Below are 57,671 nucleotides of genomic sequence, written 5' to 3' on the forward strand. Positions count from 1 at the left end.
CCAATCTTTCAGCGCTTCTGACAATGTGCGAATATCACTACAACTCAAATGCGGTGTATCTGAGCAATCGAGCATGGCTGCATACAAATATATTTGACGCAGATTGAGTGGTTTGCGTGGAAACACTAAAGGGTCTGGCGTAGTTTGAATCAGTAACTTATTTTCGGCTGCGATTAAATACAGCTTATTAAATTGCCGCCACAGCTGTTGAGGCACAGGCAAATACAGTTGGAGATAGCAGTACAGCAAAAAAGTTTTATCCGCCATGGCGCGCTGAATAGCTGCGCCTAAGATAAAAATTTGCTTGTCACCTTGCGCACGCGTTTCCTCCACCACATTGTCATAGGAGGATGTCATGTGATTTAACAGTGCAACAGCCTGATCCAACAACTCCTGAATGCGCGGGGAAAATACAGCTGAATGTCCTAAGAAGCGGGAAGTCAGCATCGTGAATTTATCGTAGATAATGGGGCGAACCGTTTCCAACAGTGAAAAAACTTGCACCGGCTGAACATCTAGCTCACTCAATACTTTAAGAACAGCATTGAGGTATGTAATTTGCTCCGACACACCTGCAGGCATAGTTGCCAGATGTGCCTTTAACGATTGCGGTGTCGCCGTACGGAAAAACTTCTCCAGCTGTTTTTCCTGCTGAAGCTGACTTTCGATCAAGTCACTGATCGCCATCTTCTCCATGCACAAGATTCCTCGTTTATTAATAGGGCAAAGGATACCGTCTGAAGCAGATGCACACCACTCCGAACACACATCCGCAGTAAAATCATTGACAAGACTGGCGTTTATGTAAAACCATGAAGCCGCATAAAAATCACCCGAGGATGTTCTATGAAAATGCTGATTGTTGACGACTCCACGGTGATGCAGCGCAAGATTCAACGCTCCATCACCCTAGAGCAAGTCACCGATTTCCTAACTGCCAGCAACGGCGTAGAAGCGGTAGAGGTGTTCAAACGCGAGATGCCGGAGTTGGTCACTATGGACCTCACCATGCCGGAAATGGATGGCGTGGAGTGCGTGCAGCACCTTGTCGCCCTCAAGCCCGATGTCATGATTCTCGTGATTTCCTCGCTTTCTGATAAAGCCACGACGATCCAAGCGATGAAAAATGGTGCCAAAGGTTTTCTAACCAAACCCTTTGATGATGACCAAATTAACACGGCACTGGAAGAGCTCATTGAGGAAGCCCAGGGTTGATACCGTCCGACAGGGGAGCCAGGCCCATGAAAGAAGCTGAACTACAAATTTTTGTCGACAGCCTGCGCCATTATTTTGCTACCAATATCGGTGGCAACTTGGACATCAAGCCGTCCTATCACACAGAAACCACCGCCACACCTGCCAGCGAGTACACCGGTATCATCGGTGTCAGTGGCGACAAGCAGGGCTCTATTTATCTCACGGCCACCAAGGAGATGTTGGGGCAAGTGCTACTGGCCATGGGTGAGCCAGAGATCGACGAAAGCCTATTTCACGATGTGATCGGCGAGATCACCAACACTGTCTCAGGTAACGCACGAAAAGTGCTTGGCTCAGGATTCATGATTTCTGTCCCCGTGGTTGTTACCGGTCGGCCAGAGCACATCTACTTCCCGCGCAACTACGATATCGGTGTTGTCCCCTTCGTTTGGAATGGGCACAAAGCTTCGCTGGTGGTCTGCCTGCAATAGCTTCATAGGCTTTGTAGGGAGTCGAGTATGAGTAGCCACAGCAGCGGTCCACCACTCACGGAACACCGATCGACTGCTACCACACGGATGGTCGAGCAACTGATGCAGCGCCTCAAGCTGTTTGCAGGCTTTCGCGCCTCACCCCAAATTCAGCGCAAGCTGGAGCGTATTTTTCAGAATCCAACCGATCTCTCGGCATTCCTTCACGCACTAGAAGTAGATACAGGCAGAAATCAGTTGACCGCATTAGTGGAGGATTTAACCAACCACGAAACTTATTTTTTTCGTGAACGCGCACACTTAAATGCACTCGAAGATTATGTCATCCCCAACTTAGTGCAGAGAAAAAAACAGCATAAAGGTAGCAAAAAGATCTCGCTCTGGTCCGCTGCTTGCGCCACTGGCGAAGAAGCTTACACACTCGCCATGCTGACACTCAACACACTCGTACGCTTAGGTGTTGCACAGGAAACCGCGAGTGGCCACATCACACTACTACCTGACTGGAAATTAGAAGTTTTAGGTACCGACATTTCTCGCCAAGCCATTCGCATCGCACGCGATGGCACTTATACGCAGCGCAAAGAAGGGTTAACCTCGTTTCGACAATTCCCGCCAGCCTACATGCGTTTTTTTGACTTAATGAGCGATGACAAAAAAGACAGAACAACATGGCGCATAAAAGACAGCGTGCGACGCTTTGTACAATTTGATTTGTACAACTTGATGAACCCCACACTCCCACAGCGGGAATTCGATGTAATCTTTTGTCGCAACGCTCTTATCTATATGGATACAGAGCCACAAAAAACAATTATCAGAACGCTACACCACGCTCTGCAACATCAAGGCAGCCTGATGCTTAGTTTAGTAGATACGATGGCCGTTCCTAATTTATTTCACGAAAACCGTCAGAATAAATGTGTTATTTATGAAAAACACTGAAATAGCTAAAGCATCTTTCCTCATCGTACACAGTGGCGCTCATCAATTTGCGTTGCCGCTTCACTGTGTACAAAAAATTTTAGCGGAACTCCCTGTCACACCGATTCCTTTTGTACCCAACTATATTGATGGGCTAGTCAATATCGACGGCACCATCGCACTACAGGTTAACCTCACCACACTATGCAATGAATCTAGAACAGCATCGCGCCACGAATTAATTTTAATTGAAACAGGACGTGCATTATGCGCCTTGCAGGTTGATTACACGCAGGAAAGAAGCACGCTGGATGTACGAGCCTTACAAGCTGACAGCCCTCCCATCGCAAAGCACTTATTGCTGGGCGAGTCCGACTTCAAGGGACACACCGTCTACATTCTTGATCCGCAACAACTAGGTTCTCTGATACAAACAAACAATATATACGATACAAACACCGGCACACTGGGAAAAATTTCCGAGCAAAACCTTACCGAAGAAGACACCACCATTGCCTGCCTCGTTATTGGTAGCGACAACGATCAATTTGCTTTTGAATTGCAAAGTGTCGTTGAAATTCTGGAGGTATGCCCTTACACACCGATACCTGATGCACCGATGAGTTTATTGGGATTCAGTTTATTGCGACAACAAACGATTCCTATGATTGATTTGGTTAGCCTTATCAATCCAAATACTGCAGTATCCAACAAACATTCATGGCTAGTTGTGGTTGAACGAGAAGGCATTTATTACGGACTCTTGATTGAACATCTGCTAGGCGTCGAAAAATTTCCCTTTGAAACCTTCCAGCCTGTAGTAGATAACAACCAACAGATTTCTGGTGTTTTTGTTCACCAAAATACTACAACGCTACTATTGAGCCCTCGCCAAATTATTAACGACGCAATGGCTGAATTTCTTGTGCCATATGTAAAGCAGGGCACTGTGTCCCGCGTCAAGCAAACGGAAGAAACCAGCAGCTTCTTAAAAGTATTGCTCAACTGCAAACCTTTTTTTATTCCTCTGCATACGGTCAAACGCATCGTTCCATTCTTCCCTATGACACCAATAGAAGACGACAATAAAAATATTTGTGGAGCCATTAATATTGAAGGGAAAGTCATCCCTGTTTTGTCTATTGAAAATATCCTTAAAACAGACAAGCAACAAAAACAGAACGAATATGTCATCGTGGGAAATGCATCACAAGACTGGGCCATCTGTGTAGAAGCAGCGGAAAACATTATCAAAATACCCTTATCCAGCATCCACAGTGAAACAGGCATCGACACTCGACTTCTTAGCGGTATTGCTTGCGTAGAAGAAGAGCTCATTCCGCTCTTGAATCCTAGCTTGTTCAGCCAACAGCACGCTCAATCATAAAACTTTCACCTGCACATCTTTCTGGAGACCCTGTCATGAACCAAGCTTCCAGTGAAACGCCCACAACTCAGTTGAAGGTGCTGATCGTTGATGATTCCTTTTTGATGCGCCGTATTATTCGCAACATATTAGAAAAAGACTCATTGCTGACCGTTGTTGGCGAAGCTGAAGATGGCGCCATCGCATTAGAAAAAGTCACAGAATTATCTCCCGATGTCATTTTGTTAGATATCGAAATGCCCAACATGGATGGCATTGAATTCTTGAGGCGATCAAGACTTATTACCAGCGCTAAAGTCATCATCATTTCCTCTGTTGCGCGACTAGATTCACGCGAAGCACATGACGCTTTGGAGCTAGGCGCAGCCGATATCATCCCAAAACCTTCTGGCGTACTCAGTTTAGATTTTGAAGAAAAGAAAAGCCGAGAACTGCTCGACGCTATTCATCAGCGCCTTTAATCGGCTGCATTGAGCGTAAACCATGAGCAGTATGTTGGAGCAATTGTGGCCTATTTTTCTTGCTGAAGTTGGCGAGAAGCTGGATGTCACAGAAACATTAATCGCCAAAGCGATAGTTCATGACTCAAAAAATACTGGCGCTACTGATATTGATGCGCTATTCCGAGAGTTTCATACCATCAAAAGCAATTTGTCTATGGTGGGCTTCAAAGAGCCTATGGAAATTGCCAATGCCTGCGAAGATGTATTGCACGGCTTACGAAAATCCAAAACACCACCCAACCGCGACATGCTGCATGCTTTATTAGAGTCCGTAGATTGGATTAAACAACAAGTAGCCGACGCAACACCAAGCCAACTTCCCAACACCAGCCATGATGCACTACACAAGAAATTAGCGCCTTTTCGCCAACAAGAAGAACTTTCTCCGTCTGAACTGACTGAGCCGGCACACCAAGAACTGGTTGAGAAAAAAACACACGACCTTACCGAAGAAAAAGAAGCACTCGAAATTGACACACTGCGTATTAGTAGTAGCAGTTTGGATGAATTAGTCACTCAAATCACACAACTTATTTTGGTTGAGCATCAAATTAGCCAGCTATCTAATTCGAAAAATATTACTCATCGCATTAACGATATACAAAGCGATCTACAAAAAGTTCTTACCGAAAGCGACCACACTGCAGATATCCATAAAACATTTGAAAGCATCCTCAGAGAATTCGTAGACAACCGACAATTTTTACTCCACCTTGACGCGCGTATGCGCACCATCAATGAGAACATCCAAAGTGGAATACTGTCTCTACGCACCATTCCACTGTCTACCATTTTCACAAGACTACCTCGTATCGTGCGCCAAAAAGCCGCCACACATGGTAAACAAGTGCAGTTAGCCACTGACGGCGGAGATATAACCATCGATAAAAGTATGTTGGACGTTATTTCTGAACCGCTCATACACCTGCTGCACAACGCCGTTACTCATGGCATTGAATCACCAGAAGAGCGCAGAAGTAGTAATAAGCCAGAAACAGGGAAAATCAATATTGTGGCCAAAAAAATAGGCGAGTTAGTGCAAATTGATATCCAAGATGATGGTTGCGGCGCTAACGGCAAAGTCATGCGGGAAAAAATACATAATCAGGCGCTGAGTGATACTCCCAACCTCACAACGGGGTTAGATGTTGTACGAGATCACTTATTGCGTATCGGCGGCTCTATCCAAATTAAAAGCACACCTACCGAAGGCACACAATTTACTCTGCATATACCCAAAACTGTAGCAATACAAAATACATTGCTCATCGAAGCAGGAAAACAGCAGTTTGCTATTCCATCCAGGCATGTCATGGAAGTGCTTGAAGTGTCGCCTAACGAATTAACAGACGATCAAGGGCTGAGAATGCTCGATCTTCGAGGGCAATCTATACCTGTTTACTCGCTAAGCCGCCTGCTGCAACTAAGCTCTTCTTCACCACAGGACATTGAGAGAGTTTTATTGGTCATCTTGCAACAGGAAAATAACTACATTGCACTGCATATTGACGATGCAATCGGCAGGCAAGATCTTTTTTTGCGCAATACGCATCAAGATTTACGCAGCATTCCTAGCATTGGTGGCATATCACTGCTTGGCAATGGGCGTGCCGTTGTTATTTTAGACTGCGAAAGTTTATTTCGTTTAACTTGTCATTATATTGAGCCACGCCATGCTGCATTCTGAGGAGGAACATCTACATTTTTATTGCGACACTTTTTCGCTGATGTTGCCACTACGCTGTATTGCAAAAGTGATACTTTTTGATGAAACACTTTGTTCGCCAACAATGAACTCTGTATCGCATCACGGACAATCTAGTAATTGGCAGAATATTGCATTGCCATATATCGATTTACGAATTGTATTAGGCGCAGAGCCAAGCTCATTACCCACGCCTGCGCACATTATTGTGCTGTGTAACAGCAAAAACTCTCAGCCTGTAGCATTGGTCGCCATTGATGACATCAAAGGTTTTATCACTCCACTTCCTAACCAATGGCATCAAGCGCACGGGATCAATAAATACATTGATACATTCTTTGATCGTCTTTATGTAAACAATGATAGCAGCGTACTTACGCTGCGCCTCGGCGATCCAACACAATGGATCAATGATGCATTAAGCAACAAGTCCAACTTGGAAAATCATCATGCCCATTAATGTTTTCGTGGTAGATGATTCAGCCACAGTGCGCGCAGTGCTTAAAATGATTTTAGAAAAGGATCCAGATATTCATGTCATTGGCGTTGCAGCCACCGCAGACATCGCATTAAAAAAGATGGAGAAGCAATGGCCAGATGTCATTGTTTCAGATTTAGAGATGCCGGGGATGCACGGTTTGGATTTCTTAAAATATATAAGAGAACACCGACCAACACCCTTTGTTATTTGTTCATCACATGTTGGGCCTGGCGCAAAATCATCCGTTGATGCACTCACATTAGGCGCGGTAGATATTATTGCCAAACCCAATATAGGCGTTGAATCATTTTTAGAAGAGATTACGGCCACTATTACACAATCAATTAAGGCTGCCGCCTGCGCCACACCGCATCACACTGCACCAGAAATATCTAAAAAAACGCCGCCTACTGCGTCTTTTGTCGCACCATCAACGCGCCGCACAGCATCAGTTATCGCGATCGGCAGCTCTACAGGCGGCACAACGGTTGTTGAGCATTTGTTAAAAAAAATGGACGCCAACACACCTGGCACACTCATCGTGCAACACATGCCAAAACATTTCACCGAGCTATTTGCTAAACGCTTAAATAGTATTTGTACCATTGAAGTGCGTGAAGCTGTTGATGGTGATGTGGTACGCAAAGGCTGCGCTTTAATCGCTCCTGGCGGAAAACACATGGCGTTAATCAAACACAATAATGCGCTGCATGTACGCATTTCAGAAGATCCGCCAGTTAATCGCCACCGCCCTTCTGTGGATGTGTTGTTTCGCTCTGTCGCCACTCAATTAGGCACACGAGCCATAGGTATTATCCTGACGGGTATGGGTGAAGACGGCGCAGCGGGGCTACTGGAAATGCGTCGTGCCGGTGCTCTAACGATCGGGCAAGATCAGGCCAGCTGTGCGGTCTATGGTATGCCTCGTGTGGCGATGGAGAATGGGGCAGTGGAATTCCAAGCACATTACACCGCTATCCCTAACTTAATTCAGCAATGCTTGCTCAATAGCAAGGATTAAGCCCATGAAAGACAGCGATCTCTGGCAAGCTTTTCTCACTGAAGTTTCAGAACAACTTGATAGTCTGGAGTTAATACTGGCTGCCAGCGATGCTGAAACCAGTGCAGACATCCACCAGTTATTTCGTGATTTTCACACGATAAAAAGTAGCTGCGCGATGATGGATTTTCACAGCATGGAAAAAGTGGCTCACGCCAGTGAAGATTATTTAGACCTGGTGCGCAAAGGAAAAACCACTCTAGAATCCAGCACTATCAATACATTACTTTCCGGTATTGACTGGCTAAAACAGCAACTGCAACAAATGCGTAACAGCGGCAATGCACCGCAAGAAAATATTGCGCTGGTAACTCAACTACAGAAAATGTCAGAGGGCTATTCTCTCGCTGCCACACCAGAGGAGACAGAATTCACTGACAGCAACACTGCGACTCATTTAAGTTTATTTTCATCCATGCAGCTCAGCGGTGATGAATTGCATGAATTCGCTAGTGCATGCCAAGAAGAACTTGTCACTGGACTAACTCCCGATCAAGAATTCACAAAAGTTAAGCGATCACTGAACAAGCTGGTTAGCATATGTAATCTACTGGGCTTCACCGCCATTTCCACTTTACTTCGTCAATACATCAAAGCAACAAACCCGCTAGACCAAGGGCTAGCAGCCAGTTTGGCAGCTGAAATACTGCACAGAATTACTTTGTTTGAAAAATATTTTCAGGTCGATTGCGGCACGAGCACTCTCCACGCTGCTTACTTCGATGCCATGTTTGTCAACTTCACTCAACTTTCAGGGCGACTGGATTATTTATTTGATTTAATCGAAGAAAACCCAGACTCACCAACCCCTATCAATGATTGCGAAATACTGCTCAAGCTACTAACGATCAATGCAGACTTATTTGGCTACTCTCAATTAGCTACTTTATTCCGCTACCTTTTACAGATTCTCCGCCATATAAAACGCAATGAAATTCCGGATAGGCACGCTGCGTTTTATGCAATGCGGCGCGCCGCTGATATCTCTTTCGCCAACCAATCACAAGCAGGTGAAACTGAAGCCAGCGCCCAAACCCTAAAGAACCGTATCGCCGAACTTGACGATAGTATTGCGCAAGCCATGTTAGGAGAAATAAGCGAACTATCAAGGCAGCAGTTATCTACGAATATTTCCATACCTCAAAATATATTTAGACAACTCTCTAATAGCGCTATAGCGCAACTTAATGAAGCTGCCAACAATGGAAAAACAATCATAGAGATCAGCATTGATGCAGGTTGCGATAACGACTCTTTAGAGCAAGCTATCGCACTCATTGAAAAGTCAGGCACTCCTGTACACAGCTATTCTGGTTCTACCAATGCCCTTATTTTCATCGTAATCCTCACAAAGGATACAGACACCCTTAACCAAGATATTAATAAAGCGCTCCCCGTTAAAAATTATCTATCCTTAAAAAACCTTACGGTAAAGAAAGAATACGACACCAACAGCCCCCATCAAAAAACCACCGCAGATATCGACAAAAAAACACCTAGCACATCAAGCGCCACATTGCGCATCGAAAGCATCACGCTAGAAAGTCTTATGACACAATCAGGTGAGTTATTGATGGCGCACAATGCGCTATCGCATGAACTAAAAAGCACCGCTATAGAAGACGCCATCACCCAAGGCTGGAAATGGCTAGCTGACCATCAAAGCAAATCTATTACTGCGCAGGATGCTGAAACGATCCAAACTATACTTAACACACTACAACGCGCACAGAAAAAAATAGAACACAACCAAGAGAAGCTGCGTCTATCACTAGACGCCATGCAGAATCGCATTTTAGATTTGCGTGTAGTGCCTGTATCCGCTGTATTCAATCGCATCCCTCAGCTCGTACAAAAAATGGCAGACACGCAGGGGAAAAAAATTGATCTATCCATTGAGGGCGCCAGCGTCTGTATCGACAAAGGCATGGTTGATGTTTTGATGGAGCCGCTTATTCACCTCGTAAGAAACTGTATTGATCACGGCATTGAACACCCAGAAGATCGCTGCGCCACAGGGAAAAATGAAGCGGCATCCCTTGTGCTTTCCGCCTCACAAGAAGGCAGCACGCTGCTATTAGAAATAGCCGACGATGGGCGCGGCATCAATCTACCCAAAATTCGTGAGAGTGCTATCCGCAAAGGCTTTATTCAAGAACACGACATTTTGACAGACCAAGAAACGTGTAAACTCATTTTCCTACCCGGCTTTTCTACCGCAGAAGCGGTCACAGAAACATCTGGACGCGGCGTAGGCATGGATGTGGTTATCACACGCATTCAACACATTGGCGGCAACATTGATGTCCATACCGTACCCGGCTTCGGTACGAGATTTATCATGACACTCCCACTTTCTGCCGCGCTGCAAGATGTCCTCATGGTGCAAACAGGTAGTCATACCTACGCGTTAGCACAATCACGCGTCACTGAAATACTTTCTACTAACGATGGACTGATTCAAACCATCATGGGGCAATCGGCTTTGTTACTGCGCGATACCATAATTCCTTTATTTAATTTGGATGACCTAGTCGCGCAACGGGGAAAACTTCTTAGCAAAGATTCACCGTTACTCAATTTTCATCACATTAATGAAAATATCGATGCAACTATTCTTATTATTGGACAACAGAAAAATAAAATTGCTATCTGCGTGAGCGCCATTTTAGGCAAAGAAAAAGTTTTTGTACGAGATCTGCACAAAGACTTACGGCAATCACCCTCTATCAGCGGAGTCACTGTGCGCAGCAATGGAGAGTTGGTATTTATTTTAAATAGTTACTTTCTCCAACAATATGCACAAAATAATGCGCTATCTAGGATAAGCAACTTAGAAGCAATTTAGAAATACAGGCGAGCTAAGTACCCGCCTGCATTTATTTACAGACAGTCCCTCAATAACCACGATACGATCCATCGTTATAACGGCTGCCGTTATCGTAACCATTATTGTTATACCTACCGTCGTTGTAGCCCCCGTTGTTGTAGCTGTTATTGTTGTAATTCTGTTGCTGACGATTCATGGGGATCACATCCAACTCAACGCGGCGATTCGCTTGACGACCATACTCAGTAGAGTTGCTATCGATAGGGTAACGCGCACCCAAACCGCTGACTTGGAATCGCGCAGATGAAACACCCTGCGATGCCAAATATCGGGCAACACTGCTGGCGCGTTGCTCACTAAGCACTTGATTGCGCATCGCATCTCCAGTGGAATCCGTATGACCAGTAATACGCACATTACTGTCTGGAAATTCTCTTAAGGATCCGCTGACGGCATTCAATGTTTGATAAAAATCTGGCTGAATATCTGCGCTGCCTGTACGAAAGGTAACATTACCAGGCATGATTAATTTGATGTTGTCGCCGTTGCGCTGCACATCAACACCCGAACCCGCTAATTGCTGACGCAGTTTTTCTTCTTGTTTATCTTGGTAATAACCGTAACCACCGCCAGCTGCACCACCAACTGCCGCGCCAATCATTGCGCCTTTACCGCGATTATTATGGTTCACGGCAGCACCGATGACAGCGCCTGCCAGAGCGCCAATGCCCGCACCTTTCGCAGTATTGCTGGTTCTAGTTTCACCAGTATACGGATCTGTCGTTTGGCAACCCACCAAGCTACTGACAATAAAAACAAGCACTGTTTTACGAAGCATTTTTCCTCCCGCTCAATGGCGAGTTGTTGTGTAGAGAAAAAATTATGCGCGGCTACACGCGTCGCTGCAATCGGTATAAACGCTTTTCTTCTAATAGCGTTTGCAAATAAGCACAGTTTCTTTCTAAACCCATCATATACAAGTTATCACCACCAAAAAATTGCTCGGCGTAACGATAAACAGCTCCAAAGAGCTGGTTTAATCGGCCGTCGACTGTTTTTCGCATAAATTCAGGTGTTTGATTCAGAAGATCCGCTGGCGATTCGAAAGGTCGCCCATCAATACTTTGCGGCGCCGGCACATTGCCGATGCGAAACTCGTTATACAGGCTGTCACGGCAACGCTCAAGGTAAGCGCGATCCGACATTTGTGCAATCAAGTCTCCGGTCCCCAACAAGCATCCCAGCATATGATCACGAACATTTTTCATGCGCACAGTTTTTTCATAACCGGTGTAATGCAACAACTGACGCATACGCGGCACCCAGCTCGCCTTACCAACCGTCGGTAAATAGCGCGACAAAAATCGCACACCGCGCGCAACATGCGTTTTGGTGTACTCCGCGCCGTGCTTGTGGCGCGTATCTTTTACATGACGCAAATAACCGATATCGTGAAATAGTGCAGCGATAATGCCCATCTGCACACGCTCGACACCCAACACATCAGGCGTGTTGGCGTGTACACGCTCGTAGCCAACTAATAACCGCGCAACTGCCAGCGTTACATCAAGAATATGGCGTAAATCGTGATAATCCGTATCACAAGCGTGGTATTCATTGGATTCACCACGATACAAGCGCGCAACATCGTCGAATGCAGTGCTGACAACAACAAACTCGCTCTCAGGAAAGTGTGAAACAAAAGCAGCTTTTACCGCAGCGCAAACATCTTGGGGGCTATCAATACAAACCGTCTGGCTAATGTCGTAACTAGCAGGAGCACTTTTTATTTCTTGTTCTTTTTGCATAGCCTCTTATCCATTTGAGTACGCTGCACAACTATCGTCTCACTCGCCGGACGCCCGATTATAGTCAGGGCATCAACGCATCCGGCGAGCTTTTTACCAATTTTGCCAAGTGGTTAACAATTTCCCCTTCTGTTAACCCTACTTGTTACAAGAGTTTTTACAGAGGAACACCAATGCGTCGAGCAACTTGCTCATATGCCTCAATCACATTACCCAAATCTTGACGGAAGCGATCTTTGTCCATCTTTTCGCCAGTAGTTTTGTCCCACAAACGACAACCATCGGGGCTGAATTCGTCACCCAATACCAGCTCGCCATTAAATAAACCAAATTCCAGCTTGGAATCCACGAGCACCAAATCACCTGCGAGAAAAATTTCTTGCAGTATTTGGTTGACGCGAAAAGTCATTGCTTTCATCGCCTCCACTTGCTCGCGTGTCGCCCATTGAAAAGTTTCAATATGCGATTCATTGATCATGGGGTCACCCAACGCATCACTCTTCAAGAAAAATTCAAAAGTGGGCGGTGACAATTCCGCGCCTTCTTGAATACCTAGACGGCGACACATACTACCTGCTGCGCGATTACGCACTACGCACTCTACAGGTAGCATCGTTAATTTTTTGACAACACACTCTTGATCATTCAATAAATTTTCAAAGTGCGTTGGAATACCTGCTGCTTGTAATTTTTGCATGATGAAGGCATTGAACTTGTTGTTCACCATGCCCTTACGATCCAACTGCGCCAACTTCTTACCGTCAAAAGCAGAAGTATCATTACGAAAAAACATAATTAAACGATCGGGATCATTGGTGGCATATACAGTTTTCGCTTTACCTTTATACAGCTCATCTTTCTTCTCTATGTTCATGCGACATCTCTCGACATATGACTGACAACATAACCCACTGATTGATTGACACTCAACCAATCAAACCCTTGCTCCTGACAAGCAAACAGAACATTGCTTACATTCTGTATTACTTTTTCCATGCTCTTTTGCACACGCTCCAGCGTGTTATTTTTTTCACTTAAATGTGCGATGACTAAATGCTGCAACCGCGCAAGATCAATATCTTCTAGTAGATCAGCTGCTTGCGCATTACTTAAATGCCCAAAGCGTCCGCTCACACGCAATTTTAACGACGAGGGATAATCACTGCGCGCCAACATATCAAGGCAGTGATTACTTTCTAATAACAATGCATCACAAGCTTGGTAGTGTTGTTTTACAAACGGTGTAATTGTGCCGATATCGGTCAGTATACCGAGACAGCGCGCCTGCCAATGAAAAACAAATTGCACAGGCTCTGCCGCATCATGTGGCACAGCAACTGGCTGCACTATTACTTCATTCACAGAAAAAGACGAATAACTGTCAATGATGTTCATTTGCGCCACATCGACCAAAGCTTTGGAGCGCGCTGTACCCGCTGTCATATACACCGGCAACTGATAGCGATTCGCCAACACACGAACACCACTGCAATGATCTCCATGCTCGTGTGTCACCAAGATCGCACTCAACTGCTGCGGCTCCACCCCCAATCTTGCTAGACGAGCAATAGTCTCTTTCAGTGCAAAACCACAATCCACTAGCAGCAATGTGTCATCAGCTTGCACCAAAGTGCCATTACCGCGACTACCGCTGCCAATGGATGCAAAGCGCATCAGAGTAAGTTATCCCAAATGTGTTGCAGCAATTTTTCTGCTTCCGCTTCTGGCAATGTTTCACCGTCACTGCTGCGCACAGTCACTTGCACTTTGTCATCTGTTAAACGCTGAAGGTGCGCACGGTATTGCGTCGTTTCGTCTTTATCTTCGCTCGATACAACCGATACCAGCCAGTCCCCTTGTTCACGGTTGGCGCTATCGACGCGATAACCATCGCTATTCAGTGCGCCACTTACCGATGCCCACGCTCTCGCGTAATCCACTGTCATTTGTAAAATTGGCTCGGGGGATTGCAGCAAAAGCACACGCTGCGCTTGATGATTAGCACCCTGCGCCAACATGGATGCTTGTGTATCGGTATGGCTTGCTAAATAAGTTGCTAGCTCTTTGATCAACCAAGCTTCACGATCAGCATCCATGGAACGCTCTGGCCACGCCGCACTGTCATCCGCACGGGCTGCATTCATTTGCACCACGCGAATCTCCGTAGACTGTGGGCTCAAACCGGATTCCAACTGAATGCGGTAGCGATCCACACCGGTGGTCTGTGCGGGTATCCATGCCGTTTCCAGCGTGCCGCCAACGGAACTTTGCTCAACAATGGGCATGCTTTGATTTGATAAGAAATCACGCACCTGTGGCCATACAGCTGCAGGTGTGCGACGAATATCAATCCAACGACGCTCACCCAATTTCTGAATTTTAATTTGATCCGTTTGTTCAACAATTTTCTCAGGTGCTGAAGGTTTTGGTACAACAAACTCTGCCGGTGCTGTGCTACCAGTACCCGCTAAAGGTGGAATAACAAACAACTGGCCTAGCCGCTCGCCCTTACTGTCTGAAGGAATTTTGATAGGTTCAACACTCTGCGCTTTCAGGTAATCATCACGGCGATCGCGAAATACTCCATCGTCGCCAAAAAACAAACCACAACCACTAACTGACATCACCAATAATGCGGCTAGAGAGCTGCAGAAAGTTTTTTTGATCCGCATTTTTTTTTCCTTTCCCAAACAAAACATCACAACAAACCCGCCGTTACCAATGCCGCTCTCACACTTTCATGGTGTTTGGCTGATAGCGCAGTTAACGGTAAGCGAATACCCGATTTAATTTTTCCCATTTGCTCCAACACCCATTTCACAGGAATAGGATTGGACTCAACAAACATCGCTTGATGTAAAGGCATCAATGCCTCATTGATTGCGCGCGCTTCATCGGCTTTTCCCGCCAAAGCCAAGGCATTCATTTTGGCAAGCTGTTTTGGCGCCACATTGGCGGTGACAGAAATATCGCCTTTGCCGCCAAGCAAAATTAAATCAACCGCTGTTTCGTCATCGCCGGAGTAAACACAAAAATCACTTGGCGCTCTCTCGATCATTTCGCGCGCGCGATCTAAATTGCCCGTTGCATCTTTGATGCCGCGAATATTGGTAATTTGCGCCAAGCGCAGAGCCGTTTCCGGCAACATATCGCAAGCGGTTCTGCCTGGCACGTTGTACAAAATTTGGGGGATGGCAACCGCTTCTGCTACCGCTTTGTGGTGCAGGTACAAACCTTCTTGTGTCGGCTTGTTGTAGTAGGGCGTGACCAATAAACAGGCATCCACTTTGGCTTCTTTTGCCGCGCGCGTTAGTTCAATCGCTTCGGATGTGGAGTTGGCACCTGTGCCAGCAATCACAGGGATGCGACCTCGTACTTGATTGACGACACTGCGCACCACGGCAATGTGTTCTTCAAAACTCAGTGTAGCGGATTCGCCCGTTGTGCCCATCGCCACAATCGCGTGCGTACCCTGCTCAATATGCCATTCAATCAGCTCGGCCAAAGCATCCCAATCTAAAGTGCCGCTCTCACTCATCGGTGTTACCAGAGCCACCATGCTGCCCGTGATCATCTATTTATCCCCTGTAAAACCGGCTGCGAAAGATGGCATATGTTAGTGACGCACTGCGGTTTGCTCAAGGCAAAAAGTATTAGCGCGTTGTGCCGTCTGTATAATGCGCCATCCGCGCTTTCACACTTTCTTTTTGGATCCTGAGACCTTATGCAACTTCCTATCGACATCCATTCCATCAAAGGTTTTCTCGACCCTGCAGAGGGCGCAGCTCTGTATCAACACGCGGTAGAAATAGCCGCGCTAGGCCCCTGTTTGGAAGTTGGCAGCTACTGCGGCAAATCGACGGTCTACCTCGGCGCCGCTGCCAAGCAAGCCAACAACATTGTCTACGCCGTCGATCACCATCGCGGTTCGGAAGAACACCAACTTGGCGAGGAATATCACGACCCTGATTTGTATGATCAAGGTGTTGGTTTGATGGATAGCTTCCGCGAATTTCGCAAAGCCATGCGCGCTGCACAATTGGAAAACCATGTCGTGCCGATTGTTGCGCCTTCACTGGTTGTGGCACGACAGTGGGCAACACCACTGGGCATGGTTTTTATCGACGGCGGCCACTCTTGGGAAGCTGCACTGAGCGATTACCGCAGCTGGGTGGCGCATATTCGCGTCGGCGGCATCCTCGCTATTCACGACATTTTTCCCGATCCAACACAAGGCGGCCAAGCGCCTTACGACATTTGGAAACTCGCCAAAGCATCAGGTTTGTTTGAAGAATTGCCGATGGTGAAAACGCTGGGCTTATTTCGCCGCGTGTAATTTTTATTGGAGAAAAGACACCACAGCGCGAATTTTTTTCTCACCACACAGCGCCATCAATAAACGATCCACGCCTAGAGCCACGCCAGCGCAGGGCGGCAAACCCGCCACCATTGCCGCCAAAAACCGCTCATCCAAAGCAGGTACATGTTGCGAACGCTGCGCGCGTTTTTGTTGGTCGGATAAAAAACGCTCGCGCAAAACTTCTGTATTTAATTCTTCTTGATAGCCGTTCGCCATTTCCACGCCGTCGATATACAACTCAAAGCGCGAAGCCACGGCGTTGCCGTATTCATCCAGCTCTGTCTGCGCCAACGCCGCTTGTGCTGCGGGAAATTGCGTCAAAAACACCAAGCCGCGCAATTGAGGTTCAACGAGATGCGAAAACAACAGATCCAACCAAAGGTCGCGATCATCCGAATCAAACGCAGGCGATAACTTTTCCTGCGCATATTTTTTTAATACATCCACACTAACAAAAAAAGGATCTAAACCTGTGTGAGTCATAAACGCATCGCGATAAGTGAGGTATTGCACCGCGCCGTCCAATACACCACGCACCAAAACTTCCACTTCTTGCATCAACATATCGATTGACCAGCCGCAGCGATACCACTCCAACAGCATAAATTCACGGTGATGACGCGAGCCCGATTCATCGGCACGGAATGCATGATTCAAGCTGTAAATATCGCCGCTGCCCGCTGCCAGCAGGCGCTTCATATAAAACTCTGGCGATGTGATCAGGCTACCATCAAAGTCAGCGCGCTGCGCAAAATTGACGGCAAGGCTTTCGATATTGGGATCAGTGACGGCTGTTGCCGTAATTGCCGGTGCATCCACTTCCATGGCACCGCGCTCGGCAAAAAAAGCACGCAAGTATGCCAACAACGCAGCGCGTTTTTGTAGCATTGCTATCGATGCTGACGGTCGCCAATCAATCACATCACACCTTCATGCTTAGCGAGACAATGTTTAACAAGACAATAAAAAACCGGCCGCAGCCGGTTTTCATCATGCACAGTTCGCGCATCACTTACTCTTTCGCGCGGCTGAGATATTCGCCCGTGCGCGTATCAATTTTGATCAAGTCGCCGACATTCATAAACAACGGCACTTTAACCACAGCGCCGGTTGCCAACTTAGCCGGCTTGGTGCCGCCAGTGGCGGTATCACCGCGCAAACCCGGATCTGTTTCTACCACTTCCATCACCACATGATTCGGTGGTGTCACTGCCAACGGCGCGCCGTTATACAGCGTGACGATGCAAGTGTCTTGTTCTTTCAACCACAACGCCGCATCACCCACGGTTGCCTTGTTTGCTTGATGCTGTTCGAAGGATTCTGGCTCCATGAAGTGCCAATATTCACCATCGTTGTACAAATACTGCATATCAGAATCTGCTACATCAGCGCCTTCCAATGTATCGCCCGATTTGAAAGTTTTTTCCAACACGCGACCTGTTTTCAAGTTCTTCAATTTCACGCGATTGAATGCTTGCCCCTTACCAGGTTTGACATGCTCGTTCTCCAGAATATTGCACGGATCGCCGTCCAACATCACTTTGAGTCCGCCTTTGAATTCACTGGTAGAATAGTTCGCCATAAACCCTCGCTGTTAACAAACAGGCCTGAAAAAAAGAGGCGCAATGATACCCGTTTCCGATGCAGCCTGTCAGGTTCAAACCACGCACGAACACGATGACGATTGGCAATCCATTCTGCGCACTGCCATCAGTGACCCCGCCGTGTTATGCCAGCGATTATCACTATCTGTCGATCAATCTGAAGCCATTCTTCAAGCGTGCCGCGATTTCCCGCTGCGTGTGCCTGAGCCGTATTTGCAGCGCATCGAATCGCGCAATCCGCAGGATCCGCTCTTGCTGCAAGTGCTACCGCAGTCAGCAGAATTGCTGGAACAGCCAGGCTACTCTGGTGACCCTCTCGACGAGCAAGCGCACAATCCAGTTCCGGGCTTAATTCACAAGTACGCCTCGCGCGTGTTGCTGATCAGCACCAGCCTGTGTGCGGTGCACTGCCGCTACTGTTTTCGCCGCGAGTTTCCGTATCAAGACAATCGCAATAGCCGTTTGGATTGGCAGCAGGCGCTCAATTACATCCGCCAACACACCGAGCTGAATGAGGTCATTCTATCCGGCGGCGATCCGCTCACGCTGCCCAACAAACAACTGGCATGGCTCACCGAACAGATCGCCAGTATTCCTCACATCACCCGTCTACGCCTGCACACACGCCTGCCCATTGTGATACCGCAGCGCATTACGCCCGCACTGCTGCACACACTGACCAGCAGCCGTTTGCAGTCAATTGTGGTGCTGCACAGCAATCACCCTAATGAAATTGATGCGGCTGTTGCACACGCTATCCAAGCCCTCCAGAGCAGCGGCATAACGACGCTCAATCAATCTGTATTGCTGGCTGGTATCAACGACAACGCCGCCACTCTCGCCGCGCTCAGCGAGCGCCTGTTCGCCGCCGGCTGCCTGCCCTACTACCTGCACGCGCTGGATAAAGTGAAAGGCAGCCAGCACTTTGCTGTGCACGATACAACCGCCAGCGAGATTCACCGCCAGCTCCAAGCCCTACTGCCCGGCTTTCTTGTGCCGCGCCTAGTGCGTGAGAACGCAGGACAGCCTTCAAAATCTTGGTTGATCTAGCGCAACAGCTGCCTTTTCCTTTGTCTCGCAAGTCCGCTATCATCATCCGCCTAGCTGCAAGACGCAGCATCACTTTGCCTATAAAAACAAGTTCCCCATGAGCAAAACAGAAACTACTCGTCTCCTCATCATCAATGACAACGCCAGCGAAGTTGAACGCTTGCTGAGTATGCTGCGCAATTCGGGTCACACCATGCGCTCGCAGCATGTGCCGAGCATCGAGGGCTTAGAAAAATTACTGGGCGACCAAGCGTGGGATTTATTGTTGGCTGTTGATTCAGCTAAATCTTGTGATCCTAAAGCTGCGCTGCGTGCTATCAAAAAATTAGACAAAGATATTCCTGCTATTTTTCTTACCGAAACCGATCCCGATGAATTGGCCATTGCACTAATTGACGGCTTAAAAGCGGGCGCGCGCGATGTGGTGATTTTGGACGACGACCAACACTTATTGATGGTGATGGCGCGCGAATTGGGGAACTTACAAGAACGCCGTGAACGCCGCGCCGCCGACAGAAAATTATTAGCCTCCGAAAAACGCTGCCAGCAATTGCTTGATAGTTCGCGTGATGCGATTGCCTATGTCGAAGACGGCATGTTCCTCTATGCCAACCAAAGTTTTGCAGAACGATTTGGCTACAAAGAAACGGACGACATCATTGTGATGCCTGTTGTCGATATCATTGCCGATTCAGATCAAGAGAAATACAAAAGCTTCATGAAAGCTTTTAAGTTTAGCGAAAACGACAATCAAGATTTGTCTTTAACTGGTACGCGCCATGATGGCAGCAGCTTCAATATTGATATTGCTGTTTCACACGCTATTTTTGAAAACGATCCCTGCACACAACTACTGGTTTCCGCACAGATTGGCTTAGACAGCGCCGCTGTTGCTGCAGAAATCAAAAAAGCCAGCAACCTTGATGCGCTCACCGGCCTTTACAACCGCCTCTACATAAATAACTTACTGAGCCAAGCGGTGCACGATGCATCCGAAAAAGATAAGTTCAGTTCACTGCACATTATCAGTATCGATCTATACGACGAAATGCGCTCTACCCTCGGAGCATCTGCACGCGACGCAGCAACAAAAGATCTGGCCAACTTTATTAAAAATACATTAGGTAGCAACGGCACCCTCGGTAGGGTTGCCGACGGTGAATTTGCTTGGGTTGTTAGTGGTATTGATGAAGAGCAGCAGACACAACAAGCACGAGACCTCTGTCAAAAAATAGCCAGTCATATCTGCCAGGCAGGTGGAAAAACAACGCAAGTCACTGTCAGCATAGGAATCTGTCCTATTACCGAAAAAACCACCAGCTCAGATCAAGTGCTGGACCGCGCGCACAATGCCTGTGAAGAAGTTATAAAAGCAGGAAAAAATGGTACAGGTAATGGAGCGCATTACTTTATTGCCTCGTTGAATGACACCTACGAGCAAGATGATTCACTCATCACAGAAGTGATTGAAAACACTTTACGCAAAGATGGGTTCACCTTGAGGTATCAACCCTTTATCAGTTTACAGGGCGACTCCACAGAGCACTATGAAGCGCTGCTGCATATGGCTCCTGATGACAAAGGACAAACCGTTGACAACAAGGAAATATTCAGAGTCCTTGCGCATAACAACGAGCTAGGTAAAAAGATAGATCGCTGGACCATAATCAACGCAGCGAAAGCTCTCGCCGCACACCACAATGCTGGCCATGACACGAGTCTATTGCTCAACATTAGTGCAGCAACTTTACGCGATGAAGGCTTTCCAGGGTGGCTAAAAGTCGCCTTAGAAACGGCCAACATTCCAGCCAAAGCAATCATATTGCAGTTCTCTGAAACGGATGCTGCAAACTACCTCACCCATGCAAAAACTTTCTGCAATGCGATGAGCGATCTTAATATTCGATGCAGCATCAAACATTTCGGTTGCTCTCTCGATCCATTTAAAACACTAAGTCATTTAGATGTGGAATTAGTCAAGATTGACGGCTCTTTTGCCACTGACATTCAACATAAAAATGAAAAAGTGGATCCACTGAAAGAATTGATAGCACATCTAAATGAAGCAAGAAAAACATCCATTGTTCCCTATGTAGAACAAGCGTCCCTAATGGCGACACTGTGGCAATCAGGCGCACATTTCATACAGGGAAATTATATACAAGCGCCTAAAGAGAAAATGGAGTTTGCATTTGAGGAATAATAAACATATTCCTCAAATGTATTTTACTCATTACAACTAACGCCCAGTAATATTTCCTAATACCGTGCGCCAGTTCCAAGTTTCTTTCAGATAGCTGTCACGCACTTCGGCGATATCCACATCATAAACGCCAGGCTCGAGATCCTTGATGATCTCAATCGCCTTAATGGAGCTAGTCGGCTGACCGCGTTTTTCTGCCTTGCGCAATTTGTCAGAAAAATCTTCAAACAAATCTAGAATCACTGGCTCCTTGAGTTTGTTCTTATCCTTATCAATCACAATAGCGACTTTGGGTTTTAAGCGCCGTGCAAAAGTTTGTTCAACCACTACAGCCACTTCACCGGTATTTAATTCGATCAGTGTACCCGTTGGATAAATACCCAAAGCCTGTATGAACTGCACCACCAATTCCTCTTGGAATTCGATATTGCGCATGTCATACAGTTTTGCCATCGCTTTTGATGGAGCCAGCGGGTATTTACTATTACGCGGGTTAGTCACAGCGTCATACACCGTAACAATACCTGCTACTTTTGCTAGAAACGGAATTTTGTCACCCAATAAACCTTGCGGATAGCCAGAGCCATCAAAGCGTTCACAGTGATTGCGCACCACATGAATAATTTCAGCGGGCACGCCGGGAGTAGCTCGCAGTGTTTCTACGCTGTAATCAATAAATTTTTTATATTCCGCTTGTTGCTCGGCTGTGTGTTCAGATTCCTGAATCGTCAACAGCTCCTTAGGCAGTTTTACTTTACCGATGTCTTTCAGTAAGCAAGCAGACACCAAGACATTCATTTCTTTTTTATCAAGGCCAATGTGTCGCCCAAAAACACCGGCCCACACCGCTGATCGCACAACATGGCCATAAGTAAATTCATCTTTATCACGAATACGCGATAGCCATGAAAAAGCATCGGGGTTGCGCACCACAGAATCCACAACTTGGCTTGCCAGTTGCGTGGTTTTTTTTACTTCAATGGTTCCGCCTTGCGTAAGGCCACTCATCACCTCATTGATGTTTGCCTTAATGTCACCGTGCAGTTTTTCTGCCGCCACATTTTCTTTTTTTAATGCGACAGGATCACTGTAAAAGTTGTGTCGTAATTTAAGCGGCGCAGCGGTAATTTGTTGGCGCTGTCTCTCAGCTCCTGCTTTACCGTCTGCTGAGTCTCCTTTTTTCTCTATCGATGCATGCTTCACTGCAACCGGCTGTTTGCCTCGCTGGACATCGATATGCACATATTTGCAGTACAGCCGAAGTTGATCTATTTCATCCGGCTGACGAATAAAAAAACCTTGCAGCGGAAATGGCGTCTGCGACCAAGGTCTGTCCAACCCCGACACATACATACCAATGATCAGCTCATTGACATCGACTTTGACCTGTTTAATACCTGACACGCTGCACTCCCTCAGGTAGGTTGCCCGTTCTTTTATTTGTTGGCTTCAATTTACCGTTTTTCAAGGGCAGTGCAAAGACTCTAATACCAGTAAATATTTATTTTTATTGGGAAAATTCGTGCACCGCGTCAATAAAACAACCAGCGTGCTCGGGAGGCACATCCGGTGTTATTCCGTGACCAAGATTAAACACATGCCCTGAGTGTGCACCAAAACTCTCCAAGATACGCTTTACCTCAGTGCGAATAGCCTGCGGGGATGCACGCAGGATGGCGGGATCCATATTGCCTTGCAACGCGACTTTATCACCCACGCGTTGCCGCGCTTTACCAATATCCACCGTCCAGTCCAACCCCAAGGCATCGCAACCGGATGCAGCCATAGCCTCCAACCACTGCCCACCACCTTTGGTAAACAGAATCACTGGCACAGCTCTCCCTTCTCGCTGGCGCTGCAACTGACTCACCACGCGCGTCATATACGCCAATGAAAACTCTTCGTAAGCCGCATGGCTCAACGCGCCGCCCCAAGTGTCAAAAATCTGCACCGCCTGCGCACCCGCCTCTATTTGCGCATTGAGATAGACAGCCACCGAATCTGCCAGCACGGTCAATAATTGATGCAGCATAGCCGGTGTGTCATACAACATTCTTTTGGCGTGCTGAAATTCACGACTGGAGCCACCTTCAATCATGTAAGTCGCCAAAGTCCACGGGCTGCCAGAAAAGCCGATTAAAGGCACTGCACCGTTCAATTCGCGGCGAATCAATTTCACGGCATCCGTCACATAAGGTAAATCTTTTTCGGGATTGATAACCGCGAGCTGATTGATATCAGCTTCTGTGCGAATAGTTTTACGGAAACGCGGGCCTTCACCTTCTTCAAAATATAAACCCAAGCCCATTGCATCGGGAATGGTGAGAATGTCTGAAAATAAAATTGCCGCGTCGAGCGCGTAGCGGCGCAATGGCTGCAAAGTGACTTCACACGCCAATTCTGTATTCATGCACAGTTTGAGAAAATCACCCGCTTGGGTGCGCGTTGCACGATACTCAGGAAGATAGCGCCCAGCCTGCCGCATCATCCATACGGGCGTCATATCAACCGATTGACGCATCAAGGCACGAAGAAAGCGGTCATTTTTCAACTCAGTCATAAAAAATCTCAACACCGTGTTTCACAAAAAATAAAGGCCGCAACAGCGGCCTTTGGTTATGGCAAATTTTGCTGGATCAACGGGGCAGTATAGAGGAACCCATCAGGAATGCATCTACTTCGCGTGCGCATTGACGACCTTCACGAATCGCCCACACCACCAACGATTGACCACGGCGCATATCGCCCGCAGCAAATACTTTATCGATGGAAGTACGATAGCAGCCTTCTCCATCCGTGCTGGCTTTCACATTACCGCGCGCATCTTTTTCTACACCAAAAGCATCCAGCACATTCGCAACGGGCGAGACAAAACCCATCGCCAATAAAATCAAATCCGCTTTGATTTCAAATTCAGAGTTGGGCACTTCTTCCAATTTTCCTTCTTTGAACTCAACGCGGCAGGCGATAATTTTTTCCACTTTGCCGTTGCTGCCTTCAAAACGCTTGGTAGACACAGACCAATCGCGCTCACAACCTTCATCGTGCGAAGAAGAAGTGCGCAATTTCAGCGGCCAGTAAGGCCATACCAACGGTTTGTTTTCTTGCTCAGGCGGGCGAGGCATTACTTCCAACTGCGTCACACTCAATGCACCGTGACGATTCGATGTACCGACACAGTCAGAACCGGTATCACCGCCACCAATAACTACTACATGCTTGCCAGTTGCCAAAATTTGTTGCGGTAATTTATCACCAGCATCCACTTTATTTTGTTGCGGCAGAAATTCCATCGCAAAATGAATGCCCTGCAACTCACGGCCTGGCGCAAGTAAATCGCGGGGCATTTCTGCACCACCCGCCATCACCACCGCATCAAAATCTTTCTGCAATTGCGCGGGAGAAATAATTTCCTTGGCGTCATTGCCCACAACACTGGGAAAATCTTTGCCAATCAACACGCCCGTACGGAATGTCACTCCTTCCGCTTTCATTTGTTCAAGGCGACGATCAAGCACGGTTTTTTCCAATTTAAAGCCAGGAATGCCGTAACGCATCAAACCGCCGATGCGATCATTTTTTTCAAAAACAGTCACCGTGTGACCTGCTCGCGCTAACTGTTGTGCAGCAGCTAAACCAGCAGGGCCAGAACCAACAACAGCCACTTTTTTACCCGTTTTATTGGCGGCAGGCTGTGGTGTAACCCAAGAATTTTCCCAACCTTTTTCTGCAATAAAACGCTCAATCGATTTAATGCCGACAGGGTCGCGATTAACATTCAGTGTGCACGCTGCTTCACAGGGCGCAGGGCAAATACGACCGGTAAACTCAGGAAAGTTATTGGTGGAGTGCAGCGTATTGAGTGCTTGCTGATAGTTGCCCTTGTAAACCAAATCATTCCAATCAGGAATAATGTTATTCACAGGGCAACCCGTTGTGCAAAATGGTGTACCACAATCCATGCAACGCGCTGCCTGAATCGTGGCTTTCTCATTCGCCATAGGAATAACAAATTCTTTGTAATGTTTGACCCGCTCCGACACTTCAGCGTATTCATCTTTTTGGCGATCAAACTCTATAAAACCCGTAATCTTTCCCATTACACAACCCCTATTTCTATATCAGGTTTGCCGTACAACCATTAAGCAGAAACGCCTGCCTGTTTTTTGTCTGCCATAGCCGCTGCGTTGATTTCACGCAGTGCACGACGATATTCATCAGGAAATACCTTAACGAACAGCGCGCGATTTCTATCCCAATCATTCAGAATTTCTTTTGCACGCTCGCTGCCAGTAAAATTGGCGTGACGCTCAATCAAGCTTTTTAATAACACTTCGTCTTCAATACCTTCGCCACCACGCAGCTCGCTATGCCACAGTGTGCGATCCACTTGTTTATCTTGCTCAGCAACCGTTAATACGGACTCCAGCTTCACCATATCCATGTTGCACTTGCTAGCAAAATTGCCTGCAGGGTCATACACATACGCGATACCACCCGACATACCCGCTGCAAAGTTGCGTCCGGTATCGCCCAACACAACTACAGTGCCGCCTGTCATGTACTCACAGCCGTGATCGCCCACGCCTTCAACAACCGTTGCCGCGCCAGAATTGCGCACTGCAAAACGCTCACCCGCCACACCACAGAAGTACGCTTCACCGGCAATCGCACCGTAAAGCACAGTGTTGCCAATGATCATATTTTCTGCGGTCACACCACGGAAATCTTTGCTTGGACGAACAATAATGCGGCCACCAGACAAACCTTTGCCTACATAATCATTGCCTTCACCGACCAAATCCAGCGTGATGCCATGCGCTAAAAATGCTGCTGCCGATTGCCCCGCCGTACCATTTAATTCGATATGAATAGTGTCACTCGGCAAGCCATCATGGCCATAACGCTTGACCACTTCGTTCGACAACATTGTGCCGACAGTGCGGTTCAAATTTTTCACGGGAGAAACAAAAGAAACTTTTGTACCTTTTTCCAACGCAGCAGCAGATTTTGCAATCAAGTCATTATCCAGTGCTTTATCAAGACCGTGATCTTGATCTTCCACATGATAAAGAGCTGCGCCGTTAGACTCAGGCTGGTGCAGCAATTTACTGAAATCCAAACCTTTTGCTTTCCAGTGTGTAATCGCTTTGGATTTATCCAAGAGATCGACACGACCGATCAATTCATCAAAAGTGCGTACGCCGAGCTGCGCCATAATTTGACGCGCCTCTTCTGCAACGAAGAAGAAATAATTCACCACATGCTCTGGTTTGCCTGCAAATTTTGCACGCAACACTGGATCTTGCGTAGCAACTCCCACCGAGCAAGTATTCAAGTGGCACTTACGCAACATGATGCAACCTTCAACCACCAACGGCGCAGTGGCAAAACCAACTTCATCAGCGCCTAACAATGCAGCAATTACCACATCGCGACCTGTTTTCATCTGACCATCAGCCTGCACACGAATACGGCTGCGCAAACCGTTGAGCACTAAAGTTTGTTGCGTTTCCGACAAACCCAATTCCCACGGTGCACCGGCATACTTCACAGACGATAGCGGTGAAGCACCCGTACCGCCGTCGTGACCCGCAATCACCAAGTGGTCAGATTTTGCTTTTGCAACGCCTGCCGCAACTGTTCCCACACCTACTTCCGCTACTAATTTTACAGAAATAGATGCACGAGGATTTGCATTTTTTAAATCGTGGATCAATTGCGCGAGATCTTCGATGGAATAAATATCATGATGCGGCGGTGGCGAAATCAACCCCACACCCGGTACAGAAAAGCGCAACTGCGCGATATAGTCTGTTACTTTTCCACCGGGCAATTGACCACCTTCACCCGGCTTCGCACCTTGCGCCATTTTGATTTGAATTTGATCCGCAGAATTCAAATATTCTGCCGTCACACCAAAACGACCCGCAGCAACCTGCTTGATACGCGAGCGCAACGAATCACCCGCTTGCAACGGAATATCCACAACAATGCGATCGCTGCCGATGACAGATGCAATGGTGTCGCCATCTTGGATCGCAACGCCCGCTTGTTCTTGACGATAACGCTTAGGATCTTCGCCGCCTTCACCCGTATTCGATTTGCCACCGATACGATTCATGGCAACAGCCAGCGTGGTATGCGCTTCACTGCTGATCGAACCCAGTGACATCGCACCTGAAGCAAATCGTTTGACGATTTCTTTCGCTGGCTCTACTTCTTCCAAAGAAATTGGCTGCGCTTTATCAAAGCGGAATTCGAACAATCCGCGCAGCGTCATGTGGCGCTGGCTCTGATCGTTAATGATTTGCGCGTACTCTTTATAAGTGTTGTAGCTATTGGTTTTGGTGGAATGCTGCAATTTTGCAATCGCATCCGGCGTCCACATGTGCTCTTCACCGCGCACACGGAAAGCGTACTCACCACCGGCATCCAACATATTGACCAATATTTGATCGCGCCCAAAAGCCTGTTGATGCAGACGCACCGCTTCCTCGGCAATTTCAAACAAACCGATACCTTCTACATTGGAAGGTGTTCCTGTGAAATATTTATCGACCAGCGCGCGATTCAAACCAATCGCTTCAAAAATTTGCGCGCCGCAATAAGACATATAAGTGGAGATGCCCATTTTCGACATCACTTTCATCAAGCCTTTACTGATCGCTTTTTTGAAGTTGTAAACCACTTTATCTGCTGAAAATTCTTTCGGCTGTTTGCTCGCCATGTCGAGCAAAGTCTCAATAGCGAGATACGGATGAACCGCTTCTGCGCCGTATCCGCCCAACAAAGCAAAGTGATGCACTTCTTTTGCTGAACCAGTTTCTACCACTAAGCCTGTTGCCGTACGCAAACCGCTTTTCACTAAATGCTGGTGAATAGCCGAAGTCGCCAACAATGCAGGAATAGCCACATGATCCGCATCTATTTTGCGATCGGAAACAATCAGAATGTTGTAACCATCTCGAATTGCATCAACCGCTTTTGCACACAAAGAGGCCAAACGCGCTTCAACCCCTTCTTTTCCCCATGCAACGGGATAACAAATGTTGAGTTCGAACGATTTAAAGTTTCCACCTGTCAACGAATCAATATTGCGAATGCGCTGCATATCAGCCACATCCAACACCGGCTGTGACACTTCCAAGCGCAATGGCGGATTAATGTTATTGGTATCCAGCAAATTCGGTTTAGGACCGATAAAGGACACCAGCGACATCACCATGGCTTCGCGGATTGGATCAATCGGCGGATTAGTAACTTGCGCAAACAATTGTCTGAAATAGTTATAGAGCGGTTTCAACTTGTTGGACATAACTGCCAAAGGTGAATCATTACCCATGGAGCCAGTGGCTTCTTCACCATTCGCCGCCATCGCCGACAAAATAGTTTTGATATCTTCTTGCGTGTAACCAAAAGCCTGTTGTTTATCCAATAAGCTGACAGCAGACACCTCTACTGGTGCAGCTTCAACTTCTTTCAGTTTTTCTAATTTCACACGAACCGAGTTCACCCATGCTTTATAAGGCTTGGCGTTCGCGTAAGTGTCTTTTAGTTCTTTGTCACCAATGATGCGGCCTTCTTCTAAATCAATCAGGAACATTTTCCCTGGCTGCAAGCGCCATTTCTTATTGATCTTGGCATCAGGAATAGGCAACACACCCGATTCAGATGCCATAACCACCAAATCATCATCCGTCACTAAGAAACGCGCTGGACGCAAACCGTTTCTATCCAAAGTGCCGCCGATGTAACGACCATCGGTGAACGCCAATGCAGCAGGGCCGTCCCACGGTTCCATCATTGCCGCGTGATATTCATAAAACGCGCGACGGTTTTCATCCATCAGGGCGTGGTTTTCCCACGCTTCCGGCACCATCATCATCATGGCTTGCGCGATGGGATAGCCAGACATCACCAACAATTCCAGTGCATTGTCAAAGCACGCGGTATCCGACTGACCTTCATAAATCAGTGGGAATAATTTTTTCAAATCATCGCCCAGCACTGAGGATTTCATCACGCCTTCGCGCGCGCGCATCCAGTTAAAATTACCTTTTACGGTATTGATTTCACCATTGTGGGCGATCATGCGATACGGATGCGCCAACGGCCATTCGGGGAAGGTATTGGTGGAGAAGCGCTGATGCACCAAAGCCAACGCCGAAACACAGCGTGGATCTTGCAAGTCTTTGTAGTAAACGCCAACTTGATTCGCTAACAGAAGGCCTTTGTACACCACGGTGCGCGCTGACATCGACGGCACGAAAAACTCTTTGCCGTGAATCAATTTCAGCGATTGAATGGCATGACCAGATGATTTACGAATGACATACAGTTTGCGCTCCAGCGCATCCGTCACCAATATATCTTGACTGTGGCCGATAAAAATTTGACGAATCACGGGCTCCTTTGCGCGCACCGTTGGCGACATAGGCATCGCCAGATCAACCGGCACATCGCGCCATCCCAAAATGATTTGCCCTTCATTGCGCACTGCCCGCTCGATTTCTTGCTCACAAGCAATGCGCGAAGCCGGCTCTTTAGGCAGAAACACCATACCCACGCCGTATTCGCCAGCAGGTGGCAAATCCACGCCTTGTTTCGCCATTTCCTCACGATAAAACTGATCAGGAATCTGAATCAGAATACCTGCACCATCACCCATCAACGGGTCTGAACCAACCGCGCCGCGATGCTCAAGGTTTTCTAAAATCTGTAACCCCTGCTCAACAATGGCATGGCTTTTCTGGCCTTTTATGTGAGCGACAAACCCGATACCGCAGGCATCGTGTTCATTGGACGGGTCGTATAAGCCGCGCACAGGCATAGGTTGTCTCCACTATTAAATAGGGTGATTAGAAATCCAATCAGGGATAAAAAAACGGGGGAGCGATTCTACCGAAAAAGCTGTTCGCTTGTGAAGAAAAAAATGGAGGGATTTCGCTCTATTGAGAAAACACTTCACCTTGCCGGCGAACCCACGGCTTAAGCTCTTTGGTTACCACCGCTGGCAAGTGAGCTTGGGCATTGAGCGCTTCCTGTTTTGTCGCATAGGAACCGTAGATCAAAATAAACCACGGCTTACCTTCCTTCTTTGTTTTATGGATTGCATTGGGGGTCGAGGATGGTAGGTTGGCTTGAACGCGCTTAACTCCAGCCTCACTGTATGCTGCCACTAGCTGCACGGTGAAGCGCTCAGGCGAAGCTGTCCATTTCGTAGTACGAGGCTTTGCTGCAATCTTTTCAACAGGAGTGGTTTTTTTGTTTATTGCATCAGGCTTTTGCACTACCGGCTTCGTAGTGGCTAGCGTCATCTTTTGATGTTTTGGCGGCGATGCCAATTTTGTCGCTTGCTCGGCTGTAGCGCTGGCTTTCTCCCTCTGATCAGTAGCAACCTCCTGCGTCTGCGTGGATACAGGTGTCATTGGCGCGGGAGTAGTCACCACAGTTGTTGCCGGCACTACTGCTTGCGGCGACGCAGCAGGCAAAGCCTCCGGCGCACTTGAACTTGTTGTGACTGACTGGGCAGCATTACCTGAAGAAGCTGCAACAACTTCTGCTGGCTTGGATTCACTGACCACAGTTGCCGATGGTGTATCTGGAGCGCTTCGAGTAGCCAACCACAACACAACACTCAAACAAGCAATAGCAATAGTGAGAAGAGGCCAAGTAAATTTTCTTTTCTGCTGTATCCGTGAGGAGCCCGAGTAACCACGACGATTTTCTATTATCAATGTTTCGTCGCCAGAAACAGACTCATCAAAGAAATCATCGGATTCATCCATATAAATTCGATCGAGATCAGGAATAGTTTGATCTAAAAAAGACGGCTCTTTTCTGGATGAAAAATCGCTCAAAATAGCCCCTTACTTAGTAACGCGACAAGCATCAATCGCATGCTTAATCAGATCAACCGACACAGAATCTTTAATCACTGCCTTGCCAATTGACTCCAACAAAATGAGTCGCAACTTTCCATCCAGTATTTTTTTATCATGCTGCATAAACTCGATAAAAGTATCGGATATCATCTCGCTCGGCGTGTGTATAGGTAGCCCCAAGCGTAATAACAACGCACAAATAGCGTTTTTCTCTTCACAGCTGAGCATACCCAACATCACAGACAGCTCTGCTGCAATAACAGAGCCAATAGCCACTGCTTCTCCATGCAAAAAACCGGTGTAGTTTTGCCATGCTTCAATGGCATGCCCAAAGGTATGGCCAAAATTGAGCAACGCGCGCACACCTGATTCTTTTTCATCTATCGCAACAATATTTGCTTTGTTTGCACATGAACATTCAATCGCATGAATCAAAGTAGCTGGGTCTCTTTGTATCAATAAATCAGCATTTTGCTCCAACCACTGATAAAAACTTTTATCGTTAATTAAGCCGTACTTAACCACTTCAGCCAGTCCAGATCGATATTCACGCTCTGGCAATGTGTTTAAGGTCTCCACATCAATCAATACACAAGCAGGCTGATGAAATGCACCAATCATGTTTTTACCCAACGGGTGATTAACGCCTGTCTTCCCGCCAACAGAAGAATCCACCTGCGCCAAGAGCGTCGTAGGGATTTGGACAAAAGAAACGCCCCTTTGATAGCACGCAGCAGCAAAGCCCGTCATATCTCCAATGACACCACCACCCAGCGCAATCAATGTTGTGGTTCTGCTGTGCTTATCTCGGATCAGCGCATCAAAAATAGTATTGATGGTCTCAATATTTTTATATTTTTCCCCATCCGGTAAAACAACAATACTGTAGCTCAATCCAGAAAATAGTTGCTGAACACGCTCCAAATACAGCGGGGCAACACGATCATTCGTCACAATAAGAATTTGCTTGGCCGTAAGATGCGGAAGCAAATAAGACGCATCCCGAAGTAAGTTGCATCCAATATAAATAGGATAGGATCTCTCGCCTAAATCAACAGAAAGCGTTTTCACGAAATGCACCACAATGGGCAAATGGGCTACAAATTATAATGCAAGCGGTAAAGGCGGATAACTTCGCGTACCACATACTTCATAGGTTTGGATGTGGTTTGTACAACGCAGTTGGCCACTTCCATATACAGCGGCTCTCGTTCTTCTAATATTTTGCCAAGAACTTCTCGAGGATTTCCTGTTTGCAACAAGGGGCGCTTTTTGTCGCGACCAATTCTATGCACAAGCTGTTGTAGGTCTGCCTTGAGATAGATGCAATAACCCGTATCTTTAATCATTTGGCGATTGGCTGCAGATAAGACGATACCACCGCCCGTGGCAACCAACTGACCTGATTGCAAGGCAATATCTTCTAGCGCGCGTGATTCTCGCAGTCGAAATCCTGCCTCCCCTTCAACATCGAAAATCCAAGGAATATCAGCACCGGCACGCAGTTCTATTTCTCTGTCGACATCGATAAAACGAAGATGCAAAGCTTCTGCTAACGCCTTGCCTACTGTAGTCTTGCCGACCCCCATAGGGCCGACAAGATACAGATTGGATGGGGAAGAGCTACTACTTACTGGTTCTGCTGCATTACTGGAGCTTTCACCGTACTGACTATCATCTTCTACCATTAACGCTTATCAGCGAGTGGATCCTGTAGCAGACGAGGTGTTACAAAGATCAACAGCTCAGTCTTACTATCGCTCTTCGAAGTGTTGCGGAAGAATCGGCCAACCATTGGTAAGTCACCTAAGAATGGAATTTTCTTCACTTCATCCACTGTTTCGTTCTCAAAGATTCCACCCAAAACAACTGTTTCGCCATTATTCACCAGCACTCGTGTTGTCAATTCTGTTGTAGCAATAACTGGTATGCCCGCAACAAAACTTTCAATGCTGTCTTTATTGATAATCAAATCCATGATGATGCGATCGTCCGGTGTGATTTGAGGTGTCACTTCCAGCTTCAATACTGCTTCTTTAAACGAAGTGGTTGAAGCGCCGCTTGAAGATGCCTCCTGATAACCAATTTCCTGACCACTCTTAATCACCGCTTTTTGTTTGTCGCCAGTGATAACTTTAGGCTGAGAAACCACTTCGCCTTTGCCTGTCTTTTCCAAAGCAGATAATTCAACCGCCAGCCAGCCATCATTACCTAAGAAGCCGATAGAGAATGAGCCTGGGTCGCCTTCTTCTGGCTTAGCACGCATATCCACCACCATAGAATCCGCACCCGTAGGCGTACTGATGATATCCAAATCAGTAGGTTTAATGTACGAGCCGCTCTTATCGCCTCTGTTTCTAAAAATAGCGTTATTTCCACTCAGTACATTATTAATGGATCCATTAATAAATGTGTCCTTTGCACTCAGATCCATACCCCACATCACACCCAAGTCTTCACGGAACCCAGAGGTTGCTTTTACGATTCTGGCTTCAATGGATACTTGACGCACAGGAATATCAATGCGCTTGATGTACTCTCGAATCTGCTGGATTTTATCTTCGGTATCATGGACTGTAATGGAGTTGGTTCTCTCATCTAAAGTGGCGGAGCCACGGGATGACAGCAAGCTCTCGGAATCAGAACTATTACTACCACCAGCTTTTGAAAAATGCTTGTACAGGTCTTTGGCATCAGCATACAAAATTTGTAGGAATTCCGTGCGAATAGGTGCAAGTTCCTTCATTTGTTTTCTTGCTTCTATCTCTTCGCGTTCGCGTGTGGCAATTTCAGCCGCGGGCGCAACCATCAAAACATTGCCCACTTGACGCTTATCCAAGCCTTTGGTTTTCAGCACCAAATCCAACGCTTGATCCCAAGGCACATTATCCAATCGCAGTGTGATTTTTCCATCAACGGTATCGCTGGCCACCAAATTCAACTCGGTAAAGTCAGCAATTAACTGTAAAACGGCTCGCACAGGAATATCTTGGAAGTTCAATGAAAGTTTTTGACCAACATAGCTGAACTTTTGCGATCTATCTTCTTGCTCTTTAGCAGATAGCTGTTTTCACGCTAATGACATACTGATTATCAGTCTGTGGTATGCCATGTAATCGTAGTTCACCGCTTGACTTAATAGTAAAACACAGCATTGCCCGCATTTACATCCGAAGAAATAGACTGTACCGGTGTTGCGAAATCAGTCACATCCAGCTTGCGTCTCAATTCCACTGGCAGCTGCGTATCACCAAAATTTACTGTGATTTGATTAGATGCATCCCTCTACGCCAACATTTACATTAGGGTCGCTCATAGTAATAACGACCCCTACCCTCGCCGTTTTCGCCTCGACGGAAATCAACATCTTTAATCGCTGACCCATAGGTCGATGTGTCTGATGAAATTTTTCTCAGCAGAATTCCTTTACTCATCCTTCTTGTATTTCATTTTTGCCAGTCATGATGAAGCTATTTCCCTTCAAAACGCGTTTTATAGGCTTCTAGCTGCGTCATATTGAGGATGAGCCGAGTTCTTCCTCCATCCGAAAGTACATTCGCGCTCTTTTGCACTACCCTAAAGAAAGCGGGTATTTTTCTTTAAGGCACTTTCTACGCCTTCAAAATCCATTACCACTCGAGCGGGCTTATCGATGTTGTAGCCTTTTTGGTTCAGAGGCTTAGAATCAAAATCCATCTTCACTTCAAAGCGATCACCAGGCAGTGAGGAGAACGAAATATTTTCAAGCGTAGTAGCCAAGGAGGCTACAGAGCAGAAGAAAACAATAAGGGCGCCGAGGCCACCAGTATTTTTTTCATTTTTTTCTAGACCACCCCTTTCCTTTCCAGTTATGCTCGACTGATGTTTCATCTTATTTTCCCCAATATTATTGTTCTGCGGATTCGCGTAACGGCATCGTTTTCGGACGCTCAGCCCATTGATCTGGCCCACTCGTACAATTTCTTTCAAGTCGATCCGACCCTTATCAATATAGTAGATCTTCCGTGATTGCGTCCCATGTAATTCCCTACCTGTACTCTATGGATATTGGCAGTACCATCATCAACCAGCCCCCATATTTCACCGTCTTTGGTGACAGTCCCCACCATTGTAATGGATGTGATATTGAAGCCTTCTAGATACTCTTTAGGTCGCAATTCATCCGGCTTAATAACAGCAGCGCCTGCGATCTTGCCACCATCAATTTCGATTTCCTGCAAAGCCTGTGGCGCTTTCAAAAGGGCTGCGCTTTCCTGCCACTTTTATATTCAAAGGTCTCAAACTGAGAAAGTAGGAATAGGATCAATGGGCTTAACAGGTCTTGCTCGAACTTCTTGCATATAGTTATCGAGAATCAGACATTCCGCTGTCGCCACACCCAGCCACTAACATTGTGCTAAGGCCAACGGCAACACCCAAAAAAGAAGATTTACCGGCAAACATCCTGATCATTTGTCACCGCCTTTACCAGCTTTGCTGCTAGCTTTTTTATCTTTTCCAGCCGCCTTTTTCTTGCTAGCTGCATCAGCAGGAGCGGCGCTAACCCCCTCATCACTTGATACATAGCGATATGTTTTCGCAGTGATTGTCATCGTTAGCTCTTCCCCTCCTTGTGAATCACTACTATTAGCCGCGCCTGCATTAGAGGCTTGTTGGTAGCAGCTCCTGCAGGGGTTATTACAAAATTGTGCAATGTAACAATTCTAGGAAGTCCAGCAATACCACTAACAAACGCACCGAAATCGTGAAAACCACCACTCACTTGAATATCTATCGGCAGCTGCATATAAAAGTCAGCTTTTTTCTCAGATAGCAGTTTGATAAAACCAATATTGAGCCCACTTTTTTGCCCCGCATTGGAAATATCATCTAACAACCCTGGCACTTCTGTATCTTTTGGCAATTGTTTTACCAATGCATCAAAAGACTCTTTCATTTCCTTTATCTGAGTTCTGTAGGCTTCTAAGTTGGCAGCCTCTCCAACTTTAGTCTCAAAACTTGTGCGCAGAGTTGCCTCTTTCTGAATCTCACGATTCAACTCATCCGCTTTATCACTCAGCACAAATTGATACGAAAGAATAACCACAATGACTGCAGTTAAAACCCAACACACAATTTTTACCGGCATGGGCCATGAACCCATATTCTCCGGATCTAAATTACTAAAATCATTCTTTAGTTTTTCAAAATTATCTTGGAGTGACATTATTTTTCACCCTCTTTTTTATTGTTTTCTGGCAATACAACATCAACGCTAACATCGAAATCCGTTCCCTGTTCACCAAACGTTGGGTTAGCTTGTACTTTTGTTAGAACAGAATTTTTCAGCCAATCCGAATTATTCATATCTCGCATCAATGTTGACACCCTGTTATTTGATTCAGCTGTCCCACTAATTAAAATTTTGTCATCTTTTCTTTCTACGCGAGAAAAGAAAACGCCATCCGGCAGCTTATTCACCAACTCATCGAAAATATGCACAATCAAGGGACGCGTCCCCTGCAAGCTCTGGATTACTTTAATTCTATCCAGCATATCCGTGCGTTGCTTCTTCAACTCAGCGATTTCACTCACCTTTTTTTCCAGCAGCGAAATTTCATTTTCAATTTTTGTATTGCGTTGTTTTTGGTGATCAACTAAACCAGCCAATGCCAGATACCAAACTGCAAAAATAAACACACCAACAAGGGCGCTTGCTCCGAGTATTGCCAAGAATTCTTTCTTCTTTTGCTCTCGCAGTTCTGCCCGCCAAGGCAGTAAGTTAATATTGGTAGCCATCAGTCAAAACTCCTCAGCGCCAAGCCCGTTGCAATCATCAAGGCTGGGGCATCATTACTCAGATCAATGGAGTTAATGCGAGAGGCGACGGACATATTGGCAAATGGATTTGCAACTGTTGTCGGCGTGCCCAGCTTTTCCTGTACTAAGTCGCTCAGACCATCCATAGAGGCCACTCCACCTGCAAGTACGATGTAGTCCACTTCGTTAAAGTCGCCGGAGGAGAAGAAAAATTGTAAAGAGCGAGTAATTTGTTGCACTACCGCGTCTTTAAACGGCTGCAATACTTCGCTTTCATAATCATCGGGCAAGCCGCCCTGCTTTTTAGCCAAGCCAGCTTCCTCATTTGACAAGCCGTAGCGGCGCTGAATTTCCTCTGTCAGCTGCTTGCCGCCAAATAATTGCTCGCGCGTGTAGATAATTTTGCCACCGTGAAGCACATTCAATGTCGTCATAGTTGCGCCGACATCCAAAATAGCTACTACGGAGTCTTCACCGCCGCCCAGTTGGGGCAAAATTAGTGAAAAAGCTCGCTCCATAGCATACGCTTCGACATCCACAATAGCGGCAACCAGCTCCGCATCTTCAATAGCCTCTTTGCGGCTATCCACATTTTCACTACGGCAAGCCGCCAGCAGCACTTCGACGCGATCAGCTTGACCGGGAGAAGCACCGATTACTTCAAAATCCAGAGCCACTTCATCGATGGGATAAGGGATGTATTGATCGGCTTCCATGCGAATCTGAAGGTCCATTGCATCGTCATCTAGCCCAGCAGGCATCTCTATCACCTTCGTGATGACTGCAGAGCCCGCCACCGCTACGGCAGCATGATTCAGCTTAGTTTTTGACTGCTGAACCACTCGTCGGATAGCATCAGCGACCGCCTCATGCTCCGCGATATTTTTTTCGACTACCGCCGTAGGGGGCAGAGGCTTAACACCGTAGCTCTCTACGCGATAGCCCGCAGCGGTGCGGCTCAACTCCAATAGTTTTACTGAAGTTGAACTGACGTCCAGCCCCAGCACCGGTGGTTGTTTTCTTTGGAAGAGTCCTGAAATAGCCATTTTCCTATCTGCATCCGATACTTACGACAAGGTGATGCTACATTACTTTAAGTAAAGTCTGCAAGCACCCAAATCGATACCTAATTCACAAAATCATACTTATAATGCCTGCCACGCTGTGGCTCGGCCTATTTTTGGCATAACTAACTGATACAACAGACTTTTAATGCGTTTTATTCTTTGGTTTATTCGCTTCATTACCCTTAGCTTGCTACTTATCTGCTCCGCAGGAGCAGCTCTATTAAGTGGCTTTACGCTGTATTTAGGGCCTCAGCTACCCAAAATAGACAGCATTCTCGACCTCAAACTACAAACTCCCCTAAAAATTCTCAGCAAAGACGGGTTACTCATTGCTGAATTTGGGGAAATGCGCCGAGAACCTCTGCCTTATTCCGCTCTCCCTCCTTTATATGTGCGCGCTGTATTAGCTGCTGAGGATGATCGTTTTTTCTCTCACGGTGGCGTCGACCCCACTGGATTGGCGCGAGCAGCATCTGAATTGGTAAAAACAGGGCGTATTCGCTCCGGTGGCAGCACAATCACTATGCAATTAGCACGAAATTTTTTTCTCAGCGCTGAAAAAACATTTATACGGAAATTTAACGAAATTCTTCTTTCAATCCAACTTGAGCGCACGCTGGAAAAAGAGCAGTTATTCGCACTTTATGTCAATAAAATTTATTTGGGGCACAAGGCCTACGGCGCGCAATCTGCAGCCTATGTGTATTACGGAAAAACTTTAGATCAACTGACACTGGCGCAATGGGCCATGTTGGCAGGGCTGCCTAAAGCGCCATCAAAATACAATCCGATCGTTAATCCTGAGCGGGCACTGATTCGACGCAACTGGATTTTGGGTCGCATGCTATCGCTCGGATACATAGACAAGCCAGCTTACGATAGAAGCATTATCGAAATAGAAACAGCCACTTATCATGGGTTAAAAACAGATCTCAACGCTCCTTATGTTGCAGAAGCCGCTCGACAATTTGCTGTGGATAAACTGAGCCGTGAAGCATACAACGGCGGTTATATTGTTCGAACGACAGTGAACTCAAACTTACAATTAGTTGCACAGCAATCGGTGTGGGATGGCGCGGTCAATTACGACGAGCGTCACGGCTATCGTGGACCCGAAAAACATTTTCCTATCCCCCCACTTCCTCCACGCCAGATATCCGCTTACTGGTCCATTACGCTCAGAGACTTTTCAACAGTACATAATTTAGAACCAGCGATTATTACTAAAATAAATAAATCATCGATTGATATCACGCTATCTAATAACCGTACCGCCAGTATTGCGTGGAGCGCAGCACAGGCAAAATTACTACAGCCTTATAAATCTGAAAATGCCGTTGCAGCGCCACCCAAAAATTTTGCTCAAACATTTCAAGTCGGAGACCTCATCCGCGTTCGCTCCAAAGGCGAAAATTCTTGGGAGATTAGCCAAATCCCACGCATTCAATCGGCGTTGGTATCCATTGATAGCAAAACTGGTGAAGTTATTGCTCTCGTGGGTGGTACTGATTTTGCCTACAGCAAATTTAATCGAGCCACACAAGCTTTGCGTCAACCAGGCTCCAGCTTCAAGCCATTTATTTATCTCAAAGCATTAGAAAATGGTTACACGCCTGCGTCCTTAGTGAATGACTCACCTATCGTGTTTCAAGAAGCGGGAATGTCAAAACCTTGGCGTCCAGAAAATCACGGTGGCACTTATCTTGGCCCCATTCCATTACGCCAAGCCTTATACCAATCAAGAAACATGGTTGCTATTCGATTGCTACAAAGTATTGGGGTCAAATCCTTGATTAGCAGTTTGTCCAGATTTGGTTTTGATACAAGCAAGATGGATCCCAACCTCTCTTTAGCCTTGGGTTCACATGCGTTTACGCCATTTACGATGGCCGCTGCCTACACCGTACTATCCAATGGCGGATTCAAAGTTGAGCCACACTTGGTACAGCAAATTGAAGATCCAAAAGGAAAGATTATCTTCAAACAAGAATCAGTTATTGCCTGCACCGATTGCGAACAAACACTACCGTTAAATAGTGACACCAAATTGGCGCCACGCGTTGTAGATGCACAAACTGCCTACATCATTGATGACATGCTGAAAGATGTTATTCGTCGTGGTACAGGCCACGCTGCGACAGTGCTTCAACGCAGTGATATCGCCGGTAAAACCGGCACGACCAACGGCCCCACTGATGTGTGGTTCGTCGGCTATAACCCATCCATTGCCACAGCGGCATGGGTAGGCTTTGATGACAACACTATGCTTGGGCGGCGTGAATTCGGTGGCACGGCTGCGCTGCCGATTTGGATTTCTTTTATGCGCGAAGCACTCAAGGACCATCCCGTTATGGAGCGCACCATACCTCCAGGCCTAGTTACAGTAAAAACGCACACAAGCGATGCAACAGGGCAAGAAGCCACCAGCGGTGAAACAGATGCAGGTTTTGAAATTTTTCACGGCGATGATGTGATCGATAATGAAAGTGGCGTGGAATCGCCTGCGGCCACAGAAGGCGACGACTACTTATTTTGAAACTAACTGCCAATCACTCAACAGCTCGTACTCGTGTGCGTTTTTGCCAGCCAACAGTAGATTGCACATAGTTTGGTAAGCAGCTAGCAGCAGTATTTTGCCAATCTTGCTGCTGCTTGAACCGCGCCAGTGCAATTAAATCCTCTAGCGCAGTATTGCTGTCTGTAGGCTGCATAACTGACGGCCACGCATCACCAACAAGTAAAATCGTACGATCTACCATGCAACAGTGCTTTTCAAACTCTTCCTTAACCACTAGTCGATCTTCTTCTGTGCGAGATAGCACTCCGTTCTCAATCGAAAAACTTGCCCAATAGATACCATTCATGCGCGCATCAAGCGCAACGCAGATTGGTAGTGGGCCGGATTCTTTGTGCGCGGCGGCGTACGCCATAATTTCCAAAGATGACAAAGAAAGAAAAGGAATCTGCAAACTGTAGCTCAAAGACTGCACCACGCTGGCGGCAATGCGTATGCCAGTAAAAGATCCGGGGCCAGCATTCCAAACTAACGCTTGTATTGTAGGCAACGGGGTAGACGCTTGCGTTAGCAGCGTATCAATCATGGAAAGGATACAGCGCGAGTGTGATTGGGCTGCGCTTTCTATATTAGAAAACAATCGTCTGTCACTGCTGCGCAGCAAACCAACACGACAATCTGAACTTGCTGTATCAATGACTAACCAACTCACACCCATTCCTCCGCTCTAAAAAAAACCCCCGGGGATGCCGGGGGTCTTTTTGTAACCTAGCCAAAGATTATTTCTTAGCTGGGCGACGGCCTCTTTTAGCGCCAGCTTTTTTCGCTGGTTTTTTAGCGGCTTTGGCTTTTTTAGCTGGTTTAGCAGCTTTGGCTTTTTTAGCAGCCTTTGCTGGCTTAGCAGCTTTTTTAGACGCTTTCGCATCAGCCTTTGCTTGCTTCTTAGCAGCTTTAGCAGCTTTAGCAGCAGCCTTCTTAGCAGCAGCTTTTGCTTTAGCAGCAGCTTTTCTTTCTGCTACTTTCGCTTTAGCAACAGCTTTCTTAGCAGCAGCTTTTGCTTTAGCAGCGGCTTTCTTAGCAGCAGAAGCAAGCTTCTTCTTATCCGCAGCAGCGCGTTTTTTAGTCCACTTAGCAACAAACTTCGCCTGGGCTTTTTGCAGATCGGCTTCTGCCTTGGCAGCCAATTTGGCTTTCAAAGCACTAACGATTGCTGAAGCTGACAATGCTTTCGCTGGCTTAGCAGCCGCTTTGCGAACAACTCGTTTAGCAGTTTTCTTTTTTGGTCTCGCCATGTTTCATTCCTCAATGGTTTGGTAGTGTTAATAGTTTGTTACTGCAAGCTCGTAACCACTCCCATACGGGCTTGACACAGATATTATTTTAATTTTTCAAGATTTGCACCACTCAAAAACATTTTTTTGTGTTATTGGGGACTTTTTTTCATCTTTTTTGCCATTTTTTTGTCCAAACGGGCAAATGCACACACAAAGTTTTCTTAAAAATCATTTTCAGCGACTATCGCGTTCATCATGGCAATGTGTTCTTCATTGTCATTGAGGCACTCAATTCGAGAAAAATATTCCCCACCCGCAGCGATGAAACACGCTCGACTGCCGTGTTCAATTTCTTCCAGCGTCTCCAAACAATCTGCCGCAAACGCAGGACACACCACATCGACGCGACGAATGCCTTCCGCTGGTAATGACGCTAGCACTTCATCTGTGTACGGCTGTAACCATTTCGCGCGACCAAAACGCGACTGAAAGCCAACGCGCCACTGATTGCTCGCAAGATTCAATGCACTCGCAACGGCGTTCGCTGTATACAAACACTGTTCGTAATAAGGATCGCCGCGATCTACGCACGCCTGCGGAATACCGTGAAAGGAAAACAACAACAGCTCTGCTGTACCTTGCTGCGCTCTGTGTTTGCGGATGGAGTCTGCCAATGCAGCGATGTAATCCTCGCGATAACAATACTCGCGCACGATACGAATATCAGGAGCATGTCGCTGCGCCGTAAATATTTCTGCCACTTGATCGTACACTGCTCCTGTTGTTGTGCCGGAATACTGTGGGTACATCGGTAACACTAAAAACCGTTCAACGCCTTGCTGACGCAAATCGGCAACGCATTGCTTCAGTGAATAATCACCGTATGCAGCGATAGCACGTACTAAAACATCCGGTGACGCTAAAGATTTTTCCAACAATTCAGCTTGGCGCAAGCTGATTACAGTGAGCGGCGAGCCCTGCTCCGTCCAAATGGATTGATACAACTTCGCTACGCGTTTACTGCGCAACGGCAAAATCACGCCACGCAATAACGGCAACCAGAGCCAGCGCGGTATTTCTACAACGCGCCGGTCTGAGAGGAATTGATTGAGAAATTGTCGGATAGATTGCTGTTCATCACTCGCAGGCGAACCGAGATAAACCAGTAGAACCGCACGATTCATGCGTTATTGCAACGCAGCGAGTACGCGTCGGCTAATTTCTTCCACGCTACCAACGCCTGGCACATTGCGATAAGCCTTCTCGCCGCCGTGCTGCTGATAAAAATCAACCAATGGGCGCGTCTGCTCGTGATAAACCTGCAAACGCTTGCGCACGGTTTCTTCTGTGTCATCCGCGCGCTGAATTAAAGGCTCACCTAACATCATCCACACCAGCTGTTTTCGGTGGATTGTGTTCAATGTGATACACGCGACCCGACGCTTCATGTACACGGCGACCACTCAAACGCTTGATGATGTCTTGATCCGGCACATCAATTTCAATCACGCGATCAATTTGCACTTGTGCGCGCTGCATCGCCTCTGCTTGTGGAATTGTGCGAGGAAATCCATCAAACAAAAAGCCTTTGCTGCAATCGGGCTGAGCAATGCGTTCTTTGACGAGCGCGATAATCAAATCGTCTGATACCAAACCACCCGATGCCATGATGTCTTTCACTTGCAAACCCAACTCAGTGCCCGCAGCAACCGCAGCGCGCAACATATCGCCGGTGGAAATTTGAGGAATACCCATTTTCTCCATAATCAGTTTTGCTTGCGTACCTTTGCCAGCACCTGGCGCACCCAACAAAATCACTCTCATTTTTAATCACGCCTCACATTGACGGTTGTTTAATTTCGTTCACACCTTACACAGCTGAATCCGCTTACTCAAGCCAGCATATATAGAAGCAAGATCACACTTCCCGACTGGCTTTGTAGACATTGGGAATATGATTAATCGCTTCCAACAATCGACTCAACAACTGAAAGCTCTCCACTTCCAAGGTGATATGCATTTCAACAAGGTTGGTTTGTTTATCCGTCACCGTGTCTAAACGAATGACATTGGCCTCTTCTTTATCTAATAACGAGCTGACATCACGCAGCAAACCGCGCCTGTCGTAAGCATACACAGCAATGGATGCGGGAAAAGTACTGCGCCGCACGCCACCCCAATTCACCGCCATGATTTGTTCTGGATGATCCAACTGTATTTGCAGCGCTTGATCACAGGATAGTTGATGCACCGAAATAATATTGTCAGCGTCTATCACACCGACAATCGCATCGCCTTCGACTGGATTGCAACAAGGCGCTAAACGCAGCGAATGCCCTTCTGCGCCAAGGATGGCCTGCGACAATGTTTCGGCTTGCGTATCCCAATCCAGCAATAAATCCGATTGTTTCATTACGCCACCGGAATGCATCGCGGCATCTAACACCACCGTCATGTTGCATTCGCCCGTACCGATGGCGACATACAAATCATTGAGCTTTTTATGTCCCAATGTTTTTGCCAGCGCTTCTAAATCCAATTGCGGTGACACCGCCAAACGCTGAAAAGCGCGATCCAAAATCACGCGGCCGTTCTCCATGTTTTCATCAGCCGCTTGCTGACGAAACCACTGTTGCACGCAAGTTTTTGCGCGCACGGTGTGCAGATAATTCAAGCCAGAAGTCAACCAATCGCGGCTCGGCGCTTCGCGCTTACCGGTAATAATTTCCACTTGATCGCCGGTGCGCAACACTTGATACAGCGGCACCACACGGCCATTGATACGGCAACCGCGACAGCGATGTCCAACACCTGTGTGGATGTGATACGCAAAATCCAACGCGGTTGCGCCTTGCGGCAAATCCACCACATGCCCTTCGGGTGTGAAAACATAAATGCGATCCTGCACAACACCGGTGCGCAGCTCTTTCACTAAATCTAAATTACCGCCCGTTTCTTCGTGCCACGCCAATACTTGGCGCAGCCATTCAATTTTGGTTTCGTAGCTGCTGCTTTGTTCATCGGCGGCATCGGAGCCTTTGTATTGCCAGTGTGCGCACACACCAAACTCCGCGTCGGTGTGCATATCGAATGTGCGAATTTGCACTTCCAACACTTTGCCCGCCGGACCAATCACTGCCGTGTGCAAAGACTGGTAACCATTTTCTTTGGGGTTGGCGATGTAATCATCAAACTCGTTGGGAATATTGCGCCACAAACCGTGAACGATACCCAAAGCGGTGTAGCAATCTTGCGTACTGGACACCAAAACACGCAACGCACGAATGTCATACACCTGCGAAAAACCAATACCACGATTGTGCATTTTTCGCCAAATGCTATAGATATGTTTGGCGCGCCCGGTGATTTCGCAAGCGACACCTGCTTGTTGCAACGCCGTTTCCAATTGCCGTTTGGCTTCATCAACAAATTGCTGGCGATCAATGCGCCGCTCATCCAACAACTTGGCAATGCGGCGATAAGCGTCTGGCTCCAAATAGCGAAACGCTAAATCTTCCAGCTCCCATTTCAGATGCCCGATACCCAAACGGTGTGCTAGTGGCGCGTAGATTTTCATCACTTCGCGCGCAACACGCCGCCGTTTTGCATCAGAAGCGTTTTTGACTGCGCGAATCGCGCAAGTGCGTTCAGCAATTTTAACCAGCGCAACGCGCACATCATCAATGATTGCCACCAACATCTTGCGTAAGTTTTCAACCTGTACATTGGCTGCGCGACCAAGCACACTTTCGTCTTCGAGGCTTTGCATGGCACTGACAGAAGCCATGCGCAATACACCATCAATCAAACTGGCAACGCCCGCGCCAAAATCTTGTTCGATTTTTTCCAATGGAATGCGTTCTTCACGCACAGCACGGTAAAGAATGGCAGCAACCAGTGTTTCTGCATCCAAACTCAGTTCACTGAGAATATCCGCCATTTCCAAACCGGTGCGAAAACAACTGGTGTCTTGCCAGCGTTTATCCGATTCACTGCGCGCTAACTCTGCACGGCGGCTCGTTAAACACGCCGCACGCAATTGCGCTATTTGCTCGCCAGAAAAATGATGTGCCGCTTCAATACCTGCCAGCCATGCGTCAATATCAACATCGCCACCCGCAGCAATCGGATGATCGTCTCGAATCTTAACCATGTGTTTTCAATAAAGAACAAAACAAAATAGAAGTATGCATCGGCATCATTGTCTCAAACATCATAAATACCTGAGGAAAGATAGCGATCACCGCGATCACAAATAATGGCGACGATGGTGGCATTGTGAACGCTCTGCGCTAATTGCAACGCTGCCGCCACCGCGCCACCCGAAGACACGCCGCAAAAAATACCTTCGCGGCGCGCTAATTCACGCATGGTGCGTTCGGCATCTTCTTGCGCAACGTCCATCACCACATCCACACGTGATGCATCAAAAATACTGGGCAAATACGCGGGCGACCAACGGCGAATGCCAGGAATGCTAGAACCTTCTTTTGGCTGCAAACCAACAATTTGTATGGCAGGATTTTTTTCTTTCAAAAAACGCGAAGTTCCCATGATGGTGCCCGTTGTGCCCATCGAACTGACAAAGTGCGTGATTTGCCCTGCGGTTTGCTGCCAAATTTCAGGGCCAGTGCCGCGATAGTGCGCCAAAGGATTGTCGCTATTGCCGAATTGATCCAATACTTTGCCGCGTCCTTCCGCTTGCATTTGCAGCGCTAAATCGCGTGCGCCTTCCATGCCCTGCGCCTGTGTCACCAACATCAATTCTGCACCGTAAGCCGTCATCGCTGCTTTGCGCTCTGCGGTCATGTTGTCGGGCATCACTAAAATGATGCGATAACCTTTAATGGCAGCCACCATCGCCAACGCGATACCGGTGTTGCCGCTGGTTGCTTCAATTAAAGTATCGCCAGGTTGGATACGGCCGCTGTGCTCTGCTTCCGCAATCATGCTGGCGGCGGGTCGATCTTTGACGGAACCCGCAGGATTATTGCCTTCCAGCTTCAATAAGATGTGGTTGTTGTTGCCCTGTCCGAGTCGCTGCAAGCGCACTAACGGCGTGTTGCCGATACAGCTTTCGATTGTGGGATAATCCATCGCAACAGCCGCCTTGCACAATAATAACCAGCGCGGATTCTACGCGGATTCACTCATGACAACAAAGTACATTCCATGAAGATGCGTCACAGAAATTTGCGCACTTATATCACTGCATTTGCGCTTGGCCCCGCCATTATTTGTTCGCTGCTCATTGGCACCTACCTCACCTATGCCTTAGTGCGTGATATCTCGCATTATGAAAATGAAGTGAGCAGTGTTTATGGCCAGCAAGTGGCAAGACAAACCTACAGCGCACTACAAAAAGGTGACACCACGGGATTAGAAAATATTGCCCAATTAGCATTGGAATATCCTCTACTGCGCTCCATTACTTTTTACGATAAAGAGAATAAAGAAATTGCGCACGCAGGCCCTTTGCACACACCATGGGATACCACGCTTAATTTGTTCACATCAGAATCGATGGAATTCAGCACTGACCACGCGCGTCAACTGGTACTCCCTGTACGGCAACCGCGTCTATCAGGAGCGGCTCATCTGAATCGCAACGACACCAACAATCTTCCCATCGGCTGGGTGCGCCTTGAATTCACACAAAGCTTCATCATGCTGCATAAATACAGAACAGCACTGATTGATTTCAGCATTGTATTTATTGTACTGGCACTGGCATTTTGGCTCGCAATGCTCTTTGGTGATCGACTAACGGATATCATCAAAAAAATTACCGTCAACACACAAGCGTTGAGCAAAGGTGAAGCTGTTGATCCATCAACAGGTAGCAATATTACTGAAGCTCTTGAGCTAGAAAGCGCCATTCGCACACTGCATACAGCACTTACGGAAGAGCACGAAAGCTTACAAAGCCACATTGAACAATCGACACAAGATTTGCGCGAAACATTGGAAACGATCGAAATTCAAAATATTGAATTGGATCTTGCGCGGCGCGAAGCTATTCAAGCCAGTAAAATTAAATCGGAGTTCTTAGCCAACACTAGCCACGAAATTCGCACACCGCTCAACAGCATCATCGGATTCAGCAAACTCTTGCTAAAAACATCACTCAATCCACAACAACTGGATTACTTGAGCAATATTCGCAAATCATCAGAAGGACTACTCACACTCGTTAATGATGTGCTCGACCTTTCCAAAATTGAAGCCGGTCGATTGGTTTTGGATTACACCACATTCAACATACAAGAAACGGTAGAGGAAGTACTGCAAGTCTTAGCGCCAAGCGCGCACGATAAAGGGCTGGAATTACTGCCTATTATTTACAGTGATGTTCCGCGTCTCTTATTGGGTGATCCGTTGCGCATCAAACAAGTGCTAACCAATCTGATTGGCAACGCCATCAAGTGTTCAGATACGGGTAATGTTGTGGTGCGCGTATCTGCTGATCAGATTGAGGCACACAAAACGCTATTGAAAATAGAGGTCAATGACCAAGGTAAAGGCTTACTCAATGGTCAACATGAAATTTTTAAAGCCTTCACACAATTGGACAGCACATCCACACGAGAACATGCTGGCACAGGTTTAGGCTTGGCGATTTCACAAAAAATTGTGCGGCAGATGGGTGGTGATATTGGCTATAACAGTGAACAGGGCAACACCACTTTCTGGTTTACCATCCACTTAGATACTGCCGATACACAGCCTGTTCAAAGCAATCATGATTTACTCAACAACCATCACATTCTTGTTTGTGATAAAGAAAAACTATCGCGTCTAACCAGCAGTCATATGCTCACGGCGTGGGGTGCACAACCCACACTAGCCGATCATCCTGATCAAGTGATACCTACGATTGATCGCCATTTTGGAACAGAACAAGCTATTCACGCGCTGCTCGTTAACCTGCCCGTTTGTTATGACGACAGTGAAGTTAGACAGCTTGCGCAAATAGCTGCACACTGCGAGCTGCGCCAGTGTGCGTTGATTGTGTCTCTCACTGCGCCAGCTCGTTCGCAACTAACAGGTCAATTTCCTTCTGCAGTTCTGTTGCAGAAACCGGTGACAGAAAGCCGTTTATTGGAAATGCTGTGCCAAACACTCAATCTATCCAGTCGTCTACCTAACGTAGATCTCTCTCCCACATTAGCGATTACTGGCCCAGCGCCCGTGGTATTGGCTGTAGACGATAACGCGCTCAACCTAAAACTGATCAGCACTATTCTGCAAGATCTTGGTGCAAAAGTTCTGTTGGCCACAAACGGCGAAGAAGCCGTCGAGTGCTACAAAAACAATCCAGACATTGCTGTAATTTTTATGGATATACAAATGCCGGTGATGGATGGCATAGAAGCGACCAAAAAAATTCGCTACTTGGAACAAACCAACCAGCGCAACACAGCCATTATCGCCCTCACCGCACACGCTTTAGCTGAGCAGCGGCAGCATATGATTAAAGCAGGCATGAATGATTTCCTCAGCAAACCAGCTAGCGAACAGCAGCTACTGAATATGTTGGAAAAATGGACACAGCGAATACAGGTTGGCACCACTGAAGTAAACGCCATTGTTAACGATACCAAACCTAAAGCCACTCATGCTGTACAGCCAGATGGTGTTTTTGTACCGATATTTTATGGCAACTGCGTTGATAAACAAGTAGCTTTACAGGCATGCAGCAACAAACCCAATGTGGCCGGTGAAATGTTAGACCTGCTCTTTCAAACGCTAGCAGAAGATCGCAACGCTATCATGCAAGCCATTAGCAACAATGACTTCACACAAGCACGAGAGCGCATACACAAACTGCATGGCGCTTGCTGTTATTGCGGGGTTACCCATCTAAAAAATTGCTGTGATTCGATAGAAACACTGATAAAAAAAGAAATGACCGAATACATAGCGGATGCACTGCCACACTTCAATGTCGCCGTCGATGCTTTGCTCAACTGGCGGCGCGAAAACGACCCTCTCACCTATTTTTCTTGAGGGACTACGAGCACTTATTCCACAAATTTCTGTTGCTTCATGATTTCTGGGCGTTCATAGCCATCGTTTAAGCAGCTCACCGCATTTTCGGTAAAACGCTCGAAGCCTGCGTCATCATCCCAAAATGGTTTTTTATTGGCGGTGAGGCGCGCAAAACGCTGTGCCGCCATTTCCGATGCTTTTTCCAAAAAGGGTTGCGCCCAATGCGTGACTGCACCCAATAAAATCGGTTCGCGTGTCAGCGCTTTGAACGGTCCACCCCACACTTCTTCCAAGCGCGTATCAAACGATTTCAACACCGCGCGACGCGTATCATCTTCAGTAAATTCTTGCGTGGTCACGCCACTGTGAAATTGATGAAAAGAGCCCTCGCCTGGCAACACATACAACACAATATTGGGCAGCATGCCTAATTTTCGATAAAGATACAGATTGATCGAGCCACCACCCGCTTGATCAAAGCGCTCATCTGCGCCACCGATGCGTTTGAAATTTTCCGCCGAACAAAACAGCGCGTTACACTCCTGCATGGGCTGTAAATAACCGCGTTGATTACTGGAACTCCAACACGCCCATTTGAATAGGCGATAACCATTTTCTTGCCACGCCAATTCGCCTAACTTTTCAATTTCTAAGGCTTCACTATGCTGTGCTTGCAAATGAAATTTGTGATCCTTTTCACCGAGGTGATAGCCAGGCACCATCACTAAAGCGTCATCAGTCATACGCGCGGCAATCATGGCGTATTCCAATACGCGCGGCGAAACGATGCGTGCGCCATCAATAATCAAACCAATTTGCTCGCCGCGACACTGTGTAAACGCAAAGTTCACGGCTGGCACGGGAGAAACGCCTGCTTCATCGCGCAAAAAATAATGGAATTGCGAACCCAGCGCAGCAACTGCTGCCGCATCCAAACAACGCGACGAGCGGTTTTCTACCACAATCACTTCGTAATCATCTTCGCTGATATTTTTCTGATACGGCAACGCCAAACTGTACAGCGTGTTCATCGCCTGTCGCGGCATGTCATAGACAATAACGATAATCGACAGCGCTGGTTTTTTTTCTGCACTCATTTCCAATCCCTCGGGATATCACCGCGATTTTTCATCACCACACTGGCAGAGTGGCGCACAAAACGTAGCGCACAATCGGGCATTGTGCCCAGAAAAATACTGCGTTTAAGCGGTGGTGTGTAAGGTTGACCGCGCAATTCGGCATATTGATTGAAATGATCCTGCATCGCTTTTAAGCGCTCTTCACCTTGCGTGCCGGTGGTAATGCCACCGTGAAATTGATGAAAAGAACCTTCGCCGATCAAAGTCACCAAAACGGTCTCTGGCAATTCCACTGCGCGTTTGTGCAAATCTAAATTGCACTGCCCGCCACCTGTTTCGGTAAAACCCGGATCATAGCCGCCCAGCTTTTCCCATATATGACGCGGCATCGCCAATACATTGCTCTCGCCCAAAGGCTTTAAGTAACCACCAGCACTGGTGCCAGACAAGCAGCAAATTTCAAACAAGCGGTAACCGTCTTGCGGCCAACTAATTTTTTCGAGCAGCGTTTGTTCGTAGGCTTCGTCATAGCCTTCCAACATCGCCTCTTGTTGCACTTTATTGCCAAGGTGATAGCCAGGCACAGCGACTACCACATCCTGATGCAAGCGCTCGGCTGCCAGAATGTAATTCACAATACCAGGGGACACCATGCGCGCACCATCGATCATCACCGCAATCATGCGACCGCGCGCATGCGCTGCGCCAAAGTTCATGGCATTGACCGGCGTGGGCAGCGTCTCTGGATAAGCTTGATAGTGAAAATTACTGCCAAACTTTTCTGCTTCTTCTTTACCTAAAACACGTGAGGAAGGATTTTCCATCACGATCACTTCGTAATCGTTTTCTGTCACGCCGCGCTGGTATTGCGCGCTCAAAGAATACAAAGTTTTTTTCGCCTGCTCTGGCATTTTGTACACCATCACCACAATCGACAGCCGTGGCTGCGACACCTGCAAATACTGTGCATCATCGTGCGGTACAACAGGCATGGCAGCATCAAACCATTTAATCGGCTGCGGCGAATTGGGAATACCTTTGGGGGTGGGCGATTTAGTCATGGCGCAGGGCAATGTTTTCCAATTGTTGATATAACGCTTGTACAGGTTCAGGCAAGATTGCTTCCACATCAGCAGATTGTTTATGCAATTCTTTGGTGTAAAAGCGTTCATCCGTTGGCACAGGTTGTAAACCTAAATGGGCGTGTACGATATCCAAAGCGTGATGAAATTTTTCTTCGCTCCAATCAAAACACAACAAAGGAAATGCTTGGCGCTGATACGCTTGCAATAATTTTTTGTTGTAGGCGTACCACATCGCCAGCCCTTCTTCGATGGTTACTGGCATCGCAGGGCGACTCGCCAGCGATTGCGCCACCGCCATCGGATGACGATAAATGCCGACAAATTCCATATCGGGCACTAAATCCAACCAGCCATCCAACACCAACAGCGTGCGTGGATCTTTGAATCCCCACAGCAGTTTATCGGCATACTCAGCCAAAATTTCTTGCGCGCGCTCTGTGTTTTGCGGCTCCCATACGGCAAGCGCACTGCTCTCCACGGCTTGCAGCGCTTGCGAGATATCACCGGTCAGTGCAACACCCGTAGGCTTCTTCCATGTCAAACCGTTAGCTTTGAAAATCGCTTCATGCAAATTGACGACATCTTGGTTTTCACGATTACCGCGACGATTGTATTCATTCCAAGTGTGATGTTTGCCGAGAAAAAGCCCACCTTGCTGCAAAGAGCCTGTCAGACAACTGGTGCCAGAGCGGTGCATGCCCAGCACACACAATATGCGTTGCGGTTTCTTTAACATCGTCTTCGGTGTCATGATTCTTTTTGTGAGAGGGAATCATAAAGCACGCTGGCGCTGGATTGCACCCCGCAGCCATGGCTTACAATGACGCCATGAATGATACGCAGCAAACACCTATCCACCTTTCCATCAGCGTTGTGTTGTTTCGCAACAATCGTGATGAATTGCTGCGTTTTCGCCAGTGTTTAACCGACAGTGTCCGCCAATTGCGCAATCAGCACACCGTTGCACGCATTGCACTCGTTGTTGTTGATAACGCAGCCAGTGAAGATGGCGATCAATTTTCGTCTTTATTTACGCGCATAGATGGCATTGATGCAGTGCGTTTTATTTGCGCGGAGAGCAACCTCGGCTACGGTCAAGCACATAATCGCTGCATCCATCAAGGCAGTGATTTCCATTTATTTATGAATCCTGATGTGTATTTGGATGCGCAAGCACTCGCCAAGGGATTGGACTATTTACAACAACACGATGAAGTCGGCATGGTGACGCCGTTTGCCGTCAACGATCAGAAAACACCACTATTTTTGAGCAAACGCTACCCAACTGTATTGGATTTCACCTTGCGCGGTTTTGCTCCCACCCAGCTAAAGAAACTGTTTCAGCAACGCTTAGCACGCTATGAAATGCATAAGGAGTATTTGTCAGAGCATCCCTACCAATCGGTAGAAATTGCTAGTGGCTGCTGCATGCTGATACGAACCAACTTACTGCAAAAACTCAACGGGTTTTCCTCTGCTTATTTTTTATATTTCGAAGATTTTGATTTGTCCGTTCGTTTGCGAGAGCACGCAAAAATTGCTTTTGTCCCGGCGATGAAAATTATCCACGATGGAGGCCACGCGTCGCGCAAGGGTTGGTGGCATATCAAACAATTCGCCCGTGCTGGCTACATATTTTTCACACAACACGGTTGGCGCTGGTTTTAACACCGCTACTTATTAACTACCTTCATTACCAAACTAGGATTCTTGGCATCACCAAAAGAAAAAACTTGTTCGCAAGTGTGGTACGGATTGTCGCGACAAAAGAAATTTAATGCGCCAGCGTTATCCACCAAATACTGAATCCCACGCTCATGGATATATTCTGGTTGCTTCTTTTGCCAATGTGCACGCATAGAGCGCACATCCACCACTCCATCCAAATTGATAACTTTGCGATGCACCAAGTAACTCAGCACGCCCGAGTTCATCGAGCCTATCACCGCATCTGACGATGTATTGGCATCCAGCCACTGCGCTACGGTGATATGCGTTGAACGCCCTGTGACTACACCTCGCAATCGACTGGGCGAAAAGCTGAACAACACCTGAGCCGTGCATACCACCACCAATACAACAGGCACTGCATAGCTCAGCCTTTTTTTACCCAAGCTCTGCCAATGCGCGAGCCACGCTGTTGCCACGCTGGCCAACAACAGCAACAACACCAAACCCACGGGAATGTAATACCAAGTGCGCACAAAACTGCGAAATGCCGCGTGATAACAAAAAACTACCAATACCGCGATGCAAAATACTGCTACAGCCTTGAGCTCATTTGGTACACGCACGCTGCGCCAAAACCATAACAAACAGCCTGCCATTAACAATAAAAATCCAGTAGCTCCCCACGCCGCATTGCCAACTGGCGCAATAAATAAACGTGAAAAAAACTCCAACTTGCCAAAGACACTAGTCGGCATCATCAACCACGCAAACGCTGTGCGCTGCCAACTGAATTGTGGCTCTCCCCAGTAGATGGTTTCTATCTTGCCGCTGCTCTGCACCAAGCTACCGAAATAAATCCAATTCCATAAAAGCCACGGCAGCACAATTAAACCCGCTAAGACAGCCGAAACAAAAAGTGGACTCAATCTTGCGAGCCCCTGTTTGCGCGCACACCAAAACAACGCGCCGTACAAAACTACTAGCACGATGGCGTTATCAGTTCTGGCTAAAAAAGCCAAACCGGCAACAGCGCCGAAATACCAATAACGCCACTGTGTTGCCTGTTCGCTTTGATAAACCTGCACAAAAGCACTCAACAGCATCAGCAGCAATAAAGTATTGAGCGATGTTTCCAAACCGTTCATCTGAATATCAATGAAAGTGGAATGTAGGCAAAACCACAGCGTTGCCACAAAAGCAACGACTGCATTCGCTTTGCATTGCAGCAGTGTGCGATACAAAACAACCACCGACAATAAGTCGATCAACAACATCAACCACTGCACACGATAGACAAAAGTAATACCGTTATCGGCTGGTGTATAAAATGGCGTGATAAGCGCCAACCACAACGGATGAAAGCCATTGCTCAGTTGATCGCCGTCATAAGTAATGCGATGCTCCATCGCAAGATGGCTCGCAATTTTGAAATAATAAAAAGCGTCGTCCACCAAATAAGTCGACAACAGCGAGTTAAAATCCAAAGTCGTAAATGGCACTCTGGCAATAACTGCTATCAACAACAGCACAAAGATAACAACAGCGCGATGTAAGCGACTAACAGAAGAAACGCGCATAGCAGTTTTTATAACTCTCACAACGATAGAAGCCACACATTTTGTGGTGTCGCCAGAAGAAATACCAGCTTTTACAATGTCCTCACTGCATCTCTGAATTAACATCGTGATTTTGCCACTACTCCCCTCTCGCTTTGCCACACTCGGCAATCACTTCGCATCGCCAGTGTCGGTTGAGCCGCTGCGGGCGGCGCGTTGGGCGCTGCATTCGCCCGCAACAGCTGCATTAATCGGCATCGATGCAACACAACTGCTGACTGACGACAATTTGTGCTACTGCAATGGCAATACCAAACCCGCAATAACGCCATTGGCGATGGTGTATTCCGGTCATCAATTTGGTCACTACAACCCGCGCTTGGGCGACGGTCGCGCCATGTTGCTCGGCGAAATTGCACACGCAGGACAACGCCACGAAATCCAACTGAAAGGCGCAGGTCTAACGCCGTATTCACGACAAGGTGACGGCCGCGCGGTATTGCGCTCCAGTCTGCGTGAATTTCTTTGTTCGGAAGCGATGTTCGGTTTAGGCATTCCCACCACGCGCGCGCTGGCTCTTATCGCCAGTGACGAAGTGGTCTATCGCGAAACCTCTGAAAAAGGCGCGATGGTATTGCGTGTTTCACCCTCGCATATTCGTTTCGGCTCTTTTGAATATTTTTGTCACACACAGCAGTACGATGCACTGCAACAACTAGCAGACTTTGTCATCGACCAGCACTACCCAGCATGTCGTAACACCGAGCAACCTTATGCTGCTTTTTTTGATGCTGTGGTGCAACGCACAGCGCGTTTAATAGCGCACTGGCAAGCGGTAGGTTTTGCGCACGGCGTAATGAATACCGACAATATGTCGATACTCGGTGAAACTTTTGATTACGGCCCGTTTGGTTTTCTCGACGATTACAACCCAAACTTTATTTGCAATCACTCTGATTGCTCCGGTCGCTACGCCTTTAATCAGCAGCCCAATATCGGGCTGTGGAATTGCAATGCACTGGCGCACGCGCTGGCTCCGTTAATTACCATCGAGCAGTTGCGTGAAAGCCTGCAAGCGTATCAACCCACCATTGAGCAGCATTATTTACAGCTGATGCGCGCAAAGCTGGGGCTGACGATGTCACAAGAAAATGACAGCGCTCTCATCGGCCAACTACTCACTCTGATGCAACAATCTGCTGTGGATTACACGCTTTTCTTCCGTCGCCTCTGTGATTTTTCAACGCAAATAGAAAACGTTTTGCTGCGTGATTTATTCGTTGACCGCAATGCATTTGACGCATGGAGTACGCAATACACTGCCAGACTGCAACAAGAGCATAGCGACGACACACAGCGCTGCGCCGCTATGAAGCGCGTCAATCCCAAATATATTTTGCGCAATTATTTGGCGCAGCAAGCCATTGATCTTGCCCAACAAAATGATTTCACCATGGCGGAAAACTTATTAAAGGTTTTGTTAGCACCGTTTGATGAGCATCCCGATTTTGCACACTACGCCAACTTGCCGCCTGAATGGGGAAAACATTTAGAAATTAGCTGTTCGTCGTAATTGAACTATTTTTTTGATAATTGAGGAGTTCTGTCATGCCTTTTACCTGCATCCCTGCTGCTACAGCAAAAAACCTGATTGATAGCGGCAATGCGACGATAGTCGATATCCGTGACCCTAATGCGTATGCGTCGGGTCATGTCGCTAGCGCGTTTTCACTGAACAACAACAATGTGCAGGAATTTATTCTGCACGCAGATTTTGATAAGCCATTACTGGTGTTTTGCTATCACGGACACAGCAGCCAAGGCGCTGCCGATTTTCTCAGCCAGCAGGGATTTTCTGAGGTTTACAGTGTGGACGGCGGTGTTGAGGGCTGGCGCGGCGTGTATCCATTAAGCACGGATTAACGTATTGTCTTGTTCTGCCAGTAACTCTTTCAAAAGCGCTTCTAATTTTTCGGGCGTCATATGCCCTTGTACCACTTTATCGACCGCGATATTGGGGCCATTCGGGCAATTGGCTAAACAACGAAAAGGTTCCAATCGAACTTTTTTATTTTCATCACACTGATAAAAATCCACGCCCAATACGCGTTTGGCCGTTTCTGCCAGCGCTATGCCGCCCCTC

The 57,671-nt window shown here is 47.2% G+C and carries 47 protein-coding genes and 3 pseudogenes (1 of these 50 running past the window's edge); 17 read left to right on the top strand and 33 right to left on the bottom strand.

Annotated elements, in window-relative coordinates:
* Positions 1 to 687, bottom strand: a 687-nt coding sequence (locus R3E63_10310) for a hypothetical protein (GenBank protein MEZ5540316.1), incomplete at its 3' end; no start/stop codon positions are given.
* 159 nt (positions 688 to 846) lie between these two features.
* Here R3E63_10310 and R3E63_10315 point away from each other — a divergent pair.
* From R3E63_10315 to R3E63_10355, 9 genes are read left to right on the top strand one after another with little or no spacing between them, the layout of a single operon-like run.
* Positions 847 to 1,215, top strand: coding sequence for a response regulator (locus R3E63_10315; protein ID MEZ5540317.1), 369 nt, complete (start codon positions 847 to 849; stop codon positions 1,213 to 1,215).
* Positions 1,216 to 1,241: 26 nt separating this feature from the next.
* Complete coding sequence (locus R3E63_10320; GenBank protein MEZ5540318.1) at positions 1,242 to 1,688, top strand: chemotaxis protein CheX; 447 nt, start codon at positions 1,242 to 1,244, stop codon at positions 1,686 to 1,688.
* Positions 1,689 to 1,715: 27 nt separating this feature from the next.
* Positions 1,716 to 2,633 (top strand): protein-glutamate O-methyltransferase CheR, encoded by a 918-nt coding sequence (locus R3E63_10325; GenBank protein MEZ5540319.1) that lies wholly within the window; start codon positions 1,716 to 1,718, stop codon positions 2,631 to 2,633.
* A complete protein-coding gene (locus tag R3E63_10330; GenBank protein ID MEZ5540320.1) occupies positions 2,620 to 3,999 on the top strand; it encodes a chemotaxis protein CheW in 1,380 nt (459 codons plus the stop codon). The genes R3E63_10325 and R3E63_10330 overlap by 14 nt, the downstream gene beginning before the upstream one ends.
* Positions 4,000 to 4,034: 35 nt before the next feature.
* The gene (locus R3E63_10335) at positions 4,035 to 4,460 is read left to right on the top strand and encodes a response regulator (protein MEZ5540321.1); all 426 of its coding nucleotides are present in this window, start codon (positions 4,035 to 4,037) and stop codon (positions 4,458 to 4,460) included.
* 22 nt (positions 4,461 to 4,482) lie between these two features.
* Complete coding sequence (locus R3E63_10340) at positions 4,483 to 6,189, top strand: chemotaxis protein CheW (protein MEZ5540322.1); 1,707 nt, start codon at positions 4,483 to 4,485, stop codon at positions 6,187 to 6,189.
* The gene (locus R3E63_10345) at positions 6,176 to 6,667 is read left to right on the top strand and encodes a chemotaxis protein CheW (protein ID MEZ5540323.1); all 492 of its coding nucleotides are present in this window, start codon (positions 6,176 to 6,178) and stop codon (positions 6,665 to 6,667) included. The genes R3E63_10340 and R3E63_10345 overlap by 14 nt, the downstream gene beginning before the upstream one ends.
* Entirely contained in the window at positions 6,657 to 7,709 is a 1,053-nt protein-coding gene (locus R3E63_10350) for a chemotaxis response regulator protein-glutamate methylesterase (protein MEZ5540324.1), read from the top strand. Before R3E63_10345 ends, R3E63_10350 begins: the two co-directional genes overlap by 11 nt.
* A gap of 4 nt (positions 7,710 to 7,713) precedes the next feature.
* Positions 7,714 to 10,596, top strand: coding sequence for an Hpt domain-containing protein (locus tag R3E63_10355; protein ID MEZ5540325.1), 2,883 nt, complete (start codon positions 7,714 to 7,716; stop codon positions 10,594 to 10,596).
* A gap of 175 nt (positions 10,597 to 10,771) precedes the next feature.
* Here the strand turns inward: R3E63_10355 and R3E63_10360 are convergent.
* The 6 genes and pseudogenes from R3E63_10360 to dapA all read right to left on the bottom strand — a co-directional run bounded on the left by R3E63_10360 (position 10,772) and on the right by dapA (position 15,960).
* Positions 10,772 to 11,416, bottom strand: a pseudogene (locus R3E63_10360) (OmpA family protein).
* Positions 11,417 to 11,468: 52 nt separating this feature from the next.
* Positions 11,469 to 12,386 carry an HD domain-containing protein gene (locus tag R3E63_10365; protein ID MEZ5540326.1) on the bottom strand — a complete coding sequence of 306 codons (918 nt, stop codon included), beginning with the start codon at positions 12,384 to 12,386 and terminating at the stop codon, positions 11,469 to 11,471.
* Between the two features lie 157 nt (positions 12,387 to 12,543).
* Positions 12,544 to 13,254 carry a phosphoribosylaminoimidazolesuccinocarboxamide synthase gene (locus R3E63_10370; GenBank protein ID MEZ5540327.1) on the bottom strand — a complete coding sequence of 237 codons (711 nt, stop codon included), beginning with the start codon at positions 13,252 to 13,254 and terminating at the stop codon, positions 12,544 to 12,546.
* 2 nt (positions 13,255 to 13,256) lie between these two features.
* A complete protein-coding gene (locus tag R3E63_10375; protein MEZ5540328.1) occupies positions 13,257 to 14,060 on the bottom strand; it encodes an MBL fold metallo-hydrolase in 804 nt (267 codons plus the stop codon).
* Positions 14,060 to 15,058 (bottom strand): outer membrane protein assembly factor BamC, encoded by a 999-nt coding sequence (bamC, locus tag R3E63_10380; protein MEZ5540329.1) that lies wholly within the window; start codon positions 15,056 to 15,058, stop codon positions 14,060 to 14,062. Before bamC ends, R3E63_10375 begins: the two co-directional genes overlap by 1 nt.
* 26 nt (positions 15,059 to 15,084) lie before the next feature.
* Complete coding sequence (gene dapA, locus R3E63_10385) at positions 15,085 to 15,960, bottom strand: 4-hydroxy-tetrahydrodipicolinate synthase (GenBank protein ID MEZ5540330.1); 876 nt, start codon at positions 15,958 to 15,960, stop codon at positions 15,085 to 15,087.
* Between the two features lie 150 nt (positions 15,961 to 16,110).
* Here dapA and R3E63_10390 point away from each other — a divergent pair, with 150 nt between their 5' ends.
* Positions 16,111 to 16,722 (top strand): class I SAM-dependent methyltransferase, encoded by a 612-nt coding sequence (locus R3E63_10390; GenBank protein ID MEZ5540331.1) that lies wholly within the window; start codon positions 16,111 to 16,113, stop codon positions 16,720 to 16,722.
* A gap of 3 nt (positions 16,723 to 16,725) precedes the next feature.
* On the opposite strand, the gene epmA is transcribed toward R3E63_10390, so the two are convergent.
* Together epmA and efp are read right to left on the bottom strand one after the other, a co-directional pair.
* Positions 16,726 to 17,667 (bottom strand): EF-P lysine aminoacylase EpmA, encoded by a 942-nt coding sequence (gene epmA / locus R3E63_10395; protein MEZ5540332.1) that lies wholly within the window; start codon positions 17,665 to 17,667, stop codon positions 16,726 to 16,728.
* 91 nt (positions 17,668 to 17,758) lie between these two features.
* Positions 17,759 to 18,328: an elongation factor P gene (efp, locus tag R3E63_10400; GenBank protein MEZ5540333.1), complete on the bottom strand. Its 570-nt coding sequence runs from the start codon at positions 18,326 to 18,328 to the stop codon at positions 17,759 to 17,761.
* Positions 18,329 to 18,371: 43 nt separating this feature from the next.
* Between efp and epmB the strand changes: the two genes are divergently transcribed.
* Both epmB and R3E63_10410 read left to right on the top strand, forming a co-directional pair.
* On the top strand, positions 18,372 to 19,400 hold the full coding sequence (gene epmB / locus R3E63_10405; GenBank protein MEZ5540334.1) for an EF-P beta-lysylation protein EpmB: 1,029 nt from the start codon (positions 18,372 to 18,374) through the stop codon (positions 19,398 to 19,400).
* Between the two features lie 97 nt (positions 19,401 to 19,497).
* On the top strand, positions 19,498 to 21,603 hold the full coding sequence (locus R3E63_10410; GenBank protein MEZ5540335.1) for an EAL domain-containing protein: 2,106 nt from the start codon (positions 19,498 to 19,500) through the stop codon (positions 21,601 to 21,603).
* Positions 21,604 to 21,639: 36 nt separating this feature from the next.
* Here the strand turns inward: R3E63_10410 and R3E63_10415 are convergent, their stop codons facing one another.
* From R3E63_10415 to R3E63_10475, 13 genes and pseudogenes are all read right to left on the bottom strand, one after another.
* Positions 21,640 to 23,007, bottom strand: a complete 1,368-nt coding sequence (locus tag R3E63_10415; protein ID MEZ5540336.1) for a DUF3391 domain-containing protein — start codon at positions 23,005 to 23,007, stop codon at positions 21,640 to 21,642.
* Between the two features lie 103 nt (positions 23,008 to 23,110).
* Positions 23,111 to 24,163 carry a uroporphyrinogen decarboxylase gene (hemE, locus tag R3E63_10420; GenBank protein MEZ5540337.1) on the bottom strand — a complete coding sequence of 351 codons (1,053 nt, stop codon included), beginning with the start codon at positions 24,161 to 24,163 and terminating at the stop codon, positions 23,111 to 23,113.
* A gap of 76 nt (positions 24,164 to 24,239) precedes the next feature.
* Positions 24,240 to 25,703 carry a glutamate synthase subunit beta gene (locus R3E63_10425; protein ID MEZ5540338.1) on the bottom strand — a complete coding sequence of 488 codons (1,464 nt, stop codon included), beginning with the start codon at positions 25,701 to 25,703 and terminating at the stop codon, positions 24,240 to 24,242.
* Between the two features lie 41 nt (positions 25,704 to 25,744).
* The gene (locus R3E63_10430; GenBank protein ID MEZ5540339.1) at positions 25,745 to 30,436 is read right to left on the bottom strand and encodes a glutamate synthase-related protein; all 4,692 of its coding nucleotides are present in this window, start codon (positions 30,434 to 30,436) and stop codon (positions 25,745 to 25,747) included.
* 118 nt (positions 30,437 to 30,554) lie between these two features.
* On the bottom strand, positions 30,555 to 31,466 hold the full coding sequence (locus tag R3E63_10435; protein MEZ5540340.1) for an SPOR domain-containing protein: 912 nt from the start codon (positions 31,464 to 31,466) through the stop codon (positions 30,555 to 30,557).
* A 9-nt stretch (positions 31,467 to 31,475) separates the two neighbouring features.
* Positions 31,476 to 32,561 (bottom strand): 3-dehydroquinate synthase, encoded by a 1,086-nt coding sequence (gene aroB, locus R3E63_10440; protein MEZ5540341.1) that lies wholly within the window; start codon positions 32,559 to 32,561, stop codon positions 31,476 to 31,478.
* A gap of 26 nt (positions 32,562 to 32,587) precedes the next feature.
* A complete protein-coding gene (locus R3E63_10445) occupies positions 32,588 to 33,178 on the bottom strand; it encodes a shikimate kinase (protein MEZ5540342.1) in 591 nt (196 codons plus the stop codon).
* Positions 33,178 to 34,491 (bottom strand): type IV pilus secretin PilQ, encoded by a 1,314-nt coding sequence (gene pilQ / locus R3E63_10450; GenBank protein MEZ5540343.1) that lies wholly within the window; start codon positions 34,489 to 34,491, stop codon positions 33,178 to 33,180. The genes R3E63_10445 and pilQ overlap by 1 nt, the downstream gene beginning before the upstream one ends.
* A gap of 575 nt (positions 34,492 to 35,066) precedes the next feature.
* Entirely contained in the window at positions 35,067 to 35,360 is a 294-nt protein-coding gene (locus R3E63_10455) for a hypothetical protein (protein ID MEZ5540344.1), read from the bottom strand.
* Positions 35,361 to 35,455: 95 nt separating this feature from the next.
* Positions 35,456 to 35,728 (bottom strand): pilus assembly protein PilP, encoded by a 273-nt coding sequence (locus R3E63_10460; protein MEZ5540345.1) that lies wholly within the window; start codon positions 35,726 to 35,728, stop codon positions 35,456 to 35,458.
* Between the two features lie 210 nt (positions 35,729 to 35,938).
* A pseudogene (locus R3E63_10465) lies at positions 35,939 to 36,696 on the bottom strand (type 4a pilus biogenesis protein PilO).
* Positions 36,696 to 37,268 carry a PilN domain-containing protein gene (locus R3E63_10470; GenBank protein MEZ5540346.1) on the bottom strand — a complete coding sequence of 191 codons (573 nt, stop codon included), beginning with the start codon at positions 37,266 to 37,268 and terminating at the stop codon, positions 36,696 to 36,698. Before R3E63_10470 ends, R3E63_10465 begins: the two are co-directional and overlap by 1 nt.
* Positions 37,268 to 38,329, bottom strand: coding sequence for a pilus assembly protein PilM (locus tag R3E63_10475; protein ID MEZ5540347.1), 1,062 nt, complete (start codon positions 38,327 to 38,329; stop codon positions 37,268 to 37,270). The genes R3E63_10470 and R3E63_10475 overlap by 1 nt, the downstream gene beginning before the upstream one ends.
* A 172-nt stretch (positions 38,330 to 38,501) precedes the next feature.
* On the opposite strand from R3E63_10475, the gene R3E63_10480 reads away from it, so the two are divergent.
* Complete coding sequence (locus R3E63_10480; protein ID MEZ5540348.1) at positions 38,502 to 40,892, top strand: penicillin-binding protein 1A; 2,391 nt, start codon at positions 38,502 to 38,504, stop codon at positions 40,890 to 40,892.
* Between the two features lie 13 nt (positions 40,893 to 40,905).
* Here R3E63_10480 and tsaB read toward each other — a convergent pair whose 3' ends face one another.
* The 6 genes and pseudogenes from tsaB to cysM form a co-directional block, all read right to left on the bottom strand.
* Positions 40,906 to 41,583, bottom strand: a complete 678-nt coding sequence (gene tsaB / locus R3E63_10485) for a tRNA (adenosine(37)-N6)-threonylcarbamoyltransferase complex dimerization subunit type 1 TsaB (protein ID MEZ5540349.1) — start codon at positions 41,581 to 41,583, stop codon at positions 40,906 to 40,908.
* Positions 41,584 to 41,650: 67 nt separating this feature from the next.
* Positions 41,651 to 42,163 (bottom strand): hypothetical protein, encoded by a 513-nt coding sequence (locus R3E63_10490; protein ID MEZ5540350.1) that lies wholly within the window; start codon positions 42,161 to 42,163, stop codon positions 41,651 to 41,653.
* Positions 42,164 to 42,366: 203 nt separating this feature from the next.
* Positions 42,367 to 43,329 (bottom strand): ferrochelatase, encoded by a 963-nt coding sequence (gene hemH / locus R3E63_10495; protein MEZ5540351.1) that lies wholly within the window; start codon positions 43,327 to 43,329, stop codon positions 42,367 to 42,369.
* Positions 43,330 to 43,332: 3 nt separating this feature from the next.
* Positions 43,333 to 43,969: pseudogene (adk, locus tag R3E63_10500) on the bottom strand (adenylate kinase).
* A 94-nt stretch (positions 43,970 to 44,063) separates the two neighbouring features.
* Positions 44,064 to 46,298 carry a bifunctional (p)ppGpp synthetase/guanosine-3',5'-bis(diphosphate) 3'-pyrophosphohydrolase gene (locus tag R3E63_10505; protein MEZ5540352.1) on the bottom strand — a complete coding sequence of 745 codons (2,235 nt, stop codon included), beginning with the start codon at positions 46,296 to 46,298 and terminating at the stop codon, positions 44,064 to 44,066.
* A 53-nt stretch (positions 46,299 to 46,351) separates the two neighbouring features.
* The gene (gene cysM / locus R3E63_10510; protein MEZ5540353.1) at positions 46,352 to 47,242 is read right to left on the bottom strand and encodes a cysteine synthase CysM; all 891 of its coding nucleotides are present in this window, start codon (positions 47,240 to 47,242) and stop codon (positions 46,352 to 46,354) included.
* A 75-nt stretch (positions 47,243 to 47,317) separates the two neighbouring features.
* Between cysM and R3E63_10515 the strand changes: the two genes are divergently transcribed.
* A complete protein-coding gene (locus R3E63_10515; GenBank protein MEZ5540354.1) occupies positions 47,318 to 50,155 on the top strand; it encodes a response regulator in 2,838 nt (945 codons plus the stop codon).
* 14 nt (positions 50,156 to 50,169) lie between these two features.
* Here the strand turns inward: R3E63_10515 and R3E63_10520 are convergent, their stop codons facing one another.
* From R3E63_10520 to R3E63_10530, 3 genes are read right to left on the bottom strand one after another with little or no spacing between them, the layout of a single operon-like run.
* Positions 50,170 to 51,234, bottom strand: coding sequence for a glycosyltransferase family A protein (locus tag R3E63_10520; protein MEZ5540355.1), 1,065 nt, complete (start codon positions 51,232 to 51,234; stop codon positions 50,170 to 50,172).
* Positions 51,231 to 52,277: a glycosyltransferase family A protein gene (locus R3E63_10525; protein ID MEZ5540356.1), complete on the bottom strand. Its 1,047-nt coding sequence runs from the start codon at positions 52,275 to 52,277 to the stop codon at positions 51,231 to 51,233. The genes R3E63_10520 and R3E63_10525 overlap by 4 nt, the downstream gene beginning before the upstream one ends.
* On the bottom strand, positions 52,270 to 53,037 hold the full coding sequence (locus R3E63_10530; GenBank protein MEZ5540357.1) for a sulfotransferase: 768 nt from the start codon (positions 53,035 to 53,037) through the stop codon (positions 52,270 to 52,272). Before R3E63_10530 ends, R3E63_10525 begins: the two co-directional genes overlap by 8 nt.
* 74 nt (positions 53,038 to 53,111) lie before the next feature.
* On the opposite strand from R3E63_10530, the gene R3E63_10535 reads away from it, so the two are divergent.
* Entirely contained in the window at positions 53,112 to 53,969 is an 858-nt protein-coding gene (locus R3E63_10535; protein MEZ5540358.1) for a glycosyltransferase family 2 protein, read from the top strand.
* Positions 53,970 to 53,974: 5 nt separating this feature from the next.
* On the opposite strand, the gene R3E63_10540 is transcribed toward R3E63_10535, so the two are convergent.
* The gene (locus tag R3E63_10540; protein ID MEZ5540359.1) at positions 53,975 to 55,654 is read right to left on the bottom strand and encodes a glycosyltransferase family 39 protein; all 1,680 of its coding nucleotides are present in this window, start codon (positions 55,652 to 55,654) and stop codon (positions 53,975 to 53,977) included.
* A 1-nt stretch (position 55,655) separates the two neighbouring features.
* Here R3E63_10540 and R3E63_10545 point away from each other — a divergent pair, with 1 nt between their 5' ends.
* Both R3E63_10545 and glpE read left to right on the top strand, forming a co-directional pair.
* On the top strand, positions 55,656 to 57,101 hold the full coding sequence (locus R3E63_10545) for a YdiU family protein (GenBank protein MEZ5540360.1): 1,446 nt from the start codon (positions 55,656 to 55,658) through the stop codon (positions 57,099 to 57,101).
* 35 nt (positions 57,102 to 57,136) lie between these two features.
* Positions 57,137 to 57,451 (top strand): thiosulfate sulfurtransferase GlpE, encoded by a 315-nt coding sequence (gene glpE / locus R3E63_10550; GenBank protein MEZ5540361.1) that lies wholly within the window; start codon positions 57,137 to 57,139, stop codon positions 57,449 to 57,451.
* Here the strand turns inward: glpE and R3E63_10555 are convergent.
* On the bottom strand, positions 57,437 to 57,671 hold the 3' portion of the coding sequence (locus R3E63_10555) for an NAD(P)H-dependent oxidoreductase subunit E (protein MEZ5540362.1). 263 nt of this gene lie beyond the right edge of the window; 235 of the gene's 498 nt are visible here — the last part of the coding sequence; the start codon falls outside the window, past its right edge; the stop codon is at positions 57,437 to 57,439. The genes glpE and R3E63_10555 overlap by 15 nt on opposite strands.

The sequence above is a fragment of the Pseudomonadales bacterium genome (assembly GCA_041395665.1).
In the GTDB taxonomy this organism is placed as follows: Bacteria; Pseudomonadota; Gammaproteobacteria; order Pseudomonadales; family UBA7239; genus UBA7239.

What these genes read in the sequence shown, in the direction of transcription:
- R3E63_10505 (MEZ5540352.1), bottom strand. Translation starts at nt 46,298, where the DNA reads ATGGTTAAGATTCGAGACGATCATCCGATTGCTGCGGGTGGCGATGTT.
- R3E63_10535 (MEZ5540358.1), top strand. Translation starts at nt 53,112, where the DNA reads ATGGCTTACAATGACGCCATGAATGATACGCAGCAAACACCTATCCAC.
- R3E63_10470 (MEZ5540346.1), bottom strand. Translation starts at nt 37,268, where the DNA reads ATGGCTACCAATATTAACTTACTGCCTTGGCGGGCAGAACTGCGAGAG.
- R3E63_10515 (MEZ5540354.1), top strand. Translation starts at nt 47,318, where the DNA reads ATGAAGATGCGTCACAGAAATTTGCGCACTTATATCACTGCATTTGCG.
- R3E63_10490 (MEZ5540350.1), bottom strand. Translation starts at nt 42,163, where the DNA reads ATGGCGAGACCAAAAAAGAAAACTGCTAAACGAGTTGTTCGCAAAGCG.
- R3E63_10330 (MEZ5540320.1), top strand. Translation starts at nt 2,620, where the DNA reads ATGAAAAACACTGAAATAGCTAAAGCATCTTTCCTCATCGTACACAGT.
- bamC (MEZ5540329.1), bottom strand. Translation starts at nt 15,058, where the DNA reads ATGCGGATCAAAAAAACTTTCTGCAGCTCTCTAGCCGCATTATTGGTG.
- dapA (MEZ5540330.1), bottom strand. Translation starts at nt 15,960, where the DNA reads ATGATCACGGGCAGCATGGTGGCTCTGGTAACACCGATGAGTGAGAGC.
- R3E63_10530 (MEZ5540357.1), bottom strand. Translation starts at nt 53,037, where the DNA reads ATGTTAAAGAAACCGCAACGCATATTGTGTGTGCTGGGCATGCACCGC.
- R3E63_10480 (MEZ5540348.1), top strand. Translation starts at nt 38,502, where the DNA reads ATGCGTTTTATTCTTTGGTTTATTCGCTTCATTACCCTTAGCTTGCTA.
- hemH (MEZ5540351.1), bottom strand. Translation starts at nt 43,329, where the DNA reads ATGAATCGTGCGGTTCTACTGGTTTATCTCGGTTCGCCTGCGAGTGAT.
- R3E63_10375 (MEZ5540328.1), bottom strand. Translation starts at nt 14,060, where the DNA reads ATGCGCTTTGCATCCATTGGCAGCGGTAGTCGCGGTAATGGCACTTTG.
- R3E63_10320 (MEZ5540318.1), top strand. Translation starts at nt 1,242, where the DNA reads ATGAAAGAAGCTGAACTACAAATTTTTGTCGACAGCCTGCGCCATTAT.
- glpE (MEZ5540361.1), top strand. Translation starts at nt 57,137, where the DNA reads ATGCCTTTTACCTGCATCCCTGCTGCTACAGCAAAAAACCTGATTGAT.
- R3E63_10520 (MEZ5540355.1), bottom strand. Translation starts at nt 51,234, where the DNA reads ATGAGTGCAGAAAAAAAACCAGCGCTGTCGATTATCGTTATTGTCTAT.
- epmB (MEZ5540334.1), top strand. Translation starts at nt 18,372, where the DNA reads ATGATACCCGTTTCCGATGCAGCCTGTCAGGTTCAAACCACGCACGAA.
- R3E63_10355 (MEZ5540325.1), top strand. Translation starts at nt 7,714, where the DNA reads ATGAAAGACAGCGATCTCTGGCAAGCTTTTCTCACTGAAGTTTCAGAA.
- R3E63_10425 (MEZ5540338.1), bottom strand. Translation starts at nt 25,703, where the DNA reads ATGGGAAAGATTACGGGTTTTATAGAGTTTGATCGCCAAAAAGATGAA.
- R3E63_10335 (MEZ5540321.1), top strand. Translation starts at nt 4,035, where the DNA reads ATGAACCAAGCTTCCAGTGAAACGCCCACAACTCAGTTGAAGGTGCTG.
- R3E63_10430 (MEZ5540339.1), bottom strand. Translation starts at nt 30,436, where the DNA reads ATGCCTGTGCGCGGCTTATACGACCCGTCCAATGAACACGATGCCTGC.
- R3E63_10350 (MEZ5540324.1), top strand. Translation starts at nt 6,657, where the DNA reads ATGCCCATTAATGTTTTCGTGGTAGATGATTCAGCCACAGTGCGCGCA.
- R3E63_10525 (MEZ5540356.1), bottom strand. Translation starts at nt 52,277, where the DNA reads ATGACTAAATCGCCCACCCCCAAAGGTATTCCCAATTCGCCGCAGCCG.
- R3E63_10540 (MEZ5540359.1), bottom strand. Translation starts at nt 55,654, where the DNA reads ATGTTAATTCAGAGATGCAGTGAGGACATTGTAAAAGCTGGTATTTCT.
- hemE (MEZ5540337.1), bottom strand. Translation starts at nt 24,163, where the DNA reads ATGACTGAGTTGAAAAATGACCGCTTTCTTCGTGCCTTGATGCGTCAA.
- cysM (MEZ5540353.1), bottom strand. Translation starts at nt 47,242, where the DNA reads ATGGATTATCCCACAATCGAAAGCTGTATCGGCAACACGCCGTTAGTG.
- R3E63_10325 (MEZ5540319.1), top strand. Translation starts at nt 1,716, where the DNA reads ATGAGTAGCCACAGCAGCGGTCCACCACTCACGGAACACCGATCGACT.
- R3E63_10345 (MEZ5540323.1), top strand. Translation starts at nt 6,176, where the DNA reads ATGCTGCATTCTGAGGAGGAACATCTACATTTTTATTGCGACACTTTT.
- R3E63_10390 (MEZ5540331.1), top strand. Translation starts at nt 16,111, where the DNA reads ATGCAACTTCCTATCGACATCCATTCCATCAAAGGTTTTCTCGACCCT.
- efp (MEZ5540333.1), bottom strand. Translation starts at nt 18,328, where the DNA reads ATGGCGAACTATTCTACCAGTGAATTCAAAGGCGGACTCAAAGTGATG.
- R3E63_10365 (MEZ5540326.1), bottom strand. Translation starts at nt 12,386, where the DNA reads ATGCAAAAAGAACAAGAAATAAAAAGTGCTCCTGCTAGTTACGACATT.
- R3E63_10315 (MEZ5540317.1), top strand. Translation starts at nt 847, where the DNA reads ATGAAAATGCTGATTGTTGACGACTCCACGGTGATGCAGCGCAAGATT.
- R3E63_10455 (MEZ5540344.1), bottom strand. Translation starts at nt 35,360, where the DNA reads ATGAAACATCAGTCGAGCATAACTGGAAAGGAAAGGGGTGGTCTAGAA.
- R3E63_10410 (MEZ5540335.1), top strand. Translation starts at nt 19,498, where the DNA reads ATGAGCAAAACAGAAACTACTCGTCTCCTCATCATCAATGACAACGCC.
- R3E63_10445 (MEZ5540342.1), bottom strand. Translation starts at nt 33,178, where the DNA reads ATGGTAGAAGATGATAGTCAGTACGGTGAAAGCTCCAGTAATGCAGCA.
- R3E63_10340 (MEZ5540322.1), top strand. Translation starts at nt 4,483, where the DNA reads ATGAGCAGTATGTTGGAGCAATTGTGGCCTATTTTTCTTGCTGAAGTT.